At 72.2% G+C, this 57671-nt stretch carries 48 protein-coding genes (2 of these 48 cut by a window edge); 27 read left to right on the plus strand and 21 right to left on the minus strand.

All coding sequences use genetic code 11. The features are described from left to right. On the minus strand, positions 1-660 hold the 5' portion of the coding sequence (locus ACQEUU_RS35810) for a YfbK domain-containing protein (RefSeq protein WP_433074859.1). Its footprint begins 771 nt before the window's first position; only the first 660 of its 1431 coding nucleotides appear in the window; its start codon is at positions 658-660; its stop codon lies beyond the left edge, outside the window. Between the two features lie 122 nt (positions 661-782). Here ACQEUU_RS35810 and ACQEUU_RS35815 point away from each other — a divergent pair, with 122 nt between their 5' ends. Next, on the plus strand, positions 783-2576 hold the full coding sequence (locus tag ACQEUU_RS35815; protein WP_433074862.1) for an asparagine synthase-related protein: 1794 nt from the start codon (positions 783-785) through the stop codon (positions 2574-2576). Between the two features lie 3 nt (positions 2577-2579). On the opposite strand, the gene ACQEUU_RS35820 is transcribed toward ACQEUU_RS35815, so the two are convergent. The 3 genes from ACQEUU_RS35820 to ACQEUU_RS35830 all read right to left on the minus strand — a co-directional run bounded on the left by ACQEUU_RS35820 (position 2580) and on the right by ACQEUU_RS35830 (position 5305). Further along, positions 2580-3599: a type III polyketide synthase gene (locus tag ACQEUU_RS35820; RefSeq protein ID WP_433074865.1), complete on the minus strand. Its 1020-nt coding sequence runs from the start codon at positions 3597-3599 to the stop codon at positions 2580-2582. A 69-nt stretch (positions 3600-3668) separates the two neighbouring features. After that, positions 3669-4067, minus strand: a complete 399-nt coding sequence (locus ACQEUU_RS35825) for a DUF3224 domain-containing protein (protein WP_433074868.1) — start codon at positions 4065-4067, stop codon at positions 3669-3671. A 35-nt stretch (positions 4068-4102) separates the two neighbouring features. Then, positions 4103-5305 (minus strand): FAD-binding protein, encoded by a 1203-nt coding sequence (locus tag ACQEUU_RS35830; protein ID WP_433074871.1) that lies wholly within the window; start codon positions 5303-5305, stop codon positions 4103-4105. A 71-nt stretch (positions 5306-5376) separates the two neighbouring features. Here ACQEUU_RS35830 and ACQEUU_RS35835 point away from each other — a divergent pair, with 71 nt between their 5' ends. Then, positions 5377-6309: a DUF5996 family protein gene (locus ACQEUU_RS35835; protein ID WP_433074874.1), complete on the plus strand. Its 933-nt coding sequence runs from the start codon at positions 5377-5379 to the stop codon at positions 6307-6309. Here ACQEUU_RS35835 and ACQEUU_RS35840 read toward each other — a convergent pair. Next, positions 6287-7288 carry a GlxA family transcriptional regulator gene (locus tag ACQEUU_RS35840; protein WP_433074877.1) on the minus strand — a complete coding sequence of 334 codons (1002 nt, stop codon included), beginning with the start codon at positions 7286-7288 and terminating at the stop codon, positions 6287-6289. The genes ACQEUU_RS35835 and ACQEUU_RS35840 overlap by 23 nt on opposite strands. Positions 7289-7360: 72 nt before the next feature. On the opposite strand from ACQEUU_RS35840, the gene ACQEUU_RS35845 reads away from it, so the two are divergent. The 8 genes from ACQEUU_RS35845 to ACQEUU_RS35880 all read left to right on the plus strand — a co-directional run bounded on the left by ACQEUU_RS35845 (position 7361) and on the right by ACQEUU_RS35880 (position 15868). Further along, positions 7361-8623: an MFS transporter gene (locus tag ACQEUU_RS35845; protein ID WP_433074880.1), complete on the plus strand. Its 1263-nt coding sequence runs from the start codon at positions 7361-7363 to the stop codon at positions 8621-8623. Continuing rightward, entirely contained in the window at positions 8620-9276 is a 657-nt protein-coding gene (locus ACQEUU_RS35850; protein WP_433074883.1) for a peptidyl-tRNA hydrolase, read from the plus strand. Before ACQEUU_RS35845 ends, ACQEUU_RS35850 begins: the two co-directional genes overlap by 4 nt. Before the next feature lie 190 nt (positions 9277-9466). Continuing rightward, entirely contained in the window at positions 9467-10342 is an 876-nt protein-coding gene (locus ACQEUU_RS35855; protein WP_433074886.1) for a hypothetical protein, read from the plus strand. 21 nt (positions 10343-10363) lie between these two features. Continuing rightward, positions 10364-12343 carry an ATP-dependent zinc metalloprotease FtsH gene (ftsH, locus tag ACQEUU_RS35860; RefSeq protein ID WP_433074889.1) on the plus strand — a complete coding sequence of 660 codons (1980 nt, stop codon included), beginning with the start codon at positions 10364-10366 and terminating at the stop codon, positions 12341-12343. A 69-nt stretch (positions 12344-12412) separates the two neighbouring features. Next, positions 12413-12991 (plus strand): DUF937 domain-containing protein, encoded by a 579-nt coding sequence (locus ACQEUU_RS35865; protein WP_433074892.1) that lies wholly within the window; start codon positions 12413-12415, stop codon positions 12989-12991. Between the two features lie 16 nt (positions 12992-13007). Continuing rightward, complete coding sequence (locus ACQEUU_RS35870) at positions 13008-13589, plus strand: Maf family protein (RefSeq protein WP_433074895.1); 582 nt, start codon at positions 13008-13010, stop codon at positions 13587-13589. Between the two features lie 10 nt (positions 13590-13599). Beyond that, a complete protein-coding gene (locus ACQEUU_RS35875) occupies positions 13600-14328 on the plus strand; it encodes an EI24 domain-containing protein (protein WP_433074898.1) in 729 nt (242 codons plus the stop codon). Between the two features lie 469 nt (positions 14329-14797). Next, a complete protein-coding gene (locus ACQEUU_RS35880; protein ID WP_433074901.1) occupies positions 14798-15868 on the plus strand; it encodes a DUF4192 domain-containing protein in 1071 nt (356 codons plus the stop codon). 56 nt (positions 15869-15924) lie between these two features. On the opposite strand, the gene ACQEUU_RS35885 is transcribed toward ACQEUU_RS35880, so the two are convergent. Beyond that, positions 15925-16272 (minus strand): hypothetical protein, encoded by a 348-nt coding sequence (locus ACQEUU_RS35885; RefSeq protein WP_433074904.1) that lies wholly within the window; start codon positions 16270-16272, stop codon positions 15925-15927. A 433-nt stretch (positions 16273-16705) separates the two neighbouring features. Between ACQEUU_RS35885 and ACQEUU_RS35890 the strand changes: the two genes are divergently transcribed. Further along, positions 16706-17296: a DUF1707 and DUF4870 domain-containing protein gene (locus ACQEUU_RS35890; protein ID WP_433074907.1), complete on the plus strand. Its 591-nt coding sequence runs from the start codon at positions 16706-16708 to the stop codon at positions 17294-17296. Between the two features lie 155 nt (positions 17297-17451). Here the strand turns inward: ACQEUU_RS35890 and ACQEUU_RS35895 are convergent, their stop codons facing one another. Next, a complete protein-coding gene (locus tag ACQEUU_RS35895; protein WP_433074910.1) occupies positions 17452-18228 on the minus strand; it encodes an alpha/beta fold hydrolase in 777 nt (258 codons plus the stop codon). 91 nt (positions 18229-18319) lie between these two features. Between ACQEUU_RS35895 and ACQEUU_RS35900 the strand changes: the two genes are divergently transcribed. Next, entirely contained in the window at positions 18320-18823 is a 504-nt protein-coding gene (locus tag ACQEUU_RS35900; RefSeq protein WP_433074913.1) for a MarR family winged helix-turn-helix transcriptional regulator, read from the plus strand. Between the two features lie 58 nt (positions 18824-18881). Here ACQEUU_RS35900 and ACQEUU_RS35905 read toward each other — a convergent pair whose 3' ends face one another. From ACQEUU_RS35905 to ACQEUU_RS35920, 4 genes are all read right to left on the minus strand, one after another. Beyond that, on the minus strand, positions 18882-19475 hold the full coding sequence (locus ACQEUU_RS35905; RefSeq protein WP_433074916.1) for a septal ring lytic transglycosylase RlpA family protein: 594 nt from the start codon (positions 19473-19475) through the stop codon (positions 18882-18884). A 318-nt stretch (positions 19476-19793) separates the two neighbouring features. Beyond that, positions 19794-21320, minus strand: a complete 1527-nt coding sequence (locus tag ACQEUU_RS35910) for an ATP-dependent DNA ligase (RefSeq protein ID WP_433074919.1) — start codon at positions 21318-21320, stop codon at positions 19794-19796. Positions 21321-21480: 160 nt separating this feature from the next. After that, positions 21481-21855: an FKBP-type peptidyl-prolyl cis-trans isomerase gene (locus ACQEUU_RS35915; RefSeq protein ID WP_270158480.1), complete on the minus strand. Its 375-nt coding sequence runs from the start codon at positions 21853-21855 to the stop codon at positions 21481-21483. Positions 21856-21931: 76 nt separating this feature from the next. Continuing rightward, positions 21932-23371 carry a GuaB1 family IMP dehydrogenase-related protein gene (locus ACQEUU_RS35920; RefSeq protein WP_433074923.1) on the minus strand — a complete coding sequence of 480 codons (1440 nt, stop codon included), beginning with the start codon at positions 23369-23371 and terminating at the stop codon, positions 21932-21934. Between the two features lie 97 nt (positions 23372-23468). On the opposite strand from ACQEUU_RS35920, the gene ACQEUU_RS35925 reads away from it, so the two are divergent. After that, a complete protein-coding gene (locus ACQEUU_RS35925; protein ID WP_433074926.1) occupies positions 23469-23921 on the plus strand; it encodes a GyrI-like domain-containing protein in 453 nt (150 codons plus the stop codon). Between the two features lie 30 nt (positions 23922-23951). On the opposite strand, the gene ACQEUU_RS35930 is transcribed toward ACQEUU_RS35925, so the two are convergent. Further along, a complete protein-coding gene (locus ACQEUU_RS35930) occupies positions 23952-24479 on the minus strand; it encodes a TetR/AcrR family transcriptional regulator (RefSeq protein WP_433074929.1) in 528 nt (175 codons plus the stop codon). Positions 24480-24570: 91 nt separating this feature from the next. Here ACQEUU_RS35930 and ACQEUU_RS35935 point away from each other — a divergent pair, with 91 nt between their 5' ends. Continuing rightward, positions 24571-25806, plus strand: a complete 1236-nt coding sequence (locus ACQEUU_RS35935; RefSeq protein WP_433074932.1) for an FAD-dependent monooxygenase — start codon at positions 24571-24573, stop codon at positions 25804-25806. 65 nt (positions 25807-25871) lie between these two features. Here ACQEUU_RS35935 and ACQEUU_RS35940 read toward each other — a convergent pair whose 3' ends face one another. After that, on the minus strand, positions 25872-26993 hold the full coding sequence (locus tag ACQEUU_RS35940; RefSeq protein ID WP_433074935.1) for a CaiB/BaiF CoA transferase family protein: 1122 nt from the start codon (positions 26991-26993) through the stop codon (positions 25872-25874). 152 nt (positions 26994-27145) lie between these two features. Here ACQEUU_RS35940 and ACQEUU_RS35945 point away from each other — a divergent pair, with 152 nt between their 5' ends. From ACQEUU_RS35945 to ACQEUU_RS35960, 4 genes are all read left to right on the plus strand, one after another. Next, on the plus strand, positions 27146-28693 hold the full coding sequence (locus tag ACQEUU_RS35945) for a serine/threonine-protein kinase (protein ID WP_433074938.1): 1548 nt from the start codon (positions 27146-27148) through the stop codon (positions 28691-28693). Next, complete coding sequence (locus ACQEUU_RS35950) at positions 28690-29670, plus strand: NAD(P)-dependent oxidoreductase (RefSeq protein WP_433074941.1); 981 nt, start codon at positions 28690-28692, stop codon at positions 29668-29670. The genes ACQEUU_RS35945 and ACQEUU_RS35950 overlap by 4 nt, the downstream gene beginning before the upstream one ends. Positions 29671-29803: 133 nt before the next feature. Beyond that, on the plus strand, positions 29804-31153 hold the full coding sequence (locus ACQEUU_RS35955; RefSeq protein WP_433074944.1) for an FAD-binding oxidoreductase: 1350 nt from the start codon (positions 29804-29806) through the stop codon (positions 31151-31153). A gap of 4 nt (positions 31154-31157) precedes the next feature. After that, entirely contained in the window at positions 31158-32417 is a 1260-nt protein-coding gene (locus tag ACQEUU_RS35960) for a class I SAM-dependent methyltransferase (RefSeq protein WP_433074947.1), read from the plus strand. Positions 32418-32521: 104 nt separating this feature from the next. Here ACQEUU_RS35960 and ACQEUU_RS35965 read toward each other — a convergent pair whose 3' ends face one another. Further along, complete coding sequence (locus ACQEUU_RS35965; RefSeq protein WP_433074950.1) at positions 32522-34057, minus strand: long-chain-fatty-acid--CoA ligase; 1536 nt, start codon at positions 34055-34057, stop codon at positions 32522-32524. A 201-nt stretch (positions 34058-34258) separates the two neighbouring features. Between ACQEUU_RS35965 and ACQEUU_RS35970 the strand changes: the two genes are divergently transcribed. Continuing rightward, a complete protein-coding gene (locus tag ACQEUU_RS35970) occupies positions 34259-35800 on the plus strand; it encodes a GMC family oxidoreductase (RefSeq protein WP_433074953.1) in 1542 nt (513 codons plus the stop codon). 63 nt (positions 35801-35863) lie between these two features. After that, complete coding sequence (locus ACQEUU_RS35975; protein WP_433074956.1) at positions 35864-36700, plus strand: alpha/beta fold hydrolase; 837 nt, start codon at positions 35864-35866, stop codon at positions 36698-36700. Here the strand turns inward: ACQEUU_RS35975 and ACQEUU_RS35980 are convergent. Next, positions 36663-37694, minus strand: coding sequence for a methyltransferase domain-containing protein (locus tag ACQEUU_RS35980; RefSeq protein ID WP_433074959.1), 1032 nt, complete (start codon positions 37692-37694; stop codon positions 36663-36665). The two genes, ACQEUU_RS35975 and ACQEUU_RS35980, sit on opposite strands and share 38 nt — an antisense overlap. A gap of 356 nt (positions 37695-38050) precedes the next feature. Here ACQEUU_RS35980 and ACQEUU_RS35985 point away from each other — a divergent pair, with 356 nt between their 5' ends. After that, on the plus strand, positions 38051-39292 hold the full coding sequence (locus tag ACQEUU_RS35985; RefSeq protein WP_433074964.1) for a cytochrome P450: 1242 nt from the start codon (positions 38051-38053) through the stop codon (positions 39290-39292). Positions 39293-39295: 3 nt separating this feature from the next. Here ACQEUU_RS35985 and ACQEUU_RS35990 read toward each other — a convergent pair whose 3' ends face one another. Then, positions 39296-41404 carry a hypothetical protein gene (locus ACQEUU_RS35990; protein WP_433074967.1) on the minus strand — a complete coding sequence of 703 codons (2109 nt, stop codon included), beginning with the start codon at positions 41402-41404 and terminating at the stop codon, positions 39296-39298. Between the two features lie 512 nt (positions 41405-41916). On the opposite strand from ACQEUU_RS35990, the gene leuS reads away from it, so the two are divergent. Both leuS and ACQEUU_RS36000 read left to right on the plus strand, forming a co-directional pair. After that, complete coding sequence (gene leuS / locus ACQEUU_RS35995; RefSeq protein WP_433074970.1) at positions 41917-44370, plus strand: leucine--tRNA ligase; 2454 nt, start codon at positions 41917-41919, stop codon at positions 44368-44370. Positions 44371-44558: 188 nt separating this feature from the next. Further along, positions 44559-46703, plus strand: a complete 2145-nt coding sequence (locus tag ACQEUU_RS36000; protein ID WP_433074973.1) for a transglycosylase domain-containing protein — start codon at positions 44559-44561, stop codon at positions 46701-46703. Positions 46704-46730: 27 nt separating this feature from the next. Here ACQEUU_RS36000 and ACQEUU_RS36005 read toward each other — a convergent pair whose 3' ends face one another. Together ACQEUU_RS36005 and ACQEUU_RS36010 are read right to left on the minus strand one after the other, a co-directional pair. Beyond that, on the minus strand, positions 46731-47696 hold the full coding sequence (locus tag ACQEUU_RS36005; RefSeq protein WP_433074976.1) for an LLM class F420-dependent oxidoreductase: 966 nt from the start codon (positions 47694-47696) through the stop codon (positions 46731-46733). Positions 47697-47713: 17 nt separating this feature from the next. Then, entirely contained in the window at positions 47714-48157 is a 444-nt protein-coding gene (locus tag ACQEUU_RS36010; protein WP_433074979.1) for a hypothetical protein, read from the minus strand. A 173-nt stretch (positions 48158-48330) separates the two neighbouring features. Here ACQEUU_RS36010 and ACQEUU_RS36015 point away from each other — a divergent pair, with 173 nt between their 5' ends. Beyond that, the gene (locus ACQEUU_RS36015) at positions 48331-51480 is read left to right on the plus strand and encodes a S41 family peptidase (protein ID WP_433074982.1); all 3150 of its coding nucleotides are present in this window, start codon (positions 48331-48333) and stop codon (positions 51478-51480) included. A gap of 145 nt (positions 51481-51625) precedes the next feature. Here the strand turns inward: ACQEUU_RS36015 and ACQEUU_RS36020 are convergent, their stop codons facing one another. The 3 genes from ACQEUU_RS36020 to lexA form a co-directional block, all read right to left on the minus strand. After that, the gene (locus ACQEUU_RS36020) at positions 51626-52738 is read right to left on the minus strand and encodes a MalY/PatB family protein (protein ID WP_433074985.1); all 1113 of its coding nucleotides are present in this window, start codon (positions 52736-52738) and stop codon (positions 51626-51628) included. 58 nt (positions 52739-52796) lie between these two features. Then, positions 52797-53204 carry a DoxX family protein gene (locus ACQEUU_RS36025; RefSeq protein WP_433074988.1) on the minus strand — a complete coding sequence of 136 codons (408 nt, stop codon included), beginning with the start codon at positions 53202-53204 and terminating at the stop codon, positions 52797-52799. A gap of 432 nt (positions 53205-53636) precedes the next feature. After that, positions 53637-54344: a transcriptional repressor LexA gene (gene lexA, locus ACQEUU_RS36030; RefSeq protein WP_270157060.1), complete on the minus strand. Its 708-nt coding sequence runs from the start codon at positions 54342-54344 to the stop codon at positions 53637-53639. 1610 nt (positions 54345-55954) lie between these two features. Here lexA and ACQEUU_RS36035 point away from each other — a divergent pair. The 3 genes from ACQEUU_RS36035 to ACQEUU_RS36045 form a co-directional block, all read left to right on the plus strand. Beyond that, positions 55955-56251 carry a LysM peptidoglycan-binding domain-containing protein gene (locus ACQEUU_RS36035; RefSeq protein WP_433074992.1) on the plus strand — a complete coding sequence of 99 codons (297 nt, stop codon included), beginning with the start codon at positions 55955-55957 and terminating at the stop codon, positions 56249-56251. 328 nt (positions 56252-56579) lie between these two features. Next, positions 56580-57035 carry a transcriptional regulator NrdR gene (nrdR, locus tag ACQEUU_RS36040; RefSeq protein ID WP_433074995.1) on the plus strand — a complete coding sequence of 152 codons (456 nt, stop codon included), beginning with the start codon at positions 56580-56582 and terminating at the stop codon, positions 57033-57035. Beyond that, positions 57032-57671, plus strand: partial view of a vitamin B12-dependent ribonucleotide reductase gene (locus ACQEUU_RS36045; RefSeq protein WP_433074998.1) — the 5' portion only. The gene runs 3239 nt beyond the window's last position; 640 of the gene's 3879 nt are visible here — the first part of the coding sequence; its start codon is at positions 57032-57034; its stop codon lies off the right edge, out of view. The genes nrdR and ACQEUU_RS36045 overlap by 4 nt, the downstream gene beginning before the upstream one ends.

The following is a 57671-nucleotide window of genomic DNA, read 5'->3' on the forward strand; positions in this document are numbered from 1 at the left end:
GTACCCGAGGACGATCCCGGCCTCCAGGTTGGTGCCGCCCTTGGTGACGAGCCGGTCGACGGCGGCGCGCAGGTCGTCCCTGGCGGCGAGCGGCGTCATGGCGGCCAGCAGCTCGGCCTCGTCGCTGAAGGCCACGACGGCGACCTGGTCGCCCGGGGTGAGCTGGTCGAGCAGGGTGCGCAGGGACTGCTTGACGAGGTCGAGCCGGCCGGGCTCGGCCATGGAGCCGGAGACGTCGATGACGAAGGTCAGGTTGACCGGCCGGCGCGCCTCAGCGCTGGAGCCGCGCGTCTGCAGGCCGACCCGGAGCACGGCCCCGGCCTCGCCGGGCAGCCTGGCGCCGTCGGTGTGCACGGTGAAGCCGTTGTCGCGGGGTTCGGCGTAGTCCTGGCGGAAGGAGTTGACGAACTCCTCCGGCCGGATCTGGCCGGGTTCGGGCCACCGCCCCTCCTGGAGGGTGCGGCGGGCGTAGGAGTACGAGGCCGTGTCGACGTCCAGGGCGAAGGTGGAGATCCGGGCGCTGGTGGTGCCCGACTCCTCCGGCTGCATGGGCGCCGGTTGCTGGTCCTGGGCGGCGTCCGGGGCCCCGCCCGGTCCGCCGCACGCGGTGAGGGCCAGCAGTGCGGCCAGAGCGATGGCCGCGAGCGAGCGTGATGTCATGTGCGTCACCTCCACGCCGTATGACGAGCCGTGGCGGAGGGCGGCCGGGGTGGAGACGCAAGCGAGCGCAAACCGCGACTCTTACGTGATTCATTGTCATGGAGTGGCCGTTTCCTGTAGGCATGAGTGCCGTGCGCATCTATATCGGCCTGGCCGCCAAGGGCCGCGAGGTGCCGGCCCGGATCCTGGAGAAGGTCCGTTCCGTCGCCGAGACGGCTTTCCCCGTCCCGCCGGAGGTGATCCGCGGCCGCGAATGGCACGGCCGCGGCGTGTCCCTGTTCGGGTGGACGAACGAGCCCGGCGACGAGCGGCGGCCGCCGCTGCTGTCGGAGTCGGGCGGGCGGGTGCTCGGGCTGAACGGCCACCTGGCCGACCCCGGCGACGCCGGCCGGCTGCTGGACGACCCCCTGGGCGAGGGGGTGGGCGGGTGCTTTTCCGCCTGGGTGGCGGGCGACGGCGTGCTGTCCGCGGCGACCGCGATCAACCGGGTCTGCCCGGTGTTCTACACCGAGACGCCGGAGCTGCACATCGTCGGCAGCCGGGCCCTGCTCGTGCACCTGGCGGCCCAGGAGGCCGACCGGGTGGAGCACGACGTGCTCGCCCTGCAGACGATGGTCCGCCAGGGGTTCTTCCTGTCCGACGAGACCCCGTACCGGGGGGTGACGGCGCTGCGCCCGAGCACGCGGCTGGACGTGCGGGACGGGCGGCGCACGATCACCGAGACGCCGCTGCCGCGGGCGGCGCCGGCGCCCGCGTCGGAGCGGGGCAAGCGCAGGGCGATCGGCGAGCTGGCCGAGGCGCTGCTGGCCACCGTCGCGCCGCTGCGCGGCCTGGACGAGCCGGTGAACCTGGCGCTGACCGGCGGACGCGACACCCGCGTCCTGGCGGCGCTGCTGCACGCGGCGAAGGTGCCGTTCCGGGTGACCACGAACGGGCTGGACACGCACCCCGACGTGATCCTGGCCCGTCAGATCGCCGGGCGGCTCGGCGTGGAGCACACGGTGATCGCGCCGCCGCAGACGGCCGGGCAGGACGCGGTGCTGGTGGAGCATCCGCTGGACCGGGTCTGGGAGACGCTGCGCACCTGCGAGGGCATGACCTCCGCGTACGAGTCGATCGTGAGCTACCTGCCCTACTCCGGCAAGCCGACCATGTCCGGGCAGAGCGGCGAGACGCTCCGGGCGGGCAGCCTGAACCTGCTGCAGACGGACCTGAGCGACAAGGCGCTGCTGCGCCGCATCACCGCCACGTTCGGCAAGGACGACAAGCTGTTCACCGCCGAGGCGAACGAGCACGCCCGCGAGCTGGCCCGGCCCTGGCTGGACAGGGAGAACCGGCTGGAGGCGCTGGACCACATCTACATCTGGTACAAGGTGGGCCGCTGGCAGGCCGGCGCCCGCGCGGGGTCGCTGCGCCGCGGCGACCCGGTCCGGCCGTTCCTGGACAACCGCGTGGTACGGGCCGCGCTCGGGCTGGACCAGGCCTGGCGGCTGTCCGAAGAGGTGATCTACGCGCTCATCCTGCGGTTCGCGCCCCAGCTGCGCGACGTGCCGATCGAGGGCAAGCCGTGGCGGTTCGCCGACGCGCTGGAGAAGCGGCCGTCGCACTGGTGGCGCCGCGCGCCGCGGCCTCCCGCGCACATGCCGACGCTGCGCACCGGCGGCGGCTGGAGCTGGCGGACGAGCCCCGGGCCGGTGCTGACGGACGTGCTGCGGCAGCAGGTGCTGGGCGGCCTGGACGCGCTGGCGCCGATCGTGAACCCGGACGAGGTCCGCGCCCTGTTCGCCGACCCGGTGGTCAGGAAGCCGGCCCTGGCCTGGCACCTGTACACGGTGAGCGCGCTGCTGACCGGGGTCTACCCGGGCAAGCGGCCGGAGGGGCTGGAGCGGATCGCGGTGCCGAAGCCGGTGTCATGACCGCTACCAGTGCAGCAGGAGCAGCTCGGCGGAGAACCCCGGCCCGAACGCCATGAGCACCGCGGGCTGGTCCTTGCGCCCGCGCGTCTCCTGCAGCACGTGCAGCACCGACACCGACGACAGGTTGCCGTGCTCGTGCAGCGACCGCCAGGTCACCTCCAGCGCCTCCGGCGACAGCTCCAGCGCCGCGGCCAGCCGGTCGATCACCTTGGGGCCGCCGGGGTGGCAGATCCAGGTGCCGACCTGGCCGGGGGTCAGGCCGTTGTCGGCGAGGAAGGCCGTGACGTCGGCGGCGAGCACCCGGTTCACGAAATCGGGCAGCCCGGCGTCGAGCACGATGCGGAACCCGTGCTCGCCGACCTGCCAGCCCATCAGGTGCTCGGTGCCGGGATACAGCTTGCTGCGGGTGGCCACCACCTCGCGGCCGGTGCCGTGCCCGGTGGCCACCACGGCCGCGGCGCCGTCGCCGAACAGGCCGCTGGCGATCAGGTTGGCGACCGAGGTGTCGTCGCGCTGCACGGTGAGCGAGCAGAGCTCGACGCAGACCAGCAGCGCCACCTGGTCCGGCCAGCCGCGCAGGTAGTCGTGCAGCCGCGACAGCCCGGCCGCCCCGGCGGCGCAGCCCAGCCCGAACACCGGCACCCGCTTGACGTCGTCGCGCAGCCCCGCCCGCAGGGCCAGCCTGGCGTCGAGCGACGGCGTGGCCAGGCCGGTGGTGGAGCAGAACACCAGGTGGTCGACCTTCTCCGGAGGCAGCCCGGCCTTCTCCAGCGCGCCGGCGATCGCCCGTTCCCCCAGGTCGAGCGCGACCTCGGCGTAGGCTTCGTTGGCCAGGCCGAACGAGTCGAGCTTGGTGTAGTCGTCCAGCGGCAGCGCCAGGTTGCGGCCGGTGACGCCGGTCGCGGTGTGGAAGCGTTTGAGAGCCCCCTCGTCCGCCGCCGTGAGCCGGGCGAACGCCTCGGTGATCTCCTCCTGCTCGTACCGGTGATCCGGCAGAACAGTCCGTACCCCCCAGATGTACATGTCTGGTTTCTGCCGCTCAGAGGCCGGGGCTAACATCGGCCGCCCGCCGCGGACGGCGGGCGGGGGACCTCATCCCTCCAGTGTGTAGTCGAACACGTACGAGTGAGAGCCGTCCGGGGCGATCCGGATGTCCATGTCGCCGCGCAGGCCGCGCAGCTCGCCGGTCGCGGAGTCGGGCGCGACCGAGACCACCAGCGACTGCCCGCCGCGGTCGCTGGTGGCGCCGTGCAGCAGGACGAAGCTGCCCGACCGGCCGTCGAGCGTGCCCTCGACGCGCTCCACGGCGACGTACGCCTTCGACTCCTCCACGGGGGTGGTCACGATGGTCAGGTGGACGGTGCTGGTGGCGTCGAGAGCGCCGTGGAACTTCTTGGTCATGGTGACGCGGCCGAGCGAGACGCCGTCGCGCTCCTCCAACGGCGGCTCGGCGTTCCAGTCTGCGGTGTCGAAAGGTCCTTGGACGATCATGCCGCCATCCTGCCGCGTGTACCTGGCATCTTCTGTCAGGTATCCAGAAGCGCCCGGGTGAAGGCGTTGCCGAACGCGCCCTCGGGGTCGTAGCGGCGCACCAGCTCGCGGAACCGGTCGGGGACGGCCGGCCGGCGGACGAACAGCTTGCCCCAGTGCGGCCTCGGATCGAACGGCGCCAGCACGTCCTCCACCAGCTCGATCACCGGTCGCACCGCCGCCGGGTCCTTGACCCAGGTGAAGTGGAACGCCACGCTGTCGCGCCCGTACGAGGGACTCAGCCACAGGTCGTCGGCGGCGATCGTGCGTACCTCCGAGATCTGCAGCACCGGCCGGATCCGGTCGCCCACGGCGCGCAGCCCGCGCAGCGCGGCGGCGGCGTGCGCGCGGTCCGTCATCCACTCCGACTGCAGCTCGTTCCCGGCGCTGCTGGGCGGCGCGTCCGGGCGGAAGTGCGGCAGCCGCTCGTGCCACGGCCCCGGCACGCCGAGCTGCTCGGTGCAGCTCCCGGCCGGCATGCCGGGCACGGGGTGGCGCGGCCCGACGGCCGGCCGGGTGCCGCGCCAGCCGTCGCTGACCGGCTCGGCGCGGTGCTTGATCCAGGCGCGGGTGTCGCGGTAGTCGGTGAAGAGGCTGACGCTGTGGCCGTCGGCCATGATCTCGTCGAACGGGGCGTCGTCCGGCACGCCCTCGCGCACGTACTGACGCAGCTCGAAGGCCGGGACCAGGTCCAGCGTGAGCGCGGTCACCACGCCGAGCGCGCCGAGCGCGACCACCGCGCCGGGGAAGTCCTCGTGGCCGCGTTCGAGGGTGACCAGCGAGCCGTCGGCGGTGACCAGCTCCAGGCCGCGGACGGCGGCGGACAGGCTCGGGTTGCCCACCCCGGAGCCGTGCGTGCCGGTGGCGACCGAGCCCGCCACCGAGATGTGCGGCAGCGACGCCAGGTTGGCCAGCGCGAGGCCGCGCGCGTGCAGCTCGGGGGCGAGCCGCGCGTAGGTGGTGGCCGCGCCGACCCGCACCCGGGCCGCCGCGCTGTCGACCTCGATCAGGGGCGGCATGCGGTCGAGCCGGACCAGCTCGCCGGGGGAGTCGGCGATGTCGTTGAAGGAGTGGCCGCTGCCCAGCGCGCGGATCCGCCGCGCGGCGGCGACCAGGCGGCGGAGTTCGTCGAGGGAGGTGGGACGGTGGATCCGGGAGGCCGTGAAGGGGGTGTTCCCCGCCCAGTTGGTGAGCGTCACCGCCCCACCCTGCCACACGCCGCCGGGCCGCCGGGTCTTGCCCGGGGCGGTTGGGGGGGATGGTGAGGAGCATGGAACTGTTTCCCGCGATCCCGCTGTCGGCCTGGCAGGACACCAAGGCCACGCTGCACCGCTTCACCCAGGTCATCGGCAAGATCCGGCTCGCCGGCGGGATCCGGCGCAACCACTGGTGGAACGTGCCGTTCCACCTGACCGGCCGGGGGATCACCACCCGCCCGATCGGCCGGGCCGACGGCGGGCCGATCTTCACCATCGACTTCGACCTCGTCGCCCACCGGCTGGCCGTCATGACGATCGACGGCAGGGAGGTGACCTTCCCCCTGTACGGGCGGTCGGTGGCCTCGTTCTACCAGGAGACCCGGCGGGCGCTGGCGGACCTGGACGTGCCGGTGGAGATCGAACTGCCGCATCCGTTCGACCTGCCCGACTCCGGCCGGCCGTTCGCCGAGGACACCGAGCACGCGGCCTACGACCCGGCCCAGGCCACGCGCTACTGGCAGGTGCTCAGCCAGGTGAACCTGCTGCTGGAGGAGTTCGCCTCCGGCTACTCGGGCAAGATCAGCCCGGTGCACCACTTCTGGCACACCTTCGACCTCGCCTGCACGAGGTTCTCCGACCGGGTGATCGACCAGCCTGCCCAGGCCGACCCGGTGACCAGGGAAGCGTACTCGCGCGAGGTGATCAGCTCCGGCTTCTGGTTCGGCGACGACACCTTCCCCGAGCCGGCCTTCTACTCCTACACCGCGCCGGAGCCCGCCGGGCTGGCCGACCAGCCGCTGGTCCCCGCGGCCGCGCAGTGGGTCCCGCAGCGCGGGAGCCACCTGGCGATCCTGCGGTACGACGACGCGCGGGCCGAGCCGTCGCCGCGCGAGGCCGTGCTGGCCTTCTACCAGAGCGCCTACGAGGCCGGCGCCCGGCTGGCCGGCTGGGACGTCGAGGCCGTCGCCTGCCCCGGCGGCGTCACCGACCCCGCCGCCACCTGACGTCCTCCTGACGTCCGGGCGGCATCGGCTCAGGGCGGCGGAAGGTGTGCCGGTAGGCCAGGGGGGCGACGCCGACCGCCGCGTGCAGGTGCTGGCGGAGCGAGACGGCCGTGCCGAAGCCGGCGTGCCTGGCCACCTCCTCCACCCCGAGGTCCGTGGACTCCAGCAGGTGGCGGGCGTGCTCGACCCGCTGCCTGGACAGCCAGCGGGCCGGGCTCAGGCCGGTCTCCTCGCGGAAGCGCCTGGTGAACGTGCGCACGCTCATGCCGGCGTGCGCCGCCAGCGCCTCCAGGTCGAGCGGCGCGTGCAGGTTGGCCAGCATCCAGGTGCGGGTGGCGGCGGTGCCGTTGCCGGTGGCCGGCGGCAGCGGGCGCTCGATGTACTGCGCCTGACCGCCCTCCCGCCAGGGCGGCATCACGCAGAGGCGGGCCGCCCGGTTGGCCACCGCGCTGCCGTGGTCGCGCCGGATGAGGTGGAGGCACAGGTCCAGCCCCGCCGCGACGCCGGCTGAGGTGAGCACGTCGCCGTCGTCGATGAACAGCACGTCGGGGTTCAGCTTCACCCGCGGGAACAGCCGGGCGAAGCGGGCCGCGTTGCGCCAGTGGGTGGTGGCCGGCCGGCCGTCGAGGAGCCCGCTTGCGGCCAGCGCGAACGCGCCCGTGCAGATCGACACCACCCGCGGCCTCCCCTGGAGGGCCTCGCGCAGCTCGTCCGGGATGACGCCCTCCCTCAGTACCGGCCCGCCGTGCACGCCAGGCAGCAGCACCGTGTCGGCGGTGTCGAGCACCTCCAGGCCGTGGTCGGGCTGCACGCTGTAGCCGGCCGAGCAGCGTACGGGGGCGCGGCCCGGCGAGCAGGTCACCACCTCGTACAGCGGCTCGCCCGACGGCGACGTGGCGGTGCTGAACACCTGGCCGGGCACGCCCAGATCGAGCGGGGCGAACTGATCGAGTACCACGACGGCGATTCGATGCGGCATGGCCGGATTCTTTCACATATTGGCTATCCGGCCACTCGTATCGGCCCAACACGGTGGATCAGGATGGGCCGCATGACCTTGACCTCCCCCGCCCGGCGCCTGCGCGTGCACCGGGCCTGGTTCGTCGCGGCCGTCGCCTTCGTGGCGATCCTGGGCGCCGCGGGCTTCCGCGCCACCCCCGGCGTGCTGATCAACCCGCTCCAGGAGGAGTTCGGCTGGAGCAAGGGCGCCATCTCCCTCGCCGTCTCCGTCAACCTCGTGCTGTACGGCCTGACGGCGCCGTTCGCCGCCGCGCTCATGGACCGCTTCGGCATGCGCCGCGTGGTCGCGCTCGCCCTGCTGCTGGTCGCCGTCGGCAGCGGGCTCACCGTGTGGATGACCGCGACCTGGCACCTCCTGCTGTTGTGGGGGGTGTTCGTCGGGCTCGGCACCGGGTCGATGGCGCTGGTGTTCGCGGCCACGCTGGCAGGCCGGTGGTTCGTGCGCCACCGCGGCCTGGTCACCGGCGTGCTGACCGCGGCAGGGGCGACCGGGCAGCTGATCTTCCTGCCCGTGCTGGCCCAGCTCGCCCATGGGCCCGGCTGGCGGGTGGCCTCGCTGGCCGTGGCGGGCTCCGCCCTGGCCGTGGTGCCGTTCGTCTGGTGGCTGCTGCGCGACCGCCCCGAGGACGTGGGCACGACGGCGCTCGGCGCCGACCCGGACGCGCCCCCGACGCCGGTCCCGACCGGGAACGCGGCGGTGCGCGCCCTCACGGTGCTGCGGTCGGCGGCGCGCACCCGCCCCTTCTGGTATCTCGCCGGCGGGTTCGCCATCTGCGGCGCCAGCACGAACGGGCTGGTCAGCACCCACTTCATCCCGGCCGCGCACGACCACGGAATGGCCGAGCCGATGGCCGCCGGGCTGCTCGCCGTGATCGGGATCTTCGACATCGTCGGGACCGTCATGTCGGGCTGGCTGAGCGACCGGGTCGACCCGCGGCTGCTGCTCGGCGCCTACTACGCGCTGCGCGGGCTGTCGCTGATGGTGCTGCCCGGCCTGTTCGCGGCCACGCCCGAGCCCAGCATGCTGGTGTTCATCGTCTTCTACGGGCTCGACTGGGTGGCGACCGTGCCGCCCACCATGGCGCTGTGCCGCAGGATCTACGGCGCGGACGGGGCCGTGGTGTTCGGCTGGGTGTTCGGCTCCCACCAGGTGGGGGCCGCCCTGGCCGCCGTCGGCGCCGGTCTCGCCCGCGACCAGCTCGGCGCCTACGACCTCGCCTGGTACGGGGCGGGGGCGCTGTGCCTGGCCGCCGCCGGGATGTCGCTGGCGATCCGGCATGCTGGGAACCGATGAACGACTCAGACGAGATGGTCCTGCCCCTCGTGGTGCGGATCGAGCGCGCCGCGCCTCCCGAGCGCACCGACGCCCTGGAGGCGGCCGCCATGGCGGTGCTCAGCCTGCTCGACGACCCGGGGGAGTGGGCCGGCGAGCTGGCCGCCCGGCAGGACGGCCGGATCCGCAAGGTGGTCCGCCGGGCCAGGGGAGCCGAGTGGCGGCGGGCCGTCGCGCTGCCCGGCCGCACCGTCGAGCACCGGACCGCCGAGGTGCGCGTGCACCCGCCCGTCCCGCTCGACGCCTGGCCCAGGGACCTGGCGAGGCTGCAGGTGTCGGGCACCGAGCTGGCCGACACCGGCGAACCCGGCCCGGCCACCCCGCCGGTGCTGTGGGAGAACCCCGCCCTGCGGATGTCCGCCGGCAAGGCCATGGCTCAGGCCGGGCACGCCGCCCAGCTGGCCTGGTGGGCGAGCGACGCCGCCGGGCGCGCCGCGTGGCGGGCGCGCGGCCTGACGGTCTCGGTGCGCACCGCCGGGCCCGCCGCCTTCGCGGCCGGCCTGGAGGCCGGGCTGCCGGTGGTGCGCGACGCCGGGTTCACCGAGATCGAGCCGGGCTCGTGCACGTTCGTGGCGGACGCGCCGTGGCTCCGCGGCCGGGTCGCCCGATCGTGACCTGTTCCGCCCGTTTCTCAGAGCCAAGATGACACTTCGGTAGCAATCGGCCGCAGATGGGCCGGTTTTGTCGTACGCTCCCGTCGTGCTCGATGGGGTTGATGAGACCAGAGGTTCCCGTGTGAGAACCGAAGACCGACCGGGAATCCCTGCCTCGCCGCCCAGACGCTCCCGCATCGGAGACATCCGGATGGGAGCGATCTACCGGGGACTCGCCGTGATCGTGGCGGTGGCGGTGGCCGCCGTCGGGGTCTTCCTGGCGTTCCCCGCACGGCCGGACGAGACCGGCGCCCGGCCGGTCGCCGCGCCATCGGCCGGGCCCGGCTCGTCCGGCCCGCCCGGCGCCCAGCCCACCCTGGAGCCCACCCTGGAGCCCACCGCGGAATTCACCGCGGAGCCCGCCGCCGAGCCGACGGCGGCCCCCAGCGCGGGGGCGAGCGTGGAGCCCACGGTCGAGCCCGCCTCCGCCCCTGGCGACGCGACCACGCCGACGCCGCGCCCCATCCCGACCCCCGGCGCCTCGCTCGCGCCCGGCTACACCGCCATGGAGGCGCTGTACGCCGACGAGCGCGTGCCCCGGCTGCCCCGCAAGCTCAAGCGGCTGTCGCTGCCCCGCGCGAGCAAGAACGTGCTGCGGGACAAGCGCGCCGGCCTCATCCTGCCGGACCTGCCCAAGCCCTGGAAGTCGTACGGACCGGCGCCCTTCACCAGCCGGCAGGTGCTGCCGCCGCCGCGCCGCGGCCCGCGCGGCATGCTGGTCAGCTGCCCCGTCCCGATCGACCCGCAGAAGTCCGACCGCGACACCGCGCTGCTCGCCGCCCGGTGGACGCTCAACCACCACCCCGAGGGCGCCGTCATCCGCTGGCTCGGCTCGCAGCGGACCAAGGCGGGGTGGGCGCTGCTGTACCAGGTCACGTACGGCAAGCGCAGCTCCCGCGCGGCCGTCGTGATCGTGGACGGCGGAATGAGCAAGCCCGGACTGGTGTTCATCTCAGTGCCGGACACGCAACGCAGCAGGTGGCGTGACATCCCCCGCGTGATCGCCGGCGTGCGCGCGCTGCGCTGAGACAGATCATGAAGGGCGGCGATGGTGGGGAGTGACGACGCCGTGGAGCGCTCTGGTCCACCGCGACCGTCCGAGAAGCGACCGTCCAAGAACGGCAAGAGCAGGCGGCCGTGGCGGGCAGAGGGACTGCCCGGCACCCCGGGAGGCCGCCCGAAGATCAACTGGTGGCGGTTCGCGGCCACGTTGCTGGCCGTGTACGCGGTGTTCTTCCTCGTGTCGTCGTTCTTCGACGACAGCCACGTCGAGACCGTCTCCTACACCGAGTTCACCAAGCAGGTGAACGCCAGGAACGTCAAGGAGATCTACGCCACCGGCCTGTCGGTGGAGGGCCAGCTCAGGTCGGCCGCCACCGACCCCGACAGCGGTGATCAGCCCTACACCGAGTTCCGTACCGAGATCCCCACCTTCGCCAACACCGATCAGCTCTCCCAGCAGCTGCAGTCGGCCGGGGTGGAGATCAGGGCGGAGCCGCTGAACTCCGGCCGCGGCTTCATGCTCAACCTGCTGCTGTCGCTCTTCCCGGTGCTGCTCCTGGCCGGTCTGTGGATCTGGATCATGCGGCGCGGGGCGAGCATGATGGGCGGCGGGCTCGGCGGCATCGGCAAGTCGAAGGCCGCCAAGCCGGTCGAGGCCGGCCGGGTGCGCGTCACGTTCGACGACGTGGCCGGCATCGACGAGGTGGAGAACGAGCTCGTAGAGATCGTCGACTACCTCAAGGACCCCGGCAAGTACCGCAGGCTCGGCGCCAAGCTGCCCAAGGGCGTCCTCCTGGCAGGCCCTCCCGGCACCGGCAAGACGCTGCTGGCCAGGGCCGTCGCCGGTGAGGCGAAGGTGCCGTTCTTCTCGGCCGGCGCCTCCGAGTTCATAGAGATGATCGTCGGCGTCGGCGCCTCCCGCGTACGGGACCTGTTCGAGGAGGCGCGCAAGGTCGCGCCGTCGATCGTGTTCATCGACGAGATCGACGCCATCGGCCGCGCCCGCGGCGGCTCCGGCGCCGTCGGCGGCCACGACGAGCGCGAGCAGACGCTCAACCAGATCCTCACCGAGATGGACGGCTTCTCCGGCGCGGAGGGCGTCATCGTCATCGGCGCCACCAACCGGCCCGAGGTCCTCGACCAGGCGCTGCTGCGTCCCGGCCGGTTCGACAGGACCGTGCAGGTGGGGCTGCCCGACGCGGCCGGCCGCGCCGCGATCCTCGGCGTCCACACCCGCGGCGTGCCGCTCGACCCCTCGGTCAGCCTCGACCGGATCGCCAGGACCACTCCCGGCATGACCGGCGCCGACCTGGCCAACCTCGTCAACGAGGCGGCGCTGCTGGCCGCCAAGCGCGGCAAGGAGAAGGTCGGCCCGGCCGACTTCGCCGACGCGCTGGAGAAGCTCCAGCTCGGCGCCGCCCGCAGCATCGTCATGCCGGAGGAGGAGCGGGTCAGGACCGCCTACCACGAGGCCGGCCACGCCCTGCTGGGCATGCTGCTGCCGGGCGCCGACCCGGTCAGGAAGATCTCCATCATCCCGCGCGGCCGGGCGCTCGGCGTCACCCTCTCCACGCCCGAGACCGACCGCTACGCCTACGACGAGCGCTACCTGCGCGGCCGCATCACGGGCGCGCTCGGCGGCATGGCCGCCGAGGACGTGATCTTCGGCGTCGTCACCACCGGAGCCGAGAGCGACCTCGAACAGGTCACCATGATCGCCCGAGGCATGGTGGGCCGCTGGGGGATGTCGCAGAAGGTCGGGCCGCTCACCATCCTGTCCGACGACGGCCGGCAGCCGCAGGCCTCGCCCGCCACGCTCGCCGTCGTCGACGAGGAGGCGCGGCGCATCGTCGACGAGTGCTACGCCGACGCCGTACGGACCCTGCGCGACAACCGCGACAGACTCGAAGGCATCGTGGCCGCCCTGCTGGAGCACGAGACGCTCGACGAGGAGAGCGCCTACACCGCCGCCGGGCTCCGCGGGACCGTCCAGGACACACGGCCGGAGCAGTTGGCCAAAAGTTAGGATGACCGCGAACTTAACCCGGGGCCGAGCGGGGCACCTCACCCGGGACTGAGATCGGGGGACACCGCCGTGAGACTTACTGACCGGCTCCTCGCCGAACTCGGCGATCCCGGGCTGGAGCAGATCGGCGGGATGCTCGCGACCGACCCCGGCAGGGCCCGCGACGTGATCGCCGCCGCCTCCGCGATGATCGTCGGCGGCATGGCCCGCGACGCAGAGCACCCCGACGGCGCGGAGGCGCTGCGCACCGCGCTCGACGAGCACACCGACGCCGACCCGTTCAACGGCGACGTCGCCTCCCTGATCCGCGACGGCCAGAACATCCTCGCGCACGTCCTCGGCGGCCAGGGCACCGAGACCGCCGCGTACGGGCTGGCCCGGCTGTCCGGCCTCGACCCCGGCGCGGTCATGCGGCTGCTGGCGCTGCTCGCCCCCATGGTGATGTCCCTGCTCGCCGTCCAGGCGGAGGCGTCCGACATGACCACCGAGGAGATGACCACCAAGGAGATGACCACCGAGGAGATGACCACCGAGCTCGCCCGCGAGCGGGCCACGCTGCCCCGCGAGCTGGCCGTCCTCCTCGCCGACGCCTTCGGCGACCTGCCCGAGCCGCACACCAGCCGCGACGGGTGGGGCTCCGCCTGGTGACGGGTAAGCTGGTCGGGTGATCGTTCTCGCCTCAGCCTCCGCCGCCCGCCTGGCTCTCCTGCGCAGCGCGGGGCTCGACCCCAAGGTGATCGTGAGCGGGGTGGACGAGGACGCCTACGACGCCTACTCGCCCGCCGCGCTCAGCCTCGTCCTGGCCAAGGCCAAGGCGGAGGCGGTCGCCGCAGGGCTCGGCGAGGGCCTGGTCATCGGCTGCGACTCCATCCTGGAGCTCGACGGCCGGCCCTACGGCAAGCCCGCCACCACCGAGGAGACGATCGAGCGCTGGCGGATGATGCGCGGCCGCACCGGGCGGCTCGTCACCGGCCACTGCGTCATCGACGTCGCGGCGGGCAGGCAGGCCGCCGAGACGGCCAGCACCGTCATCCACTTCGGCACCCCGTCGGAGGACGAGATCGCCGCCTACGCCGCCACCGGCGAGCCCCTGAGCCTGGCCGGGGCGTTCAGCATCGAGGGCCGCGGCGGCTGGTTCGTCGAGGGCATCGAGGGCGACCACGGCAACGTGCTCGGCATCTCGCTGCCGCTGCTGCGCGACCTCTTCGAGGAGCTCGGCTACGCGGTCACCTCGTTCTGGCGCTAGCCTGCCGGACATGCGATCACTTCGCGACTTCGGCAACGGGGTCGGCTTCTTCCTCCAGGGTGTCGGCTGGGTGGCCAGGAACGGCCGCTGGTGGCTGTTCGGGCTGATCCCGGCGGTGATCGCGTTCGCCGTCTACGTGGTGGCGCTGATCGTGCTCGGCACCAACGCGCTGTCCATGGCCGAGTTCCTGACTCCGTTCGCCGACTCGTGGTCCTGGCGCGAGGCGTTCCGGGTGACGGTCGCGCTCGCGCTGTTCCTCGGCGGGCTGGCGCTGGCGGTGCTGACCTTCGCGGCGCTCACCCTCACCATCGGCGAGCCGTTCTACGAGAAGCTGTCGGCCAAGGTCGACGGCGTCGAGGAGGCCGACGGGCCGCCCTGGTGGCGCACCCTGCCCCGGTCCATCAAGGACAGCCTGGTCACGCTGGGCTACGTGCTGCTGTTCACCGTGCCGCTGTTCTTCCTCGGCTTCATCCCCGTCTTCGGGCAGACCGTGGTCCCGGTGATCGGGGCGGCGGTGTCCGGCTTCTTCCTCACCGTCGAGCTGAGCACGCTCGGCATGGAGCGGCGCGGGATGCTCCGCAAGGACCGCTTCCGCCTGCTGCGCCGCAACCTGCCCGTGTCCCTCGGGTTCGGCGTGGTGGTGTTCGTGCTCTTCCTGGTGCCGCTGGTCGCGGTCGTGGCGATGCCGGCGGCCGTCGCGGGCGCCGCGATGATGGTACGCGACCGCCTCGCGCCATGATGGGGCATGCGGCATCTGGGGATCCTCGCCCACAGCGCCGAAGGAGCCGCGCTGTGCTTCCGCCCCCTCGGCCCCGATGACCACCTGGAGCTGCCGGGCCTGCACATCGGCGAGGTCGTCGCCGACCGGGCGGCCCGCGACGAGCGCGAACGGGGTCGGCATCCTGGGCACGCGTTTCCTGATGGACGGGCCCGTCTACCCCCGGGTGCTCGGCCTCCGAGGTGGCGGTCGGCCACCTGGGCCCGCCCACCTGGCGAGGCGGCCCACTGCCCTGACCCGCCGGTTCCGGCGGTCCGTTTGCCCTGACCGGCCGGTTCCGGCGGTCCGTTTGCCTTGACCCGCCGGTTCCGGCGGTCCGTTTGCCTTGACCCGCCGGTTCTCCACAGGGGCGCGGGCCGAGTGGCCGCCCGTCCACAGAATCGCCTTCGGGACCTCGCGCCGGGCGGGTCACGCGGCACGCTCGGGGCCCATGACGACCGACATCTCCGCCTCCTGCCTCACCCTCACCAGCCCGGCCGACATCCTCGCCGCCGTGCCCTATCTTGTCGGGTTCCACCCGGCCGACAGCCTCATCGTCGTCGGCCTCGCCCGCAGCCAGGCCAAGGTGGCCGCCCGGTGGAACGTCCCCGTGCCACCGGGCGCCCTCGCGCCGCTGGTCCCGCTGTTCGAACGGGAGGAGGTGACCCAGGTCGTCATCGTCGGCTACGGCCCGGGGGAGACCGTCACCCCGGGCGTCGACGAAGCCACCGCGACGGCCGCCCGCGCGGGCGTGGAGGTGGCCGAGGCGCTGCGCGCCCACGACGGCCGCTACTGGTCCTACGTGTGCGACAGCGCCACCTGCTGCCCGCCGGAAGGCACCCCCTACGACCCGCTGAGCAGCCGCGTCGCCGCCGAGGCGACCGTGCGCGGCCTCGTCGCCCTGCCCGACCGCGAGACCCTCCAGCGCACGATCGCCCCGATGAGCGGCCCCGTACGACTCGCGATGCGCCGGGCGACGGCCGAGGCGGTCCACGACCTGCGCACGGCCCTGGCCGCCGCCCACGACCCCGACGGCTTCACCGCGGACTTCGTCGCGCAAGGCCTCGCCCGCGTTCGCGCCGCCCTGGCCAGGGGCGCCATCGGCGACCGGCTCGACGACGCCGAGGCCGCCAGGCTGGGCCTCGACCTCGCGGTCATCAGAGTCCGCGACGAGGCCTGGACCTTGATGGACGACTCCCACATCGCCCTGTGGAAGGACCTCACCCGCCGCCTGGAGCCCGCCTTCGTCCCTCCGGCGGCGTCCCTCCTGGCCATGGCGGCCTGGCGGGCCGGTGACAGCGTCCTGGCCACGATCGCCCTGGAGCGGGCGCTGAGTCTCGACCCTCATTACTCGATGGGCAACCTGCTCATGCACGCCCTCCAGCACCTGCTGCCACCGGGAGTCATGGACGGCCGGATGCCCACGCCCGCCGAACTCGACGCCGCGATGGGCGAGCCCAGAGCCTCCTGGCTTCTGCCCGTCCCCGGCCTGAGCGCGGACGACCCGGAGCCGTTCGCCTGACGGCGCCGGGTCGGACGGCTCCCGGTCAGGGGATCGCCTGGGGAGACGCGCCGCGGTCAGAGCCCTCTGTCGCCTTCTTGACGGCGTCGCTCGTTGTAGGCGCGCATGCGGGGCGGATAGCCCGTCAGCTGCACGTCGTAGACCGGTAATGCCAGATCACGGGCCACCTTGTGGATCACCGCCGGCGATCCCACCCTGCGTCGCGTCCACTCGCCGTCGTCGGCGACGGCGACCGCGGTGGTGTCCGTCGCGAACGTCTCGGGCTCGACGTAGAACTCAACCCCGCGCCGTGACTTGGCGAAGGCGATGAGCGCTTCGATGTCGGCGTCGGTGGCCTCGCGATCGAACTTCGCGATTTTGTCGCCACGCAGCCGCCGGAGGCCGTAGCGGTCTCGCCATCTCATGCATCCTTTTTATACCGTCGAACGCTCAGGTGCGTCGGGGAAGATCTCGGGGATACCTCCGGGATTCTCCGGATGCCCGCCGGGGCCTCCGCCGAGCACTATTGAAGTGACCGTTCGCATCCTCGGGAAAGAGGCCTGGCTGTTGTGACTCCGCCACTCCCTGAAGAGCCGCTGTTCGGAGGGCCGCTCCCCGGAAGGCCGCCTCCCTCTTCGAGGGGGAAGGTCACGTGAGGGAGGTTCACGCGGTGGACGGCCGCCGGCGTCCAGGCTCAGGCGTGGGGCGGGAGCGCGGCCGGCACGTGGCCGCGGCGGTGCGTCTCCCCGGGCGAACGGCATCGAGACCGTCACACCATCGGCACACGCCGACCGCATACGGAGGGAGGGAGCGCGGGTTCTCCCGCCGGCCGACGCCGGCGGTCTCCTCCGCGCGATCATGATGGCCGGGGTACCCACATCTGCCAGGCGCGGATACGCGCCGCCACCCGAGCTGCGCGTCTCCAACCAGGACCGCGAACACGTGGTGGAACACGTCAAGCTCGCGTTCGCCGAGGGCCGCTTCGACAAGCTCGAGTTCGACGAGAGGCTGGAGCGCGCGATGACGGCGCGCACCCACGGCGACCTCATGCCGATCATGACCGAGCTCTACGGCGCTCACGCCGTGCCTCGCCTGGCGGCGCCGCAGCCGGCCGCGCCCCGTCCCATGGCCGAGCCGGAGAGCAACGAGCGCCTCGGCGCCTCCGCGGCGCACCTGCTCACCCTGCTCGGCTTCCCGGTCGCCGGTCCGCTCCTGTTGATGCTGACGGCCGGCAAGACCTCCCCCTATATCCGCCGTCACTCGGTGGAGGCGCTGAACTTCCACCTCACGCTCGTGGGCGCGTCCATCCTGCTCCCGATCACGATCGTCGGCCTGGTGCTGGTGCCGGTCATCTGGGTGGTCGGTGTCGTCCTGTCCATCGTGGCGGGCGTCTCGGCCCTGTCGGGCGGCGAATACCGCTACCCGCTGACGATCCGGATGGTGAAGTAACCGCCACCGGGCGCTTCGCTGGAAAGCGAACCCGCTTTCATCCGAAGGCGGGTGCTCCGTCTTCGGCGTGTTTCGTCACCGTACGAAGGATGTCGGCTGGTCCTGTCACCATCTGTCGTTCAGCCGTCCGTGGGAGAGCACGGGACGCGGACCGGTCACACGGTGCGCAGGAAGTCGTCGATGATCGCGTTGAAGGCGTTCGGGCGTTCCATGTTCGGATAGTGAGCGGCACCGTCGACGGCGCGGGCGCGGCCGTCGGGCACGGCGTCGATCAGGCGTGCGGCCATGCCGAGGTGGTCGGGCGAGTCGAGGGCGCCGTTGACGGCCAGCACGGGGACGCTGATCGTGGGGAGGCGCTCCCAGGTGCCGGTCACGGGGGCGAGGTGGTGGGGCTCGCCGGGACTGTGCTTGGCCATGGTGTCCTCGGCCATCTGGCGCAGGCGGCCGGTGACCCGCGGATCGACGTCGTCCAGGGCGCGGTGCGGGCCGGCGGCGAAGAGCAGGAAGCTGTCGATGGAGGCGTCGAGGTCCCCGGCGGCCATCGCGCCGTGCCAGGCGGCCATGGCCCGGATGGTCCACGGGTCGGTGAAGTACGGCTCGCTGGTGCCCACTCCGCTGACGACCACCGCGCTGACGAGGTCGGGATGTTCCAGCGCGGTGTCTATCGCGATGCTTCCTCCCATGGAGAGACCCACCAGGACCGCGGGGCCGGTGTCCAGGTGGCGGAGCAGGGCGGCGAGGTCGTCGGTGAGCCGGTACGGCCCGGTGGCGTTGGCGGATCGGCCGTGACCGCGGGCGTCCGGCACGATGACGCGATGCCCGGTGGCGAGGACCGGGGTCTGGTCCTCCCACATCCGATGGTCCAGGAACCCTCCGTGCAGCAGGACGACCGGACGGCCGACGCCGGCGTCCATCCAGAACAGATCATTCATGACAACCAGAGTGTCATTTCACGGCCCATCTTGGCAACTAAGGTGTCATTTGGACGCCACCGCATGGCAACCGAGGTGTCATCATGAGGGAGTGACCGAAACAAACCGCCGGCCGAGCTCCAGGGAGCCGGCCGGGACCGGCAGTGCTTCCGCTGAGCCGGCCGACCGGCTCGTCGAGGTGTTCGACCTCGTGGGGCCGCTCTACCGGCGGGCCCATCGCAAGGTGGAGCAGGACGCGCCCATCGAAGGGCTGTCGGTCGGCGTCCGGGCGGTGCTCAACCTGCTGCGCGAGCACGGACCCATGACCGTCCCCCAGATGGGCCGGGCACAGGCGCTGAGCCGCCAGTTCGTGCAGCGCATGAGCAACGACGCGGCCGCGCTCGGGCTGGTGGAGTTCGCCGCCAATCCGGCGCACAAACGGTCCTCGCTGGTCCGGCTCACCGAGAAGGGCCGGGCGGCCATCACCGCGGTGATCGACCGTGAGCGCGCGATGCTCGGCCCGGTCGCCGGACATGTGACGGGGGAGGAGGTCGACGCCTGCCTCCACGTGCTCTCCAGCCTCCTCCGGCTGCTCGACGACGTGGAGGTGGATTGAGGCCCGTCGTGCGCCACGGCTCGGAACGCCACAAGACCGGTGCCGCGCCGGTGGGAGATCAGGTCGCGAGGACCTCGTACGCGACCTTCATGACCCCGGCGTTGAGATTGCCGATCTTCGCGAAGGCGGCGCGGGAGAGGTCGAGGCAGCGGCCTCCGATGTACGGGCCGCGGTCGTTGATCCGGACCGTGACCGACTTCCCTGTGACCGGGTTGGTGACCCGCACCTTGCTGCCGAGCTTGAGCGTCTTGTGGGCCGCGGTCATGGCCGACGGGTTGAAGCGCTCGCCGCTCGCGGTCATCTGGGGCTCGTGGTAGTACGAGGCTCCGCACCTGCCGGACGCGACGACCCGGACCTTGGGCGCGGCCTTCTTCTTCGGCGCGGACTCGGCCACGGGGGCCTGAGCGGCGGGCGTGGCGGTGGCCTTCGGCGTGGGGGTGGTCGGGCTCTCGGCCCGCGGTTCGGCCTGCTCAGGGGAGACGGGCGGCCGCGGGGGAACGGCGGCGACGAGCGGGGTGGTGCCGCCGTCGGCGTCTCCCTGCAGGGCCGCCCAGGTGGTGACGGCGACGGCCACGGCGACGCCGCCCGCCGCGACGGCGGCCCAGCGGCGCTTGCCCGGCTTGCTGCGGTTGGGGGCGGAATGCTGACCCACGGTCGACCACGGTCCTCGTCGGCATCAGCGGCCGTGCGGGATGAGTGAGGGGAGCGCGCCGGCCGAGGGGAAAGGCGGGGACGACAGGCGTCCCCTGTGACGGGGAAGAACATACTCCATTAAAAGCAGACAAAGCCACATTAAACGGACATTAGGTGATATATCCCACGAAAGGGTGATCGTCCGAGAACCCACCCGAACCCGCCGGCGAGGGTGGAGGGGATGCCGCCGGTCAGCGCGAAGGGCTGCCTGCCCGGCGGCCGATCAAGCCGTCGACGAAGCGCGTCGCCGGATCGTCCGGGCCTGAGCGGCTGCGCGCTAGACCATGAGGGAGCGGACCGTGTCGACCGTGTCGGCGTCCTCGGCACGCTTGTCGGGGCGATAGCGCAGGACCCTGGCGAAACGCAGGGCCATGCCGCCCGGATAGCGGGGGGAGCGCTGCACGCCGTCGAAGGCGATCTCCACCACCAGCTCGGGACGGACCCGTACCGTCCACTCCGTCGTGGGACCGTCGGCCAGCTCCAGGAAACGCTCGGTCTGCCAGCCGAGCAGCTCGTCGGTGAGGCCCTTGAAGGTCTTGCCCAGCATGACGAACCCGCCCGTCTCCGGGTCGCGGGCGCCGAGATGAAGGTTGGACAGCTTGCCCTCGCGGCGGCCGTGACCCCACTCGGCGGCCAGCACCACCAGGTCGAGCGTGTGGCGCGGCTTGACCTTGATCCAGCCCGCGCCGCGCCGGCCCGCCGCGTAAGGAGACGACAGCGCCTTGACCACCAGCCCCTCATGGCCGGCCCGCACCACCTCGGCGAAGAACCGCTCCGCCTCCGCCACGTCAGCGGTGACCAGGCGTGGGGTGAGCAACGGCGCGGGGACCGCCGCCGTCAGCGCCTCCTGGCGGTCGGCGTACGGCAGGTCGAGCAGGTCGGAGCCCTCGATCCGGAGCGCGTCGAAGAAGAAGACGCTCAGCGGCGTCGCCTCACGCAGCCGGTCGATATCGATCTTGCTGCCGGTGCGGGCGGCCGTCACCTGGAAGGGATGCGGGCGGCCGTCGGGGCGGAGCGCGAGCACCTCGCCGTCGAGCACCGCGTCGCGCACCGGGAGCGCCAGCACGGCCTCCGCCAGCTCGGGGACCCGGGAGGTGATGTCGTCGAGCGTACGGGTGAAGACCCTGACCTCCGCGCCCGAGCGGTGCGCCTGGACGCGGATGCCGTCGAGCTTCCACTCGAACGCGGCGGGGGCGCCCGCCTTCGTCAGGGCGGCGGCCACGTCGGGGGCGCTGCCGGCCAGCATGGGCGAGACCGGTCGGCCCACCTCCAGCCGGAACGCCTTGAGACTCGGCACGCCGCCGGCCAGCGCGGCCGCGCCGACGGCGGGCAGCCAGCCGCGGAGCGTGAGCGCCCGGCGGACGTCGGCCGACGGCGCCCCGGACGCCTTGGCCACCGCCTCGATCATCACGCCGTCGAGCGCGCCCTGCCGGAGCTCGCCGCCGAGCAGCTTGAGCATGAACGCCTGCTCCTGGCTGGTCAGCCCCGCGAACAGCTCCCGCACCAGCGTCCTGCGGATCGCCTGGGAGCCCTGGCCGGACACGGCCTTGATCCTGGAGAGCAGGGAGTCGACGTCGGTCAGCGTGGCGGTCGCGGCCAGTTTCGGGGCGGGCACGTCCTGCAGGGAACGCCAGCCCACGCCGATCTGGCGCTGGGGCAGCTCACCCGACAGGTAGGAGATGGCGATCTCCGCCTCGTCGGGGCCGACCCGGCCGAGCAGCTCGGCCAGGTGACCGATCTTGCCCAGCCGCGCGGGCGTGCGGGCCACCGCCTGGGACACCCGGACCACGTCGATCAGCAGCACACCGCTATCGTGCCTCACTTCCACGACATTTCCGCAATCCCCGTCGACGCCCCGCCGCGAGAGCACCGGCAGCCGAGGGGCGCGGGGGCCGTGATGGGGGGAGAGGCGTGGGACGGGGGTGGGATGCCCCGCCCTCCGGCGAGGGCGGGGCATCGGGACGTCAGCGGACGCCGAGCAGGTCCACGACGAAGATGAGCGTCTCGCCGGGCTTGATGCGGGCGCCGGCGCCGGCGTTCCCGTAGCCCAGGTGGGGCGGGATGACGAGCTTGCGCCGGCCGCCCACCTTCATGCCCGCGACGCCCTGGTCCCAGCCCGCGATCACGCGCCCGCCGCCCAGCGGGAACTCGAACGCCTGGCCGCGGTTCCACGACGCGTCGAACTCCTCGCCCGTGGAGAAGGCGACGCCGACATAGTGGACGCTGACCTGGTGGCCGGGCTTGGCCTCGGGGCCGTCGCCGACGACGATGTCCTCGATCTCCAGGTCGGCGGGCGGGTTGCCGCCAGGGAAGTCGATCTCCGGCTTCGAGAGTGCCACGAAGTGCTCCTGTTGACGATGGCAATGAACCTGACGACTCTACGCGGTCGGGACGAGGCCGGTTGCCCCGCCGGGGTCACCAGCTGATGTGGACCGGCATGCCCTCCGAGTATCCGGAGGAGCTCTGGACGCCGACGACCGCGCGCTCGTGGAACTCCTCCAGGTTCGTCGCGCCCGCGTACGTGCACGACGAGCGCAGTCCCGCCACGATCGCGTCGATCTGGTCCTCCACGCTGGGCCGGCGCGGGTCGAGGTACATGCGCGAGGTGGAGATCCCCTCCTCGAACAGCGCCTTCCTGGCCCGGTCGAACGCGCTGTCGTCGGCGGTGCGCAGCCGGACGGCGCGGGCGGAGGCCATGCCGAAGTTCTCCTTGTAGATGCGGCCGTCGGCGTCGGTGTGGGCGTCGCCGGGCGACTCGTACGTACCGGCGAACCAGGAGCCGATCATCACGTTGGACGCCCCCGCCGCGAGGGCCAGCGCCACGTCGCGCGGGTGGCGGACGCCGCCGTCGGCCCACACGTGCCGGCCGAGCCTGCGCGCCTCGGCGGCGCACTCCAGCACGGCGGAGAACTGCGGCCGGCCCACCCCGGTCATCATCCGGGTCGTGCACATGGCGCCGGGCCCGACGCCGACCTTGACGATGTCGGCGCCCGCCTCCACCAGGTCGCGCACGCCGGCGGCGGTGACCACGTTGCCTGCCGCGACAGGCACGCCCGGGTCCAGCGCCCGCACCGCGCGCAGCGCCGCGACCATCTTCTCCTGGTGCCCGTGGGCGGTGTCGACGACCAGGCAGTCGACGCCGGTTCCGAGCAGTTCCTCCGCCTTGGCCGCGACGTCGCCGTTGACCCCGACGGCGGCGGCGACCCGCAACCGTCCGCCGGCGTCCAGGGCCGGCTGGTAGAGGGTGGCGCGCAGCGCGCCGGTACGGGTGAGGATGCCGACCAGGCCGCCCGCCTCGTCCACGATGGGCGCCAGCCGGTGCCGTCCCTCGTGCAGCCGGTCGAACGCCTCGCGCGGGGCGAGCCCCGCCGGCAGCGTGAGCAGCTCGCTGGACATCACCTGGGCGAGCTGGGTGAACATGTCGACGCCCTTGCAGTCGGCGTCGGTGACCACGCCGACGGGGCGGTTCTCCCAGTCGACGACGATGACGGCGCCGTGCGCCCGTTTGGGCAGCAGCTGCAGCGCCTCGCCCACGGTGTCGTGCGGGGTGAGCACGAGCGGCGTGTCGTGTACGAGGTCGCGCCGCTTGACCCAGTCGACCACGTCCGCGACCACGTCGAACGGGATGTCCTGCGGGATCACCGCGATGCCGCCGCGGCGGGCCACGGTCTCGGCCATGCGCCGGCCGGCGACCGCGGTCATGTTGGCCACGACGACCGGGATGGTGGTGCCGGTGCCGTCGTGCGTGGACAGGTCGACCTCGAGCCGCGACCCGACCGAGGAGCGTGACGGCGTCATGAACACGTCGCTGTAGGTCAGGTCATAGGGCGGGGCCATGCCGTTCAGAAATTTCACGTTGATCCATCTTATGTCGTGAATGCTGCCACCTGAGATTTCCCCCTTTCTCAGGGGCTTATGATCGGGCCCGGATGCTTATGGGGAGGGAGGGCGTGTGGACGTCACCGATCGGGGCGAGATGATCGTCGTCGGGTTCGTCGTGCGCACCACGAACGCCGAGGAGATGGACCCGGCGCGGGCGAGGCTGCCGGTCCTGTGGCGGAGGGCCGGCGCCCCGGGGGCGTTCGCCCACGTGCCCAACCGCGTGGACGAGAACCTGTACGCGGTGCTCACCGACTACGAGAGCGACCACCACGGGCCCTACACGCAGATCGTCGGCACCGCCGTGCGCACGGTGCCGCGGCTGCCCGAGGGGATGGTGGCGGTGCGGGTGCCGGCCGCCACGACCATCAAGGTGGAGGCGCGCGGCCCGATGCCGCAGGCGCTGACCGAGGCCTGGCAGCAGGTGTGGAAGCACACCGAGTCGGGCGGCACGCCGGCCAGGTCGTTCACCACCGACGTGGAGGTGCACCACCCGGGGGGCGTCGACCTCTACATCGCGGTCTAGAAGCGGTCTGAGAAGCCGCGTGTAAGCGGTTCAGAAGCCGAGCGCGGTGGCCGCGACCTCGACGGCCGTCGGCTTGACCTCCTCGGCGGGCAGGTGGGCGTACTCGACCGAGCAGTCGGCCAGGCCGCCCAGCGCGATCGTCGCCCGGATGCGCTGGGTGGTGGTGAGGTCGTCGCCGAGCAGCAGGGCGACCAGCCGCTGCCGCCATTCGATCATGCGTTTGCCCAGGTCGAGGTAGGACAGCACGGACATCTCGCGCACCACCATGACGATCACCTCGCGGTGCCGCCAGATCATGTCGAAGTAGGCGTCGAGCAGCTCACGCGGATCGCCGCCCGGGTCCCGGCCGGCCACGAACCGTTCCATGTCGTCGACGAGCGGTTGCACGATGCTGCGCACCAGGTCGTCACGTGAGGCGAAGTGGTAGTAGAGGGCCGGTTTGGTGATGCCGAGCCGGTCGGAGATCTGGCGCAGGCTGGTGTTCTGCACGCCCTGGCGCACGAACAGCTCGCGCGCCACCGCCTGGATGCGCGCCCTGGTGTCACTCGGCCTGGCCATGGCCCGATCCTAATCCTTACCTATTGTTAAGTAAGTTCTTGCGACGATCGCAGCCGTTATTTTACCATCCGGTAGGTAAGGAGGGATGTCCATGCGCGTCCTCATCTCCGGCGCCAGCGTCGCCGGCCCCGTCCTCGCCTACTGGCTCACCCGCTACGGCTTCACGGTCACCGTCGTGGAACGCGCCCCCGCGCTGCGCAAGACCGGCGGCCACGCGGTCGACCTGTTCGCGCCCGCCGTCGACATCGCCGCCAAGATGGGCGTGCTCGACCAGGTCAGAGCCAGGAAGACCGGCACCGAACTGCTGACCTTCCACATCCCCGGCCGGTCCAGGCCGGTGCGGATGAGCACCGGAAAGCTCGTCGCCGCGATCTCGGACCGGCACGTGGAGATCATGCGCGACGACCTGAGCGAGATCTTCCACGACGCCGGCCGCGACGACGTCGAGTACGTCTTCGACGACTCGATCACGGCCATCCGCGAGGACGGCGAGGTGGAGTTCGAGCGCGGGCCGTCGCGCCGGTTCGCCCTGGTGGTCGGCGCGGACGGGCTGCACTCGAACGTGCGCCGCCTGGTGTTCGGCCCCGAGGAACGCTTCGCCGCCTGGATCGGCGCCTACCTCGCGGTGGCGTCCGTGCCGAAGCACCTGGGCCTCGAAGGGAGCATGGAAGGCGTCTCGGCCGTCGACCGGCTCGTCGGCCTGTACTCGGCGGCCCACCTGACGGACGCGCGGGCCGTCTTCCTCTTCCGCACCCGCGACCCCCTCGACTACCACTACCGGGACGTGCCCCGGCAGAAGGAACTGCTGCGCGAGCACTTCGCCGGCCTCGGCTGGGAGGTGCCGCGGCTGCTGGCCGAGCTGGACGCCACGCCCGCGTTCTACTTCGACAGCATCACGCAGCTGCGCATGGACACGTGGTCAAGCGGGCGCGTCACGCTCGTCGGCGACGCCGGCTACTGCCCTGGGCCCGCCGTCGGCGGCAGTACCAGCCTGGCCGTGGTGGGCGCGTACGTGCTGGCGGGCGAGCTCGCCGCGGCGGGCGGCGACCCCGCGCGGGCGTTCCCCGCGTACGAGGCCGAGCTGGGCGCGTACGTGCGCGGCAGCCGGAAGCTGGCGCTCGGCATGGCCAGGCGGCTCGTCCCCGGCGGCCGGTTCGACCTGTGGGCGCTGGTCCAGGCCGCCCGGGTGCTCGACCGCCTCCCGGACGCGGTCATCAGGGCGGCCGGCAGGCTCGGCGGCAGGAGCGCGCGCCTGCACGACGCGGTCACCCTCAAGGACTACTCGCCGTACGAGGTGGCGCGCGGACAGGGCGCCGCCCGCCCATGACCGGGCGGCGGGCGTGGCGGGCGGTGGCGGGCGGTGGCGGGCGGTGGCGGGCGGCAGGCGCCGGGCTAGGCGAGTACGCCCTGGGCGCGCAGCTTGGCCGCCGCGTCCGCCGGGATGCCCCAGGCGGACAGGTCGTCCAGGCGGGTGGCGGGGGCCAGGTCGGGCTCCGGCGCGCCGACCAGCCGCGGCGCGGGCATGGGCTGGCTCAGGCCGCCGACCTCGACGAAGCTGCCCCTGGCCGCGTTGTGCGGGTGGGCAGGGGCCTCGGCCATCGACAGCACCGGCGACACGCACGCGTCCGAGCCCTCGAACACCGCCTCCCACTCGGCCCTGGTCCGCTTGCCGAACTCCTCCGCCAGCCGTGCCTTGAGCGCGGGCCACTGAGCCCGGTCGTTGCGGTCCGGCAGGTCCGACAGCTCCATGAGCGACACCATCGTGTCCCAGAACTGCGGCTCCAGCGAGCCCACGGCGAGATACCCGCCGTCCGCGGTCTCGTACGTGTCGTACATGGGGGCGCCGGTGTCGAGCAGGTTCGTGCCGCGCGGTCCCCACATGCCGCTGCTCACGCCCTGGTAGAACATCGCGAACAGGATCGCCGCCCCGTCGACCATGGCGGCGTCGATCACCCGGCCCAGGCCGGTGCGCTCGCGCTCCAGCAGCGCCAGCAGCACCCCGTACGCGAGCATGAGGCCGCCGCCGGCGAAGTCGCCGAGGATGTTGATCGGCGGGGTGGGCTTGCCGCCCTCGCGGCCCAGCATCGACAGCACGCCGGAGACGGCGATGTAGTCGATGTCGTGCCCGGCCGTGGGCGCCAGCGGGCCGTCCTGGCCCCAGCCGGTCATCCGCCCGTAGACCAGGCGCTCGTTGACCGCGTGCAGGTCCTCGGGCCCGATGCCGAGCCGCTCGGCCACGCCCGGCCGGAACACCTCGATCACCACGTCGGCGTGCCGGGCCAGCTCCTTGAACGCCGCCACGCCCTCGGGGGACTTCAGGTCGAGCCCGATCGTGCGCTTGCCGCGGTCCATCACGTCGGTGCGCGGCCTGTCGGAGACCGCCGCCACCCGGTCGACCCGCACGACCTCCGCGCCGTGGTCGGCGAGCATCATCCCGGCGAACGGCCCCGGCGCCAGCCCCGCCAGTTCGAGCACCCGGATCCCGGACAACGGCCCCTGACGAGCGTGCGACATCGGCGTCTCCTTCTCATGACCGACAGGCGAACACTCGCCCCAGTAGAACAACATTCGGTGCACTGTGGCAAGCCGCCTGCCTGACCACCCTTCAGAGGCAGGTGAGGTATGGGAAACTTGCCCACTATTCGGGTGGTCTACAGGGGTAGGACATGGAATCGGACAGCAGCCGGCTGATCGCCAAGCGCTACCAGTTAGTTCGGGCGCTGGGCCGCGGTGGGATGGGCGTGGTCTGGGAAGGCCACGACACGCTGCTCAACCGGCAGTGCGCGGTCAAGGAGGTGGTGCTTCCCGAGGGCCTGCCCCAGGCCGACAGGGAACGCCAGCTGGTCCGCACCGCGCGGGAGGCCCGCACCGCCGCCCAGTTCAACCATCCTTCCGTGGTCGCGGTGTACGACGTCGTCGAGGAGGACGGCCGGCCCTGGATCATCATGGAGCTGGTGCGCGCCCCGTCCGTCGAGGAGGTCGTGGCGACCATGGGCGCGCTGCCGGTGCGCCAGGCCGCCGACGTCGGGCGGCAGGTGCTGTCCGCGCTCGTCGCCGCGCACGGGCAGGGCATCCTGCACCGCGACGTGAAGCCGAGCAACGTGCTGCTCACCGACGACGGCCGGGCGGTGCTCACCGACTTCGGGATCGCCACCGCCGAGGGCGAGGCGTCGCTCACCAGGACCGGCATGGTCACCGGCTCACCCGGCTTCCTGGCGCCCGAGCGGGTGCGCGGCACGGACGCGGGCCCGGCCTCCGACCTGTGGTCGCTGGGCGCCACCCTGTACGCCACGCTGGTCGGCCGCTCGCCGTTCGAGCGCGGTGAGCCGATGGCCACGCTCAAGGCCATCCTCGACGAGGAGCCCGACTACCGGCGCATCCCGCCCGCCATGCACCCGATCCTGCAGGGGCTGATGCGCAAGGACCCGGCCGAGCGGGTGACCGCCGGGGAGGCCGACGACCTGCTCGCCGTCGTCCTGCAGGCCAAGCCGGCCTCCGCCGACATGGACGCGCCCCTGCCCGGGGCGTCCCGCAGGCTCGGCCGTACCCTCGCGGCGGCGGGCGCCGCGGCGGTCCTGGTCGTGGCGGCGGGCGCGGTCGCGTACTTCAGGTCCACCGCGCCCGCGGAGGGCAGCGCGCAGCTCGCGCACCGGGCCGCGGCGACCAGCCCGATGCCGACCGCCCCGCAGGCCGTCACGCCGCCCCCTGAACGGACCGTCACGCCGTCGGCGACGCCGACCCCCGCCAGGACGCGGGCCCTGCTCCGGCCGTGGACCTCGCCCGCGGGCTGGTCGATCGAGCGGCCGGCCGGCTGGAGGGGCTCGCGCGGCGAGCACCACGCCGAGTGGACCCACCCGCACCGGACGGGGCACCTGGCCGTCGAGGCCGTGTACGCCAGCCTCGACCCGCACCAGCTCCTGCGCGACGAGGAGGCGGCCCTCAAGGCCGGGGGCGCCGACGAGCTGCGCAGCGTGGCCCGCAAGCGGGTCAGCCACCAGGGCGCCGAGGCCGTGCAGTGGGAGTTCACCTGGGTCGCCGGGCAGGACGGCACGCCGCCGTGGGCCGCCCCCGGCATGAAGTACCGCGAGGTGCGCCGGGCCGTGGCGGTCGGCGAGACCGCCTACGTCCTGTCCTGGACCGTCACCGAGGCGCAGTGGCAGCGCAACGCCGCCCTGATGCGCCGGGTGATGGAGAGCTTCACGGTGGGCGCATGACGCCGTGGCGCCTGCTGGCGCTCCCGCCGCTGCCGGAAGACCTGATCCGCCGCCTGCTCGAACCGCTCGGCGACCGGGTGTCCGTGCGCGTCCCCGCCTCCCGCGACCGCGCGGCGCTGCTGGACGCGCTGCCCGAGGCGGAGATCGTGCTGGGCGACTGGACCGGCGAGCTGACGCTGGACGCCGAGGCCGTGGCCGCCGCGCCCCGGCTGGCGTTCGTGCAGCAACCGTCCGTCGGCGTCGACGGCCACGACCTGGCCGCGCTCGCCGCGGCCGGCGTGCCGGTGGCCAACACGGCCGGCGTCAGCGCGGGCGCGGTCGCCGAGTGGTGCGTGGCGGCGGCCCTGGCCGTGATCCGCAGGCTGGACGCGGCCGACGCGGCGGTGCGCGCGGGGGAGTGGCCGCAGCAGGCGCTCCGGCCCCGGGAGCTGGGCGCCGCCCGGGTGGGCGTCGTCGGCCACGGCCCGATCGGCGAGGCGTGCGTCCGGCTGTTCCGGGCGTTCGGCGGCCGGGTCTCCTTCTGGACGCGCACGCCCCGCGAGGACCCCGGCTACACCGCGCTGGAGGACCTGCTGGAGTCCAGCGACGTGGTGGTCGTGGTGATCGCGCTGTCGGAGGAGACGCGCGGCCTGATCGACCCGCGCCGGCTCAAGCGGGGCGCCGTGCTGGTCAACGCGGCCAGGGGCGGCGTCGTGGATCGGGAAGGGCTGGTCGCGGCGCTGCGCGCTGGGCACCTGGAGGGCGCGGCGCTGGACGTGTTCGACACCGAGCCGCTGCCGGCCGGTGACCCGCTGCGCGAGCTGCCCGGCGTGCTGCTCTCGCCGCACGTGGCCGGGGTCACCCAGGAGGCCACCGGCCGCCTGATGACGGTCACACTGGAGAACCTGGCCGCCGCCGTCGAGGGCCGGGAGGTGGCTCACGTGGTCAATGGCGTTCCTTCGATAATAAGTAGAAAATTTCCGGATTCGTCGGTTTGATAGTGCGCCTGGCTGGAACAAAGAACAGTTTTCGTGTCGTTAACGACCCCGGTCTGTTCCACGGTGTTCCGGAGAGATAACGTTCTGTGGACGATCTCTGCCGGCTCTAGGGGGTGCTTGCGTGAAGACGACGATGTCGACACACCAACGTGCAGTGGAGGACATCCGGCGCTCGTACGCCGAGATCCCCGGCGGCACCGCGCCCCGCCTGGCCAAGGCCACCTCCAACCTCTTCAGGTTCCGCGACCCGGGCAGGACGGCCAAGCTGTCGGCCAGGGACCTCGACGAGGTCATCAGCGTCGACCCCGAGACGATGACCGCCGAGGTCCAGGGCATGACCACCTACGAGCACCTGGTGGACGCCACCCTCGCCCACGGGCTGATGCCGTACGTGGTCCCGCAGCTCAAGACCATCACCCTGGGCGGGGCCGTGACGGGGCTGGGCATCGAGTCGACGAGCTTCCGCGACGGCCTGCCGCACGAGTCGGTCGAGGAGCTGGAGATCCTGACGGGCGACGGCCGGGTCATCGTCGCCCGCGACGACAACGAGCACCGGGACCTGTTCCGGGCGTTCCCCAACTCCTACGGCACCCTGGGCTACGCGCTGCGCCTGCGGATCAAGCTGCGCGAGGTGCGGCCGTACGTGCGGCTCACCCACGTCAGGTTCACCGACGCCGACAAGTGCATGCTGGCCATGCAGGAGATCTGCGACAGCATGGAGCACGACGGGGAGCCGGTCGACTTCGTCGACGGGGTGTTCTTCGGCCCGCAGGAGCTCTATCTCACGGTCGGCCGGTTCGCCGAGCGTGCCCCTTATGTCTCCGATTACACCGGAATGCGAATTTATTACCAGTCGATCCGGCAGCGCGGCCGTGACTGGCTGACGGTGCGCGACTATCTGTGGCGCTGGGACACCGACTGGTTCTGGTGCTCGCGCGCGTTCGGCGTGCAGCAGCCGGTGGTCCGCACCTTCATGCCGCGCCGCTGGATGCGCTCCGACGTCTACCGCAGGCTCGTCGCCCTCGACCGCAAGCACGGCGTCACCGCCCGCATCGACCGCTGGCGCGACCGGCCGGTGCAGGAGTCCGTCATCCAGGACGTCGAGGTGCCGGTCGAGCGGGGCGCGGAGTTCCTGGAGTTCTTCGACGGCCGGGTCGGCATGACGCCGGTCTGGATGTGCCCGCTGCGGGCGAGCTCCCGCTGGCCCCTCTATCCGCTGGAGCCGGGCAAGCTGTACGTGAACTTCGGCTTCTGGGGGATGGTGCCGCTGCCCCGAGGGCAGTTCGACGGCTACCACAACCGGCTCATCGAGAACGCGGTGCACGAGCTCGACGGGCACAAGTCGCTCTACTCGACGTCCTTCTACGACCGGGACGAGTTCTGGCGGCTCTACAACGGGGATGCCTACTGGCTGGTCAAGCGGGAATACGACCCGAGCGGGCGCCTGCTTGATCTGTACGACAAGTGCGTGCGGGGAAGGTGATGTGATGGCTCTCGCTTCCATCTTCGAAAAGATCGTCGGTCCGGAAGCCGGCGTCGCGTTCATGGCCTACGACGGCAGCAAGGCAGGGCCCGACGGCGCCGAGGTCGCCATCGAGGTCAAGTCGCCGATCGCGGTCGCCTACATGGCACAGGCGCCGGGCGAGCTGGGGCTGGCCCGGGCGTACGTGTCCGGCCACCTCGACGTGCACGGTGATCTCTACACCCTGCTCGACCGGATGCGGAACATCACCACCAACGACCTGACCACGGCCGAGAAGATCGCGGCTGTGCGCTCGCTGGGGCTCAAGCCGCTGCTCATGCGCGTTCCCCTGCCGCCGCAGGAGGTGCGCACCAGCACGCTGGCCAGGCTGGGCTCGCGACACGCCAAGCAGCGCGACGCCGAGGCGATCCACCATCACTACGACGTGTCCAACCGGTTCTACGAGTGGGTGCTCGGCCCGTCGATGGCCTACACCTGCGCCACCTACCCCACCGAGGACGCCACGCTGGAGGAGGCGCAGTTCGCCAAGTTCGACCTGGTGGCCCGCAAGCTCGGGCTCAAGGAGGGCATGCGGCTGCTGGACGTCGGCTGCGGCTGGGGCGGCATGGTCATCCACGCGGCCCGCCACTACGGCGTCAGGGCGCTCGGGGTGACGCTCAGCCGCCAGCAGGCCGAGTACGCCCAGAAGGCCATCGCCGAGGCCGGGCTGCAGGACCTCGCCGAGGTCCGCCACCTGGACTACCGCGACGTCCCCGAGACCGGCTTCGACGCCGTCAGCTCGATCGGCCTGACCGAGCACATCGGCAAGGACAACCTGCCCGCCTACTTCGGCTTCCTCCACGGCAAGCTCAAGCCCGGCGGCCGCCTGCTCAACCACTGCATCACCCGGCCCACCGGCAAGGAGAAGACGTTCAACAAGGGCGGCTTCATCAACCGCTACGTCTTCCCCGACGGGGAGCTGGAGTCGGTCGGCCACCTCATCCGGCAGATGGAGGACAACGGCTTCGAGATCCACCACGAGGAGAACCTGCGTCACCACTACGCCAAGACCCTGAGCCACTGGTGCGCCAACCTGGACGCCAACTGGGCGGACGCGGTCCGGGAGGTGGGCATGGGCACCGCCCGGGTCTGGGCACTCTACATGGCGGGCTGCGTCGTCGGCTTCGAGAGCAACAAGGTCCAGCTCCACCAGGTGCTCGGCGTCAAGCTCGACGACCAGGGACGCTCGGGCATGCCGCTGCGCCCGGCCCGCGACTGGCCCTGATCAGCTCCCGGGCACCTCGTACGACGTCGCGATCGGGTGCCCGCAGCCGGGGCCGCCGGCGGGACGCCGGACGGCCCCGGACAGGACGCGCGACCGCTCCCCGCCTAGCGCAGCTCGCGCTTGAGGATCTTGCCGGTGGCGGTCATGGGCAGGGTGTCGCGGAACTCGATGATCCTGGGGTACTTGTACGCCGCCATGTTCTCCTTGGCCCAGGCGGTCAGCTCGGCCTCGGTGAGGCTCGCGCCCGGGTTGAGGATGACGTACGCCTTGACCTCCTCGCCGTGGGAGTCGTGCGGCACGCCCACCACCGCCGCGAGCGAGACCGCCTCGTGGGTCATGAGGATCTCCTCCACCTCGCGCGGGTAGACGTTGAACCCGCCGCGGATGATCAGGTCCTTGGCCCGGTCGATGATCGAGTAGTAGCCGTCGGCGTCGACGGTGGCGATGTCGCCGGTGCGGAACCAGCCGTCGCGCATCACCTCGTCGGTGGCCTCGGGGCGGCCGTAGTACCCCTTCATGATGTTGTGGCCGCGGATCGCGATCTCGCCGGGGCCCTCGCCCTCGACGGTCTTCCAGTCGTGGTCGACCAGCCTCATCTCCACGCCCCAGATCGGGGTGCCGATGGTGCCGGCCTTGGCCGGGCGGCCCGGCTGGTTGAAGCTGGCCACGGGGGAAGTCTCGGACAGGCCGTAGCCCTCCAGGATGGCGACGCCGAAGGTCTGCTCGAAGTCCTTGAGCACCTCGACGGGGGAGGCCGAGCCGCCCGCCACCGCGATCTTCAGCGAGGACGGCTTCTCCGCGCCCTCCGCGTGGATCTTGGTCAGCATGGCCCAGTACATGGTCGGCACGCCCGCGAAGAACGTCACCTCCTCGCGGCGCATCAGCTCCAGTGCCTCGCCCGGCTCGAAGCGCGGCATCAGCACGAGCTTGGCGCCCCGCATGAACCCGGTGTTCATGATCACGGTCTGCCCGAAGGAGTGGAACAGCGGCAGCACGCCCAGGTAGGTGTCGCCGCCCTCGGTGCGCGGGAACATCTTGTCGTTGACCAGGACGTTCATCAGCATGTTCTGGTGGCTCAGCTCGGCGCCCTTGGGCTGGCCGGTGGTGCCCGAGGTGTAGAGGATCACGGCCGTGTCGTCGGCCGCGGTCTGCACGGTCTCGAACTCGCCCGACATCCCGCCCAGCGCCGCCCAGAACGACTCGCCGTACTCGGACTCGGTCGCCAGCGGCGTGGCCGGGAGCACGAAGAAGTGGTCGCATCCCTCGGCCGCCTCGAACCCGGCCCTGCCCCGCTCGCCCAGGGGCAGCTCGGGGGTGCCCTCGAAGCAGAACAGCGCCTTGGCGTCGCTGTCGTCGAGGTGGTAGGCGATCTCCCTGGACTGCAGCAGCACGTTCAGCGGCACCACGACCGCCCCGGCCTTGAGGATGCCGAAGTAGACGAACGGGAAGTACGGCAGGTTGGGACAGGAGACCGCGACCTTGTCGCCCTTGCCGATGCCGCGCGAGACCAGCAGGTTGGCGACCTGGTTGGCCACTGTGTCGATCATGGAGTACGGCAGCCGCATGTCGCCGAAGACGACGGCCGTGTTCTCCGGGGTGTTCCTGGCGCTGTCTTCCAGGACGATCGACAGGTTGAGCATGACGCCTTCTCTCCTCGTTGAACCTTGGAGCCACATCTTCGCACCACGGACATACCGGCCAGTAGGGGCAGACTTCGCCTGTTTCCTACCGTGATCCACTGGCCGCGGCTCACAATAGGTAACTGAGGTCACGGATGCGTATGGACGCGCTGCGACTCCTGGAGTAAGCAAGTACCAAGTTACTTGCCCCTGGGAGTGGTCATGGAGTACGACTACGTGATCGTCGGAGCCGGCTCGGCCGGATGCGTGCTCGCGGGAAGGCTCTCGGCCGATCCCGGGGTGTCCGTGGCACTGCTGGAGGCCGGAGGCCGGGACGACAAACTTGAGATCCGCATGCCCCTCGGGTTCGCCAAGCTCTTCAAGACCCCGTACGACTGGGACTACACCACCGCCAAACAGGGCGAGATGGCCGGCCGCGAGCTCTACTGGCCGCGCGGGCGGGTCATCGGCGGGTCATCCTCGCTCAACGCCCAGATGTGGGTGCGCGGCTGCGCACTCGACTACGACCAGTGGAAGATCCCCGGGTGGACGTACGAGGACGTGCTGCCGTACTTCCGCCGGGCCGAGCGCCGCGTCGGCAGCAACCACGGCGACGTCTACGGGTCCTCCGGCCCGCTGTTCATCTCCGAGCTGCGCAGCCCCAACGTCACCACGGCCGCGTTCCTCAAGGCCTGCGAGGAGCTGGGGTTACAGCGGCTGGACGAGCTCAACGGCCCCTCCAACGAGGGCTACAGCCCCACCCCCGTCACCCAGGACCGGGGCCGTCGCTGGAGCGCGGCCGACGCCTACCTGCGCCCCGCGATGAAGCGGCCCAACCTCACCGTGATCACCGAGGCCCCGGTGGACCGGATCCTGATCGAGGACGGCCGGGCCGTCGGCATCGAGCACAGCGGCGGCGCCCAGGTCAGGGCCAGGCGCGAGGTCATCCTGTCGGCGGGCGCCGTCGGCTCACCGCACCTGCTCATGCGCTCCGGCGTCGGCGCCGGCGACGAACTGCGCGAGGCGGGCGTCCCGGTCGTGCGCGACCTCCCGGAGGTCGGCAAGAACCTCCAGGACCACCTGTCCACCGGTGCCTTCGTCGCCTGCACCAGGCCCGTCACGCTCACCCGGGCCGAATCTCCGGTCAACCTGCTGCGCTACCTGGTGTTCCGCTCCGGCATGCTCACCTCGAACGTGGGCGAGGCGGTCGCCTTCATCAGGACCACTCCGGAGGAGCCCGCCCCCGACATCGAGCTGGTCTTCGCCCCGGTGCCGTTCAAGGACCACGGCCTCACCCCGCCCACCGGCCACGGGATGACCGTCGGCGTCGTGCTGCTGCAGCCCGAGAGCCGCGGCAGGATCGGGCTGAACGGCCGCGACGTGGTCATCGACCCCGCCTACCTGAGCGCCGGCGTCGACGTCCAGCGGCTGACGGCCGGGCTCAAGACGGCCAAGCAGGTGTTCGCCACCAACGCGATGAAGCCGTACGCGGGCGGGCCGATGCCCCCGTACACCACGCCGGAGAGCGACGAGGAGATCGCCCAGTGGATCCGCGACCGCGGCGAGACCCTCTACCATCCCGTCGGCACCTGCCGGATGGGCGTGGACGAGGCGTCGGTCGTGGACCCCTCGCTGCGGGTGCGCGGCGTGGCGGGGCTCCGGGTGGCGGACGTGTCCGTCATGCCGACGCTCAACCGCGGCCACACCCACGCCCCCGCGGTGATGATCGGTGAGAAGGCCGCCGACCTGATCGCCGAAGGCTGATCGCGAAAAGCCGATAAGCGACGGACCACCCCGGGCGCGGCCCGGGGTGTAGGTTGCCCAGCTATGGAGATCAGGACCGTCCACGCCAACGGGGTGGAGTTCTCGTACCTGACCGTAGGGGACGGGCCGCTGGCACTGTGCCTGCACGGCTTCCCCGACACGGCGCACACCTGGCGGCACCTGCTGCCCGCGCTCGCCGAGCGCGGGTACCGGGCCGTCGCGCCGTTCACGCGCGGCTACGCGCCGACGGAGATCCCCGCCGACGCCGCCTACGAGGGCGCCGCGCTCGCCGCCGACGCGCTCGCCCTGCACGAGGAGCTCGGCGGGGACGAGCGCGCGGTGCTGATCGGGCACGACTGGGGGGCGTTCCCCGTGTACGCGGTCGCCGACCGGTTCCGCTCGGCCGTGACCATGGCGGTCCCGCCGCCCGCCGCGCTGTTCACCGGGCTGATGGAGTACGACCAGCTCAAACGGTCGTTCTACGTGTTCCTCTTCCAGACGCCGCTGGCCGAGGCCGCCGCGGCGACCCCCGGGTTCCTCGACCGGCTCTGGAGCGACTGGTCGCCCGGCTACGACGCGGCCGACGACCTCGCCTTCGTGCGCCGGAGCATCGGCGAGCCGGCCAACCTGGCGGCGGCCGTCGGCTACTACCGGGCCATGATGGGCACGACCCCGCCCTCGGGCCGCTACCCCGACCCCGGCACGGCGGCGTCGACGCCGATCCTCTACCTGCACGGGGAGCGGGACGGCTGCCTGGCGCCCGAGATGACCAAGGACGCCCTGCCTCATCTGCCCGCCGGGTCCCGCGCCGAGCTGGTGCCCGGCGCGGGCCACTTCCTCCATCTGGAGCGGCCGGACGTGGTCAACCGGCTCGTCCTCGACTGGCTCGCCGCTCCCTGAGCCGCAGCACGGCCAGGACGGGGTGCCGCCCCGACAGGCTGACCTCCATCCGCTCCACGGTCTCGAACCCCGGCGGGTCGCCGTCGTACGACAGCGCGACGACCAGCCCGCCGGGGGCCAGCACCCGGCGGATCTCCCGCCAGAGCCGGTCCGGCTCCCCGGCGAGCAGGCCGGCGGGCGGCACCTGACGCCCCCACGGCGGGTTCACCAGCACGCGGTCGACGACGCTCCCGGCCACCGGCAGCCGCCCGGCGTCGGAGATCCCCCACCGGAACCGCGTGCCGCGCGCGGTCCACCCGGCGTCGCCCAACAGGGGGGTTCCGGTCAGGACGGGAGCCGCCTGCTCCGCGCGGCCGGCGTTGGCGCGGGCGGCGGCGACGGCGGCCGGGTCGCGGTCCAGGCCCAGCAGGCGGGCCCCCGGCGCCGCCGCGGCGGCCTCGATGAGCGTCGTGCCCGCGCCGCAGCACGGGTCCAGCACCGTGCCCGCCCCGCCGAGCCGGGCCAGCCCCGCCATGGCGGCGGCCAGCGGAGGATGCAGAGTGCCCGGGATCGAGGCCGTCTTGTACGCCCTGCGGTGCAGGGGCCGGTCGGCGATCCGTACCGCGATCACCGCCCGCTCGCCCTCGATCGTGACCCGCCACGCGGCGCACCCGCCGGGCGGGACCGCGCCGCCGGCCCGGGAGTGGTACGGCGTCCGCAGCCGCCGCGCCAGCTCCGTCCCGACGGCGTCCTCGATCTCGAACCGGGTGTAGGCGCGCCGCCCCACGAACGACGCCGACACCTCGATCCCCGCGGCCCCCGGCGGCCCGGCCGCCTCCGGGCAGGTGATCGCGCGGGCGGCGGCGGCCAGGCGGCGCAGCGCCGCGCGGGCGGGCCCGACGCCGTCCACGACGGCCGCCACCAGCAGCACGTCGTCGGCCGTCCGCAGTCCCGTCAGCCCGGCCGGGGAACCGGCGGGCTCGAACCACACCTCGCGATGGCGCAGCGCGCGCACGCGACCCTGTCGTGAATTCCGAATCTCGGCGGCGACCAGGGGCTCGATGCCACGAACCGACCTGGCCACGGCGAGAGTGTGCGCGGAGGGGCGCGCCCAGCGGCCCTCCGCGGGTGGCGAACCTCGCACCCGCTCTTCTCCCACGTCGCGACCCGGGGCGGCGGTCTGCCGTCCCGCATCACCGGCGGTGGGGTCGTCCGCGACCCGCCGGCGGGTCGCTAGCGCAGGTAGAAGAAGTTCACGCGGGCACTTTAGCGATCATCGAGCGCGGTCGCGACGGATTTTCCGGCGAAAGGTACGTACGGTGTACGTCGCACCCATTGACGTGGGACTGTCCGGGCTCGAATGATGGCACCATGAGCGTCCTGGACTTCGACCTGTCGGACATCCGCTTCTGGGCCAAGCCCATGGCCGAGCGCCAGCAGGCCTTCGACCTGCTGCGCCGGCGTGAGACGCCGGCCTTCTTCGCGGAGCCGGAGATCTCCTTCGCCCCGAGGGGCCCCGGCTACCACGCCCTGGTGCGGCACGCCGACATTGTCGAAGCGAGCCGCACCCCGGAGGTCTTCTGCTCCGGCGACGGCGGGGCGACGAACATCCCGGACATGCCCGCGGAGTTCACCGAGTACTTCGGCTCCATGATCAATATGGACGACCCGCGCCACGCCCGCCTGCGCCGCATCGTCTCCCGGGCCTTCACGCCCAAGATGATCAAGCAGTTCGAGGCGGACGTCGACCGCGCCGCCGAGAAGATCGTGGACGACCTCCTGGTGACCGGCCCCGGCTGTGACTTCGTCACCGAGGTGGCCGCCCGGCTGCCACTGAAGATCATCTGCGACATGATGGGCATCCCGGAGCGCGACTACCAGTTCGTCTTCGAGCGCTCCAACATGATCCTCGGCGGCTTCGACCCCGAGTACGTCGGCACCGACGTCGAAGGCATCGCCGGACGCCTGCTCACCGCCGGCATGGAGCTCCAGCAACTCGTCCAGGACCTCGCCGCCCACCGCACCGGCAACCCCACGGGCGACCTCACCTCCTCGCTGGTCAACGCCAACATCGACGGCGAGCGGCTGACCATGCAGGAGCTCGGGTCGTTCTTCATCCTGCTCGTCGTGGCCGGCAACGAGACCACCCGCAACGCCATCTCGTACGGTCTGCGCCTGCTCACCAAGAACCCCGACCAGCGCGCCCTCTGGCTCCAGGACTTCGACAGGTACGCCCCCACCGCCGTCGAGGAGATCGTCCGCCTCGCCTCACCGGTCAACTTCATGCGCCGCAAGGTCACCCGCGACCACGTCATGAACGGCAACCAGTACCGCGCGGGCGAGAAGGTCGTGCTCTACTACTGGGCCGCCAACCGCGACCCCGAGGTGTTCGACGACCCCGAGCGGTTCGACATCACCCGCCACCCCAACCCGCACGTCGGCTTCGGCGGGCCGGGGCCGCACTTCTGCCTCGGCGCCCACCTGGCGCGCCGCGAGATCACGGTGATGTTCCGCGAACTGCTGCGGCGCGTCCCCGGCATCGAGGGTCACCGGCCGGACCGGCTCTACTCCAGCTTCATCAACGGGACCAAGCACCTGGAGTGCACGTTCTGACGCTCAGCCCTGGGTGATCGGGCGCAGCCGCTTGACGACCGTGTTGACGTCGGGCAGCAGCGCCCTGCCCTCGGCCGGCACCGAGATGAAGACGACCGCCGGCACCTCGCCGCCGGTGTTGAGTGCCGCGGCGACGATCGTGACCTTCTCGGTGGGCGAGGTGAGCGAGTAGGCGATCAGGCTGCCCGTGCTCCCGCCCACCTTGAGCGGCTGCTGGGCGATCTTGCGTACCTTGTTGCCGTCCTGGTAGAGGCGCTTGCGCGCGTCCACCACGACCGCCTTGATCACCGGCTCCAGGTCGTCCGGCGAGCTGTACCTGCCCGCGAGCTTCGCGGGCAGCGGGCCGGTGAGCACCTGCGCCGCCACGTCGTCGCCGACCATGGCGTACTGGCGCGTCTCGTAGCCGTACGTCCCCTTGACCGTGGGCCGCTCGTCCAGCCGCCAGGTGCCGCCCAGCCGCGGCACCGAGATGCCCGCCCGCGCATCCTGGAGCGTGCCGACCACCGGGGAGGCGTCGCCCTTGTACGCGGGCAGCCTGCCGATCGCGTTGGACGTCTTGCGCGGCGTGGCGGGCGCCGACTGGGACGGGGCGGCCTGCGCCTCGGCCCCGCCCTCCTTCGCGCCGGCCAGCGGGCCCGCGATGAACGCCCACAGCAGCGCGATCACCAGCGCGACGGCCGCCGAACTGGCCAGCGCGTAGATCCACAGCGGCTTGCCGGGCTCGTCGAGCGACTCCGGCTCGCCCATCGCCTGGTAGTTGTCGCCGAAGACGGTGTTCCACAGCTCCTGCTGACGCTCCGGGGGAGGGGTGCGCGAGCCGCTGATCTGGCCGGCCGTCACGAACGGGCGGTCGGGGTCTGATGGGTCGCGGCTGAGGTTCGAGCCGGGCCTCCCCTGCTCGCCCCCGGGCCCGCCACGACCGCCGTGACCTCCGGGATCCCCGGGCCCTCCGGCTCCGTGCCCCCCGGGACCACCCGGCCCGCCAGGTCCCCCCGGCCTGCCGGGACCGCTCACGCCGCCCGGCCCGCCGGATCCGTACGGCCCGCCGGCCCCCGGTCCGCCCGGTCCGCCGGCTCCCGGTCCGCCCGGTCCGCCGGCTCCCGGTCCGCCCGGTCCGCCGGCTCCCGGTCCGTACGGTCCGCCGGCTCCCGGTCCGCCCGGTCCGCCGGGGTTGACCGGCGCGTTCACGCCCGCGCCGGCGTGCGCCGCCTGCGCGCCCATCCCGGGGTCACCGTAACCGCCGGAACCTCCCTGGCCGCCGTATCCGCCGGAACCGCTGTATCCGCCGGAGCCGCTGTATCCGTCTGAGCCGCCGTACCCGCCGGTCTCGCCGTATCCGCCCGAGCCGCCGTACCCACCGGATCCGCCCGAGCCGCCGTACCCGCCAGATCCGCCGGATCCGTCTGAGCCGCCGTACCCGTGTCCGTCGCCGCGACCGTCCGCGCCGCCGCGCCCGCCGTGGCCGCCGTGGCCGTCAGGGCCGGCCGCGCCTGTCAGGTTCGCCCGTCCGTACATCATCGTGTGCTCGTCGGCCGCGGCCGACGAGCTGCGCGCGCGGCCTGTGTGGTCGTCGAGACCGCCCGGCCCGTACGTGCCGAGGACGGCGGCGTCCGCGTCGGCGGCCACCGGGGCGGGCTGCAGGTCGGGCACCCGGTTCATGGTCATCGTGCCCTCCAGCGGGTCGCCGGAGCGGGCGGGGTCAGCCGGCAGCGGCCAGGGGGCGGGGGAGTTGAGGTTGGACCAGGCGCCGGAGGACGAGGCCGGCGGCTCCGACCAGGCCGGCACGGGGTCCTTGACCGGCGCCTCCGACCAGGCGGGCAGAGGGTCCTTGACGGGAGGCTCGGGCCATGACGGCTGCGGGCCGGCGTCGCCTCCCTGCCGGGATGCCTCGGGCCACGCGGCGGGGGAGGGTTCGGGCCACGAGGGGGCCTGTCCCTGCCGGGCGTCGGGCCAGGAGGCGGGCTGGGCCTCGGGCCACGAAGGGGCGGGCCGAGGCGCTTCTGGCCACGCGGTGGGGACGGCCGGCGGCTGCTCGGGCCATGCGGCGGCCGCCCCGTCGCGGGGCGGCTCCTGCCATGAGGGCCTGGGCGCCTCGGGCCAGGAGGTGGGCACGTCCTCCCGTGGCACCTCGGGCCAGGAGGGTGGCCGGTGGGACGCTCCGGAATGCTCCGTTGCCATGAGTTCCGGCCCTCCCGAGTGCGTGTCCGGATTCGACGTACCGTGCATGATCTCATGGGATTTTCCAAGAGACCCAGCCGGCTCCGCAGCGAAACGGGCGAAGCCGTGCGGATCGGTCGGCGGATCCTGCATCGGCAGGTCGGCCTCCGAGCGTTCCGGTCCAGCTGAGTGCACCACGGTGACGAGGCTATTCTAATGGGACATATGAGGTCACAACGGATAGATCACCATCAGGTCTCGCGAGCCTGAAGGGTCCATTGTGCCCGTCAACCTCGATCGACCGCCCGCATTCAGCCCAAGACGTACGCTAGGCTTGACCTATGCGTTCGGCGACCCTGCTTCTTAGTGGGCCGCGACGGTTCTGAGAGCTCGCCGTCGCGGCTGCCCCTCGTCATGGTCACGGGGGGTTTTCTTATGGGTCCGAGTCAATCAGAAGGACGACCGCCGTGAGTGAGTACGATCCGCAGGCGCTGCAGGCCAAGTGGCAGCCGCGCTGGGAGGAGATGGATCCCTTCCGGGCGAGCGAGGACGCCGCCGACCCCCGCGAGCGGCGCTACCTCCTCGACATGTTCCCGTACCCTTCGGGCGACCTCCACATGGGTCACGGCGAGGTCTTCGCTCTCGCGGACGTCATCGCGCGCTACTGGTTCCAGCGCGGCTACAACGTCCTCCACCCCATCGGCTGGGACTCCTTCGGCCTGCCCGCGGAGAACGCCGCGATCAAGCACGACGCCCACCCCGCCGAGTGGACCTACCGCAACATCGAGACGCAGGCCACCTCGTTCCGGCGTTACGGCATCTCCTTCGACTGGTCGCGCCGCCTCCACACGAGCGACCCTGACTACTTCCACTGGAACCAGTGGCTGTTCAACCGCTTCTTCGAGCGTGGCCTGGCCTACCGCAAGGGCGGCCTGGTCAACTGGTGCCCCAAGGACCAGACCGTGCTGGCCAACGAGCAGGTCGTGGCCGGCAAGTGCGAGCGGTGCGGCGCCGACGTCATCAGGCGCGAGCTGACGCAGTGGTACTTCAAGATCACTGACTACGCGCAGCGGCTGCTGGACGACATGGACGAGCTGGAGGGCGGCTGGCCCGAGCGCGTGATGACCATGCAGCGCAACTGGATCGGCCGGTCCGAGGGCGCCGACGTGCTCTTCGAGATCGAAGGCCGCGACGAGCCGGTGCACGTCTTCACCACCCGCCCCGACACTCTGTTCGGCGCCACGTTCTTCGTGGTCGCCGTCGACGCGGCGCTGGCCGACGAGATCGTCACCGACGAGCACCGCCCCGCCTTCGAGGCCTACCGCGCCGAGGTCGCCAAGCTGAGCGACATCGAGCGGCTGTCCACCGAGAAGGAGAAGACCGGCGTCTTCCTGGGCCGCTACGCGGTCAACCCGGTCAACGGCGAGCGCATCCCCGTCTGGGCCGCCGACTACGTGCTGTCCGACTACGGCCACGGCGCCATCATGGCGGTGCCGGCCCACGACCAGCGCGACCTCGACTTCGCGCGGAAGTTCGGCCTGCCGGTGCGGGTGGTGGTCCACACCGGGATGGCCGACCCCGGCGAGACCGGCGCCGCCACCTCCGGCGACGGCGAGATGGTCAACTCCGGCCCGCTCGACGGGCTGGGCAAGGCCGAGGCCATCGCCAAGATCATCGAAATCCTGGAGGTCGAGCGGAAGGGCCGCGGCGCGGTCAACTTCCGGCTGCGCGACTGGCTGCTGTCGCGCCAGCGCTACTGGGGCACGCCGATCCCGATCATCCACTGCCCCGACTGCGGCGAGGTGCCCGTCCCCGACGACCAGCTCCCGGTCACCCTGCCCGACCTGCGCGGCGAGGCGCTGGCGCCCAAGGGCGTCAGCCCGCTGGCCAGCGCCACCGACTGGGTGAACGTCGAGTGCCCCAAGTGCGCCGGCCCGGCCCGCCGCGACACCGACACGATGGACACCTTCGTCGACTCGTCGTGGTACTTCCTGCGTTACTGCTCGCCCGGCTACACCGACGGCCCGTTCGACGTCGAGCAGGTGCGCAAGTGGGGGCCGATCGACCAGTACGTCGGCGGGGTCGAGCACGCCGTGCTCCACCTGCTCTACTCGCGGTTCTTCACCAAGGTCCTGTACGACATGGGCATGGTCGGCTTCACCGAGCCGTTCCTGCGCCTGCTCAACCAGGGCCAGGTCATCAACGGCGGCAAGGCGATGTCCAAGTCGCTGGGGAACGGCGTCGACCTCGGCAAGCAGATCGACGACTTCGGCGTCGACGCGGTGCGCCTGACCATGGTCTTCGCCGGCCCGCCCGAGGACGACATCGACTGGGCCGACGTCTCGCCCGCGGCGTCACAGAAGTTCCTGGCCCGCGCGCTGCGCGTGATGAGCGAAGTGGTCAGCGAGCCGGGCGTCTCCTTCGACGGCGGCGACGTCGAGCTGCGCAAGGTCACCCACCACACCATCGACGAGGTCACCAAGCTGATCGAGTCGCAGCGGTTCAACGTGGCGGTGGCCCGCCTGATGGAGCTGACCAGCGCCGCCCGGCGGGCGATCGACTCCGGGCCCGGCGCGGCCGACCCGGCGGTCCGCGAGGCGGCCGAGGCGCTGGCCGTCATGCTGTCGCTCGTGGCCCCCTACACCGCCGAGGAAGGCTGGGAGCGGCTCGGCCACGTGGGCGGCACCGTCGCCAAGGCCGGCTGGCCCACCGCCGACCCGGCGCTGCTCGTGCGCGACCAGGTGACCTGCGTGGTCCAGGTGGCGGGCAAGGTGCGCGACCGGCTGGAGGTCTCGCCGGAGATCGGCGAGGACGAGCTCCGGGCCCTGGCGCTGGCCTCGGAGAAGGTCCGCGCCCATCTGCCGGGCGAGCCCCGGCGGGTGATCGTGCGCGCGCCGAAGCTGGTCAACATCGTTCCCTGACGCCTCCGCGAAGGCCGCCGTCCCCCGTAAGCCGTACGGGGACGGCGGCCTTCGTCGTACCGCCTTCGACCAGGGATGATACGTAGACCGATATCGATCGCTTCCTGATATCGCTATTGGACACCGCCGGATCGGATCTGTTTGGCTCCTGCCCACTGTCGGGTGACGAAGAAGGGCGAACGGCTCTGATGACACGTCGGGGGACGTTGATCGTACGGCTCGCGGCCGCGGGGGCGGCGGCGGGCGTGCTGGTGGCCGGGATCACGGTGCCGGCCGTGGGCGGCGCGGGTCTGGGGTTCAAGTCGGCGGCGGCGATGGCCGACCTGCGGCCGATCGAGCTGCCCGAACCGCCGCTGCCCGAGGTCTCGGTGATGCTGGACGCGCGGGGCAAGGAGATCGCGCGCTTCTACGACGAGTACCGGGAGGTCGTCGGCCTCGACAAGGTCTCCGACGTCATGAAGAAGGCGATCATCGCGATCGAGGACTTCCGCTTCTACCAGCACGGCGGGATAGACCTCGAAGGCACGGCCCGGGCGCTGGCCAAGAACCTGCAGAGCGGCGAGGTCAGCCAGGGCGGATCGAGCATCACCCAGCAGTACGTCAAGCAGGTGCTGGTCAACTCCGCCGACACCGAGGCGGAGCTGGAGGCCGCCCTGGAGCCCAGCTACGCGCGCAAGCTGCGCGAGCTCCGGTACGCCCTGGGCGTCGAGGAGAAGTACACCAAGGACCAGATCCTGGAGAAGTACCTCAACATCGCGTACTTCGGCGCGAGCGTCTACGGGGTGGAGGCGGCGGCCAAGCGGTTCTTCGGCGTCCGGGCGAGCCGGCTCACGCTGCCGCAGGCCGCCACCCTGGCCGGCGCCGTGCAGGACCCGAACGCCACGGACCCGAACCGCGGCCGCGAGCACCGCGCCCGGCTGCTGAAGCGCCGTGACGTCGTGCTGAACCGGATGGCCGAACTGGGAGTGATCACCGAGGCGCAGGCGGCCGCGGCGAAGGCCACCAAGCTGGGATACAAAGGCACGAAGCTTCCGGGCGGCTGCGAAGTCAGCAAATATCCGTACTTCTGTATCTATGTCCGCCAGGAGATCGCGAACGACCCCGCCTTCGGCAAGACCGCCGACGCGCGCCTGCGCGCGCTCAACGGCGGCGGACTCACGATCAAAACCACCCTCGACCCCACCATGCAGGCCGCGGCCGACCGGGCCGTCAAGAAGCACGTACGCGCCTCGGACGCACCCGTCGCCGCCGAGGCCCTCGTCGAACCCGGCACCGGAGCGATCAGGGCCATGGCGGCGAGCAGGCCGTACGGGCGGAGCAAGGCCAGGCACGAGATCTCGTACAACGTCGTCGCGGACGCCCGGCACGGCGGCGGCACCGGCTTCCAGGCGGGCTCCACGTTCAAGACCTTCACCCTGATCACCGCACTGAAGCAGGGCATGAAGACCGACGACGGGCTGACCGCGGGCGCGGGCTACCGGGCGCCCGGCTACGCGGCGTTCAAGAACTGCGCGGGGGAGAGCGTCGGCGACCCGCGGCACACGGTCACCAACGACGAGGGCTCGCCGGGGTGGAAGACGCTGCGCACCGGCACCTGGGGCTCGGTGAACACCTTCTTCATGGAGCTGGAGCAGCGGGTCGGGCTGTGCGAGACGGTCGAAACGGCCACGTCGCTGGGCATCCGCCGCGCCGACGGCCGCGCGCTGCGGGAGTACGAGACGTTCACGCTCGGCATCAACGAGATGGACCCGGTGACGGTGGCCGCCGCGTACGCGGCGATCGCGGCGCGCGGCCGTTACTGCGCGCCGATGGCGATCACCAGGATCACCGGCCGTGACGGCGAGGCCACCGCCTATCGGCCGGACTGCCGTAAGGCGCTGGAGCCCGCCATCGCGGACGCGACCGCCGACGTGCTGTCCGGCGTGTTCACCAAGGGCACGATGCGCGGCGTCGGCGGCATCGGCCGCGACGCGGCGGGCAAGACCGGCACCACGGACGGCTACGCCGCCGCCTGGTTCGCCGGCTTCACCCCGGACCTGGCGGCGGCGGTGAGCATCGGGGACCCGCGCGGCTCCCAGGGGCACAAGCTGACCGGGGTGACGATCGGCGGACGCTACTACGGCGCGGTCGACGGGGCCGCGCTGCCCGGCCCGATCTGGAAGGACACGATGATCGGCGCGCTGAAGGGCGTGCCGCCGACCCGGTTCACCCCCATCGACAGGGACCGGTTCGCCGGGTGCTCCCGGGACTGCCGAACCGAGCCGGAGCCCCGCGAGGATCAGGGCGACGACGCCGGGCAGGACGTCTTCGCGGACCCCGCCGACCTGGACTGAGGTGCCCCCGCCGCCCCCGGACCGAGGTCAGAGGCGGCGCAGGGCCGGCAGGAGCTCCTTCTCCGCCCAGGTGAAGAACGGCTCCTGCTGGTCGGCGCCGATCTGGACGAGGGCGACGTGCGTGTAGCCGGCCTCCACGTAGGCGCGGGCCGCCTCGACCACCGCGTCCACGTCGGACCCGCACGGGACGTTCTCCGCCACGTCCTCGGGCCTGACCGTTTCGGACGCGGCCTCGAAGTTCACCGGGCCGGGCAGCTCGGCCATCACCTTCCAGCCGCCGACCGACCACCGCCACAGCCGGTGCGCCCGCTCCACGGCCGCCTCGGCGTCGGTGTCGTACGAGATCGCGAGCTGACCGTACACGGGCTTGCCGGCGCCGCCGCCGTCGTGGAACCGGCGCACCACGTCCGGCATCGGCTCGTTGATGACGAGGATGTCCCCGAACTCGGCCGCGAGCCGCGCCGAGGAGGGGCCGGAGGCCGCGACGGCGATGGGGACGGGCTCGTCCGGCAGGTCGTAGAGCTTGGCCGAGTCCACGTCGTAGAACTCGCCCTGGAAGGTGACGTAGCCGCCGCCGAACAGCTCCCTGATGATCTGCAGCGCCTCGCGGAACATGCGGTGGCGGGTGTCGGCCGACGGCCAGCCCGCGCCGATGACGTGCTCGTTCAGGTTCTCGCCCGCGCCGAGCCCGAGCGTGAAGCGGCCTCCGCTGAGCACTCCCATCGTGGCGGCCTTCTGCGCCACCACCGCCGGGTGGTAGCGCATGATCGGGCAGGTCACGTACGTCATCAGGGGCAGCCGTTCGGTGGCCTGCGCCACCGCGCCGAGCACCGACCAGGCGTACGGCGAGTGGCCCATCTCCTCCAGCCACGGGAAGTAGTGGTCGGAGATGACCGCGTAGTCGAAACCCGCCCGCTCGGCCCTGGCGGCGAACTCCACCAGTTGCGGGGCGGGCGTCTGCTCGCACATGAGGGTGTAGCCGAATTCCGCCATGGTGCGGGGTCGCCCTTCTACTTGACGGGGTACGGGGACGCGATCCGGTCGCCCAGTTCCTCCAGCACGAGGCCGAGGCCGATGCCGAGGAGCCAGACGTCCTTGGCCAGGCCGAGGCCCGCGGGCGTGGGCTTGACGCTGCCTTCCTGACGCAGGCCCGGGGTCTTGAGGTAGAGCCCGATGAGCCCGCCGGCGAAGACGGTGAGCGCGGCCCCGGCCGCCAGCGACGGCACCATCGGCGCGAGCAGCGCGGCGCCGAGCGCGATCTCGGACTTGGACAGCAGAGCGGTGAACGTCCGCGGGTCCAGGTCGCGGAGGAAGGGGTAGACGCCCGCGGCCATCTGATGCGTGCCCGCCGCGGTCTGCTCGTCGGCGCGGGCCTTGCCGAGGCCGGAGTTCAGGATGAAGACCCCGGCCGCCACCCGTGAAGGCAGCTGGTGGGGACGGGCGAAGACGCGCATGAGTGCCTCCCGGAGATGCGTTCCGCCAGACCCTCTTCCCTCACCTTTTCCAGACATCCATGACTATGTCCGGATTTGACCGGGTCATCAGCGGTCCCGGTCGAAACCGGGGCCGGGCGCTCGCGGCCGAAATCGCGGCTGCCCCTCGCCGGGACGCGCACTAATGTCTAGCTGTGACAACTGGCGCATACCTGAGATACCCCCATCTGTCCGGTGACCTCGTCACCTTCGTCGCCGACGACGACGTCTGGCTCGCCCCGATCACCGGTGGGCGGGCGTGGCGGTTCACCGCCGACCGGACCCCCGTGTCGAACCCCCGCCTCTCGCCCGACGGCTCCCGCATCGCCTGGACCAGCACCCGCGAGGGCGCCCCTGAAGCGTTCGCCGCCGAGGTCGACGGGCCGGAGGGCGAGCGGCTCACCCACTGGGGGAGCGCGTCGACCCAGGTGCGCGGATGGAGCGCCGAGGGACAGGTGCACGTCGTCAGCGCCGCGGGGCAGGCCGCCCGCACCAGGATGTGGGCCCACGCCGTCCCGCTCGACGGCGGGCCGGCCACCCGCCTGCCCTACGGCTGGGTGAGTGACGTCGCCGTCAGCGGCGCCCGGGTGGTGACGGTGTCCCCCATCTGGCGCGAGCCGTCCCAGTGGAAGCGCTACCGCGGCGGCACCGCGGCCAAGATCTGGGTCGACGCCGACGGCTCCGGGGAGTTCACCCGGCTGTTCGCCGACGACCCCGCCCAGCACTGGGCCGCCATGTGGGCCGGCGACCGGATCGCCTTCCTCTCCGACACCGACGGCACCGGGAACCTCTACTCCGCCCTGCCCGACGGCTCCGACCTGCGCAAGCACACCGCCCACGAGGAGTTCTACGCCCGTCACGCCGCCACCGACGGCGAGCGGATCGTCTACAGCCACGCCGGCGACCTGTGGCTGCTGGAGAGCCTCGACGCGGAACCGTACCGGCTCGACATCAGGCTCGGCGGGCCGCGCCCGGCCCGCGCCAGGCGCCCGGCGCCCGCCCGCGCCGGCGGGTTCTCGCCCGACGAGACCGGGCGCGCCAGCGCCGTCGAGATCCGCGGCACCGCCCACTGGGTCACCCACCGCGACGGCCCCGCCGGCACGCTCCGCGCCGAACCCGGCGTCCGGGTCCGGCTGCCCCGCGTGCTCGGCTCCGACGGCCGAGCCATCTGGGTGTCCGACGCCACCGGCGAGGACGGCCTGGAGGTCGGCACCCCCGGCGGCGAGATCCGCACGCTGGCCGCCGGCGAACTCGGCCGCGTGCTCGCCCTGACCGCCTCGCCCGACGGCAAGCACGCCGCGGTCGCCACCCACGACGGCCGCCTCCTCGTCGTCGACGTCGAGACCGGCGCCCTGCGCGAACTCGACCGCACCACCCACGGCGACATCAGCGGGCTCACGTTCTCCCCCGACTCCGCCTGGCTGGCCTGGGTGCACCCGCACCGGGAGCCGCTGTCGCAGATCAAGATGGGCCGCGTCGACGGCACCTCCACCATCGAGGTGACGCCGCTGCGCTTCTCCGACCACGACCCCGTCTTCACCCGCGACGGCAAACACCTGGCGTTCCTGTCGGTGCGCACGTTCGACCCGGTGTACGACGCCCACGTGTTCGACCTGTCGTTCCCCGTCGGCTGCCGGCCGTACCTGGTGCCGCTGCGCGCCACCACCCCCTCCCCGTTCGACCCCAGCCTGCGAGGCCGGGGCTTCAACGGCGAGGACGACCACCCGCAGGCGGAGGAGAAGAAGAAGGACGACGCCCCGCCGCGCACCGAGGTCGACCCCGAAGGGCTCGCCTCCCGCGTGGTGCCGGTCCCCGTGCCCGCCGGCCGCTACGGCAACCTGCGCACGGCCAAGGACGCGCTGCTCTGGCTGCGGCACCCGCTCACCGGCCGGCTCGGCGACGGCACCGAGTCCACCGGCGAGGTCGTGCTGGAGCGCTACGACCTGAAGAAGCGCGCCAAGGCCGAGCTGGGCAAGGAGTTCCGCGCCTTCGAGGTGAGCGGCGACGGCACCCGGCTCGTCGTCAACGGCAAGAACGGCCTGCAGACCCGCTCCGCCGGAGAGGGCGACGAGGTCGTCACCATCGAACTGGACCGGGTCGCCGTCCGGCTCGACCCGGTCGCCGAATGGCGGCAGGGCTACCGCGAAGCGGGCCGGCTCATGCGCGACCACTTCTGGCGCGCCGACATGAACGGCGTCGACTGGCAGGGCGTCCTCGACCGCTACGCGCCGCTCGTCGAGCGCATCGGCGCCTACTCGGAGCTGATCGACCTCCTCTGGGAGGTGCAGGGCGAGCTCGGCACCTCCCACGCCTACGCCATCGGCAGCGGCGGGGCCGTCGACCCGCGCCGCCGCCAGGGCCTGCTCGGCGCCGACCTGTCCCGCGACGAGGACGGCACGTGGCGCGTCACCCGCATCCTCCCCGGCGAGTCGTCCGACCACGACGCCCGCTCGCCGCTGCTCGCGCCCGGCGTCGCCGTCCGGCCCGGCGACGCGATCGTCGCCGTCAACGGCACCCCCGTCGACCCCGCGCGCGGGCCGCTCCCGCTCCTGGCGGGCACCGCCAACCAGCCGATCCAGCTGACCGTCCGCCCGGCCACCGGCGGGGAGACCCGCAAGGTCGTGGTCACCCCGATCGCCGACGAGACCCGGCTGCGCTACCACGACTGGGTCGAGGGCCGGCGCGCCTTCGTCCGCGAGGCGTCCGGCGGCCGGCTCGGCTACCTGCACGTGCCCGACATGGTGGCGTCCGGGTGGGCGCAGTTCCACCGCGACCTGCGTACCGAGATGGCGCGCGAGGGGCTCGTCGTGGACGTGCGCGAGAACGGCGGCGGGCACGTGTCGGAGCTGATCCTGGAGAAGCTGTCGCGCAAGGTCACCGGCTGGATCCGGGTGCGCGGCCACGAGCCGATGCGCTACCCCGAGGACTCCCCGCGCGGGCCCGTCGTCGCCGTCACCGACGAGTACGCCGGCTCCGACGGCGACATCGTCAGCGCCGGCATCAAGAACCGCCGCATCGGCCCGCTTGTCGGGGTCCGCACCTGGGGCGGCGTGATCGGGATCGACTCGCGCTACTCGCTGGTCGACGGCACCGTGGTCACTCAGCCGCGGTACTCGTTCTGGCTGGAGGGGCACGGCTGGGGGGTGGAGAACCACGGCGTCGACCCGGACGTCGAGGTCGTCATCACGCCCCAGGACCGGGTCGCCGGCCGCGACCCGCAGCTGGAGAAGGCCGTGGAGCTGGCGCTCGCCGCCCTGGACGAGCACCCGGCCGCCACCCCGCCCGACCTCCCGCCCCTCCCGTAGGCCCGGCGCCCGGGCCGGCCGACAGCACCCGACGCTCTCGACGGGGCCCGTAGGCTCCCGCGCCTGGCCTTTCATGGAGCCGGCCCCCGCCGGGGTTCAGCGCCGGCTCGTCAGGGTGCCGGTCCCGGCCGGTGATGCCGGGCGCTCACCGGGTCACGGTGGAGAGCCTCCGCAGGATCTCGGCGAGCACGGGCTCGGTGGTGGCGAAGTTGAGCCGTACGAACGTCTCGCCGCCGGGCCCGAACACCGCGCCGTCACTGAGCAGCACCTTCGCCTCCCGCTCCAGCCGCTCGGCCACCCCGGGCCGCCCGTATCCGAGCCACGCCAGGTAGGTGGCCTGCGGCATGCGGTACGTGACGCCCTCGGGCAGCCGGCCGGCGATGGCGCGCCGGTTGCGGTCGAGCAGCGCGACCGTGTCCGCCAGCCAGGCGTCACCGTGCCGCCAGGCGGCGACCGTCGCCTCGACGCCGAACAGGTTCGCCGAGCCGAACAGGAACGGCGGCTGGGTGTCCAGCGCCTTGCGCACCTCCGGCGAGCCGATGTGGGCCACCGAGCAGCGGATGCCGCCCAGGTTGAACGCCTTCGTGGCCGAGGTGAGGGTGACCGTCCGCTCGGGCAGGATCGTGCCGAACGGGATGTGCCGGTTCGGCTCGTACACGAGATCCGCGTGGATCTCGTCGGCGATGACCAGCAGGTCGTGCCGTTCGGCCAGCTCGGCGAGCTCCTCCAGCTCGGCGCGGCTGAACACCCGGCCGGTCGGGTTCTGCGGGTTGACCAGCAGCAGGACCTTGCAGCCCGACAGCTCGGGGATCTCGGCGCGCCACGAGTCGCCGTCGGGCACGAGCCGGAGGGGCACCAGCGGCCGGTCCATGGTCTCCAGCGTGCCGAGGAACGGGTGATAGGCGGGGGTGTGCAGCGCCACCCCGTCTCCGGGCTCCGTCACCACGTGCAGCAGCACCTGGAGCGCCTGGTTGATGTCGGAATAGGATCGGACCAGTCCGGGATCGGGCTCCCAGCCGTAGCGGGCGGCCATCCGCTCCGCGAAGGCCTCGGCGAGCGGGCCGCTCGCGGGGCTGTCGAGCCAGGCGGGGTAGCCGAGATCGCCTTCCACGCGGCGGCGCAGCGCCTCCACCACCGCGGGCGCGGTGGGCAGGTCCATGTCCGCGACCCAGGCCGGGATGACGCCGGGGCCGACCTTGGCCCACTTGAGTCCGTCGTTACGTGCTTTGAACGCTTCGCCGACGAAAGTCTCGCTCATCCGGACATTCTAGGAAAATGCCTTCTGTCGATCTCCGTGGGCCCGGCCGCCGTACGGTTCAGCGACGGGTGACGGACCTCCACAGCCGCACCGTACGATCACGCCGCCCCCACGCGATCACCCCGCTGATCACGAGCAGGGCCAGCGGCATCACCAGCGGCCCGCCGCTCACGAACGCCTCGGTCAGCGTCGCACCGGCCATCAGCCCCGCGAACGCCAGCGCCGCCGCCCCGGACAGCGCGGGCACCAGCAGCGCCACCGCCCCGACCACCTCCACCACCCCGACCAGGTGACGGAACCACTCACCCCACCCGATCGCCTCGAACGTCGACACCGACGGCTCGGCCCCGGTGAACTTGCCCAGAGCCGCCATGAGGAACAATCCGGCCGCGACCACCTGCAACACCCACAACCCGGCCCCGGCCAGCCACCGCCCGGTGCTGGATCTCGTCTCGATCATCTCCATGCCGCCGACGCTACGGACTCCGATCGCCCGCCGACATGCGCCTGGATACCGGACACAGGGGAGTTAGGTGCACTTGTGCCGGAACGGTGGCGTATGAGACGAAGAGTGGCCGGTGGGGTGCGGAGAAACCCGGGCCCCAGGGCTCACATCGGAAGATCGACGGCCATCGGCGAGGTCCGGTGACCTTCAGCCGGAGACTCCGCCCGGCGAGGAGGAGCGGCGACATGGCCGGGAACGGTGTGGAGGGGCGGCCAGAGCCAGAAGGCGGTGCGAGCGGGTGGGGAGGGGCGGTCGGTGCGGGAGGCGCGGTGCGGCGAGGGGCCGCACCGCGCGGAGCCGACTTACGTGGCGAGTCCGGAACGCCCGTGCGAGGCGGCGACCAGGGCCTCTGGAAAGGCGATGAGGTCAGCGCCGCCGGGAGGAGCGGCAGGGTCAGAGGCGGCGCAGGACCGCCACGACCTTGCCCAGGACGCTGGCCTCGTCACCCGGGATGGGCTCGTAGTTGTCGTTGTGCGGCACCAGCCAGACATGGCCGTCCTTGCGCTTGAAGGTCTTGACCGTCGCCTCGCCCTCGATCATCGCGGCCACGATGTCGCCGCTCTCGGCGACGGGCTGCTGGCGGACCACGACCCAGTCACCGTCGGCGATGGCGGCGTCGATCATCGAGTCACCGGTGACCTGCAGGAGGAAGAGCGTGCCCTCGCCGACCAACTGCTTGGGGAGCGCGAAGACGTCCTCGACGCTCTCCTCGGCGAGGATCGGGCCACCGGCGGCGATGCGGCCGACCAGCGGGACGTAGGCGGCGGTGGGCCGGTTGACCGGCGCCTCCTCGTCACTCCCGTCGGGATCCACCCACAGGACCGGCTCACCCGGCAGGCGAACCTCCAACGCGCGCGGGCGATGCGGGTCGCGCCTCAAATAACCCTTGCGCTGCAGGGCCGTCAACTGATGTGACACGCTCGACGTGCTGGTCAGCTGGACGGCCTCGCCGATCTCGCGCATCGAGGGCGGATAGCCGCGCTGTTGCACAGAATCGCGGATCACCTCGAGGATCTTGCGTTGCCGGGGCGTCAGCCCCAGCGCGTCACGCCTCCGCACCGCGAGGTCACTGACCCCATTGGCGTCATCCCGCTCGCTCATGCCTCTCCTCCTCGCCCGGCGGCTCGCCTCACGGCGCCCCTCCCGGTCTGTGGTCCCGGTGTCGCACACAGCGACCGTATCGCTGTTGAAGATCATCTTCAAACAATTGTTCGAGTCTTCCTCGAAATTGACGGCCGTGTGGTGTACAACATCGTACGGGAGTTCGATCGACACCGTGTTCGATTTGCCGATCTTTATAGGCCGTTTCCGGGGGCCATGACGGCGGGAGGTCCATCATGCGAACGACCAGGATGACCGGCCTGACCGGCGACGACAGACGGCTCGCGCCCATCGCCGACGCCGCAGGGAAGCCTGGCCGCGCGTCCACATCCGGCCACGACCACCCGCGCCCGCCCGTCCCGTCCGATCAGGACCGCCCCCTCCCGCCGCCCCTTCGCGACGCTCCCCTTTCGAAACCAGCCGAAGCCCGCCCTCCGTCGGACCCCTCCGAAGGCCGCGCCCTCCCGCGTCCTGCTGAGAGCGGCGCTCTTTCGGGTCCCTCCGGGGAGCGCGCTTTCCCCCTTTCTGCTGAGGGCCGCCCTGACCCGCGCTCTGCGGAGGGCTGCGATCTCCAAAGGGTCGTGGAGATGCCTGCCCTTCCGCGTTCTGTCCGGGATCGCCGTGTTCCTCGGCCTGCTGAGGGTCAGACCTCTCCGGACTCTGCCGAGGGGGGATCTCTGCCGCGCTCCGCTGAGGGCGGTCGTGTTCCGGGGTCTGGTGAGGGCCGATCCAGGGGGCGGGGTTCCGGGGCGCGGGCGGGCAGGGAGCAAACCGGCGGCCCCCGGGCGCGGCGGGCGGCCGCCGGTGAGCGCCCGAACCTCTATCTCGTCCCCCCGTCCCGCCTTTCCTCCGACGCCGAGCCGGTCTCAGGCCCTGCGAGGTGGGGGAGGAGCGACGGAGGCCCGGTCCGTACGGGAGAGGGCCGGCCCGCCGTCGGCCAGATCATCAGGGGCGGCGGTTACGGGCGCGGCCCCGATTCCAGCGAGACGGCCGGACGGCGTCGCGGACCGGGCGCACGGGGAAGGCGCCTGACCGACGACGGCCCCCTGCGGAGCGTGACCCCCAGCACCGACGCCGACCCTTGTGCCGGCGGCCGGTCCGGTGGTGGCTGGGATGAGGAGGCGGCGAGGCGGGGGGCGATTCCGGCCGGGACCTTCAGAGACGGGCGTGCGCCGTCGTCCCCGGGCAGGGCGCGAGGGCTCAGGCGTGATGGTTCGTCGATGGCACCCAAGGGGAGCGGTCGCGCGCGCGAGGATGACAGGGCGTTGACCGATCAGGCGACGCGGCGAGCTTCCGGCAAGGGCGGACGGCGTCGCGGCGCCGGGACGCCGATGCTGGGGCGACGGGCGCGTACGGCCGCCGGCCCCGCCACCTCTCGCGGCGCCGGCCCGTCCACCTCCCGCGCCAACGGCTCTGCCGCGTCCCGTGGCGTCGGCCCTGCCATGTCCCGGGCGGCAGGCACGTCCCGCGGCGTCGGGTCCGCCACCTCTCGCGCCGCCGGGTGGTTCGGGCGGAGAAGGACGGACCGGGCCGTGCGGCTCGGGCGGGCGGGGAGAAGGGGCGGTGCCGTCGAGGCGGCGCCGGTGCGGTTGACGCGGCGGGGGCGTGCCGTGCTGGTGCTGGTGATGGCGCTGCTGTCGCTGGGCGGGTTCTGGCTCGGCACCAGGGCGGCCGGCCACGCACAGGCGGACCGGTCGCCGGGCGCCGCGGGGTCGCCGTGGGTGCAGGTGCGGGAGGGCGACACGCTCTGGAGCGTCGCCGCCGCCGTCGCGCACCCCGGCGAGGACCCCGCCGCCGTGGTGCGGGAGATCAGGCGGCTCAACGGACTGACGGGTTCGCTCCTGCGGTCCGGCACCCGTCTCTACGTCCCGGGTGACGCCGTCACCCCTTTACACCAGGGACAATGAGTGGCCGGGTCATGCTCCCGAGCCTCTGTGAACGCATGTCACGTACGTGACGCGTGCTGACGAAAGTGACGCGCTGCGGCGACACGCCCGAGGGGTGGCGCGAACCCGCTGGCTGATCAGCGACTTCGGTAGGACGGGCTCGGCCAACTTGCGTTCATGGTCGCGCGCTTCTACGGTTGGACCACAACATCTAGTAGTTACACCGATGTAGTTCACCACACCTTGTGTTTCGCCGACCGCACCACAGCTCGATTGTGGGGCGTGCGCGAGCGTCCGCCGGGGCGGATTCCCGTGCCTGTGGTGACCCCTGGAGCGAGGAGGCGTAAGCGTGCATTGTCCGTTCTGCCGCCATCTCGACACCCGGGTCGTCGACAGCCGCTCCACGGAGGACGGCGCGGCGATCAGGCGCAGGCGTACGTGCCCCGAGTGCGGGCGCAGGTTCACCACACAGGAAACCGTGCTCCTCATGGTGAGCAAGCGCAGCGGGGTCACCGAGCCCTTCTCGCGGGACAAGGTCGTCGCGGGCGTGCGACGGGCCTGCCAGGGCAGACCGGTGAGCGAGGACTCGCTGGCGCAGCTGGGGCAGAGGGTGGAGGAAGTCATCAGGGCCAAGGGCGCGGCCGAGATCGCCTCCAACGAGGTGGGACTGGCGATCCTCGGGCCGCTGCGCGAGCTCGACGAGGTGGCTTACCTGCGGTTCGCATCGGTTTATCGCGGTTTCGAGAGCCTGGCGGACTTCGAGGCCGAGATCCAACAGTTGAAGGCGGAGAAGGGGGAGTCATGACGGAGACGTCCAGCGGATCAGTGACGCGCGGAGGCAAGCGTCCCCGCAAGGGCCTGAAGATGAAGCGGATCTTCACCACGGCCGGCGTGCACCCGTACGACGAGATCGCGTGGGAGCGCCGCGACGTCGTCATGACCAACTGGCGCGACGGCTCGATCAACTTCGAACAGCGGGGCGTCGAGTTCCCCGAGTTCTGGTCGATCAACGCCACCAACATCGTGACCACCAAGTACTTCCGCGGCGCGGTCGGCACGCCGCAGCGCGAGCACAGCCTGAAGCAGCTCGTCGACCGGGTCGTCGGCGTCTACACCCGGACGGGTCTGGAGCACGGCTACTTCGCCGGCGAAGAGGACGCCGAGATCTTCGACCATGAGCTGAAGCACGCCCTGGTCCACCAGATCTTCGCGTTCAACTCCCCGGTGTGGTTCAACGTCGGCACCCAGTCGCCCCAGCAGGTGAGCGCCTGCCAGCCGTACGACGCGCTGGTGAGCACGCCCGACGGGCTCGTCCCGATCGGCAAGCTCGTCCAGGACAACGCGATCGGCGCCAAGGTCTACGACGCCCACGGCCTCACCCGCGTCATCGCCACCAAGGCCAACGGCGTGAAGAACGTGTTGCGCCTGCACACCAAGGCGG

Origin of the sequence: Nonomuraea sp. CA-218870, from assembly GCF_050936535.1 — a bacterium.
In the GTDB taxonomy this organism is placed as follows: domain Bacteria; phylum Actinomycetota; class Actinomycetes; order Streptosporangiales; family Streptosporangiaceae; genus Nonomuraea; species Nonomuraea corallina.

What these genes read in the sequence shown, in the direction of transcription:
- ACQEUU_RS35945 (WP_433074938.1), top strand. Translation starts at nt 27,146, where the DNA reads ATGGAATCGGACAGCAGCCGGCTGATCGCCAAGCGCTACCAGTTAGTT.
- ACQEUU_RS35855 (WP_433074886.1), top strand. Translation starts at nt 9,467, where the DNA reads ATGGGAGCGATCTACCGGGGACTCGCCGTGATCGTGGCGGTGGCGGTG.
- ACQEUU_RS35880 (WP_433074901.1), top strand. Translation starts at nt 14,798, where the DNA reads ATGACGACCGACATCTCCGCCTCCTGCCTCACCCTCACCAGCCCGGCC.
- ACQEUU_RS35840 (WP_433074877.1), bottom strand. Translation starts at nt 7,288, where the DNA reads ATGCCGCATCGAATCGCCGTCGTGGTACTCGATCAGTTCGCCCCGCTC.
- ACQEUU_RS35985 (WP_433074964.1), top strand. Translation starts at nt 38,051, where the DNA reads ATGAGCGTCCTGGACTTCGACCTGTCGGACATCCGCTTCTGGGCCAAG.
- ACQEUU_RS36020 (WP_433074985.1), bottom strand. Translation starts at nt 52,738, where the DNA reads ATGAGCGAGACTTTCGTCGGCGAAGCGTTCAAAGCACGTAACGACGGA.
- ACQEUU_RS35940 (WP_433074935.1), bottom strand. Translation starts at nt 26,993, where the DNA reads ATGTCGCACGCTCGTCAGGGGCCGTTGTCCGGGATCCGGGTGCTCGAA.
- ACQEUU_RS35975 (WP_433074956.1), top strand. Translation starts at nt 35,864, where the DNA reads ATGGAGATCAGGACCGTCCACGCCAACGGGGTGGAGTTCTCGTACCTG.
- ACQEUU_RS35895 (WP_433074910.1), bottom strand. Translation starts at nt 18,228, where the DNA reads ATGAATGATCTGTTCTGGATGGACGCCGGCGTCGGCCGTCCGGTCGTC.
- ACQEUU_RS36000 (WP_433074973.1), top strand. Translation starts at nt 44,559, where the DNA reads ATGACACGTCGGGGGACGTTGATCGTACGGCTCGCGGCCGCGGGGGCG.
- ACQEUU_RS35835 (WP_433074874.1), top strand. Translation starts at nt 5,377, where the DNA reads ATGGAACTGTTTCCCGCGATCCCGCTGTCGGCCTGGCAGGACACCAAG.
- ACQEUU_RS35875 (WP_433074898.1), top strand. Translation starts at nt 13,600, where the DNA reads ATGCGATCACTTCGCGACTTCGGCAACGGGGTCGGCTTCTTCCTCCAG.
- ACQEUU_RS35950 (WP_433074941.1), top strand. Translation starts at nt 28,690, where the DNA reads ATGACGCCGTGGCGCCTGCTGGCGCTCCCGCCGCTGCCGGAAGACCTG.
- ACQEUU_RS35965 (WP_433074950.1), bottom strand. Translation starts at nt 34,057, where the DNA reads ATGCTCAACCTGTCGATCGTCCTGGAAGACAGCGCCAGGAACACCCCG.
- ACQEUU_RS36025 (WP_433074988.1), bottom strand. Translation starts at nt 53,204, where the DNA reads ATGGAGATGATCGAGACGAGATCCAGCACCGGGCGGTGGCTGGCCGGG.
- lexA (WP_270157060.1), bottom strand. Translation starts at nt 54,344, where the DNA reads ATGAGCGAGCGGGATGACGCCAATGGGGTCAGTGACCTCGCGGTGCGG.
- ACQEUU_RS36010 (WP_433074979.1), bottom strand. Translation starts at nt 48,157, where the DNA reads ATGCGCGTCTTCGCCCGTCCCCACCAGCTGCCTTCACGGGTGGCGGCC.
- ACQEUU_RS35890 (WP_433074907.1), top strand. Translation starts at nt 16,706, where the DNA reads ATGATGGCCGGGGTACCCACATCTGCCAGGCGCGGATACGCGCCGCCA.
- ACQEUU_RS35885 (WP_433074904.1), bottom strand. Translation starts at nt 16,272, where the DNA reads ATGAGATGGCGAGACCGCTACGGCCTCCGGCGGCTGCGTGGCGACAAA.
- ACQEUU_RS35825 (WP_433074868.1), bottom strand. Translation starts at nt 4,067, where the DNA reads ATGATCGTCCAAGGACCTTTCGACACCGCAGACTGGAACGCCGAGCCG.
- ACQEUU_RS35970 (WP_433074953.1), top strand. Translation starts at nt 34,259, where the DNA reads ATGGAGTACGACTACGTGATCGTCGGAGCCGGCTCGGCCGGATGCGTG.
- ACQEUU_RS35815 (WP_433074862.1), top strand. Translation starts at nt 783, where the DNA reads ATGAGTGCCGTGCGCATCTATATCGGCCTGGCCGCCAAGGGCCGCGAG.
- ACQEUU_RS35930 (WP_433074929.1), bottom strand. Translation starts at nt 24,479, where the DNA reads ATGGCCAGGCCGAGTGACACCAGGGCGCGCATCCAGGCGGTGGCGCGC.
- ACQEUU_RS35935 (WP_433074932.1), top strand. Translation starts at nt 24,571, where the DNA reads ATGCGCGTCCTCATCTCCGGCGCCAGCGTCGCCGGCCCCGTCCTCGCC.
- ACQEUU_RS36005 (WP_433074976.1), bottom strand. Translation starts at nt 47,696, where the DNA reads ATGGCGGAATTCGGCTACACCCTCATGTGCGAGCAGACGCCCGCCCCG.
- ACQEUU_RS35845 (WP_433074880.1), top strand. Translation starts at nt 7,361, where the DNA reads ATGACCTTGACCTCCCCCGCCCGGCGCCTGCGCGTGCACCGGGCCTGG.
- ACQEUU_RS35955 (WP_433074944.1), top strand. Translation starts at nt 29,804, where the DNA reads ATGTCGACACACCAACGTGCAGTGGAGGACATCCGGCGCTCGTACGCC.
- ACQEUU_RS35820 (WP_433074865.1), bottom strand. Translation starts at nt 3,599, where the DNA reads ATGTACATCTGGGGGGTACGGACTGTTCTGCCGGATCACCGGTACGAG.
- ftsH (WP_433074889.1), top strand. Translation starts at nt 10,364, where the DNA reads ATGGTGGGGAGTGACGACGCCGTGGAGCGCTCTGGTCCACCGCGACCG.
- ACQEUU_RS35850 (WP_433074883.1), top strand. Translation starts at nt 8,620, where the DNA reads ATGAACGACTCAGACGAGATGGTCCTGCCCCTCGTGGTGCGGATCGAG.
- ACQEUU_RS35960 (WP_433074947.1), top strand. Translation starts at nt 31,158, where the DNA reads ATGGCTCTCGCTTCCATCTTCGAAAAGATCGTCGGTCCGGAAGCCGGC.